Source organism: Streptomyces olivochromogenes (genome assembly GCF_001514115.1).
Lineage (GTDB): Bacteria > Actinomycetota > Actinomycetes > Streptomycetales > Streptomycetaceae > Streptomyces > Streptomyces olivochromogenes.
Genome location: NZ_KQ948467.1, coordinates 206,545 through 262,864, shown reverse-complemented (window position 1 = coordinate 262,864; position 56,320 = coordinate 206,545). Strand labels below are relative to the sequence as shown.

Genomic DNA, 56,320 nt, shown 5'->3' with positions numbered 1-56,320 from the left:
GATCTTGTTGCTGTCCGGTCCGCCAATCAAAATGAGGGGGTTACGCCTGGATGTGCTGTCCATCCGGTCGCTATAGGCGATCACGGGAGATGGCACACCGATGTGGACAAAGTACTGTTGCAGCTCGCTCAGGGCAAAGGCGTCGCCAACTCCGATGAGGCCAGACGGCTCCCAACCGCTGAGTTGATGCAGGCCGACCACCACGGTGAGATCACGCTTGGCGAACTGGCGCCAGAAATCACGAGCTTGGCGGTTTCTCATTTGGTTCGTGGTGGCGCCATTCCTCGCCCGCCGGTCGGCGGCAAGCAGCCGGGCCCGTGCTTCAAGCCAAGGCTCTGGCTTCTGTCCGCACGCCTCGGTGAACGCTTTCAAGGTCCCCGATCGCGGCAGGTCGGTAGTGCCGTTGATCACGCCGTGGACCGTTGCCCGACCGAGACCGGACTCGGCGGCCAGACGCTGAATGCTCCATCCGCCGTTATGGAACAGCTCCGCCAGTTGCCTGGTCAGGTCGTCTCGGGTGTGGATCCGCCTCGGGTCGGGCATGCGATCCTCCGGATCAGGCTATTCGCTTTCGTTCGGAACTCTAGCCGCACCACCTCAGTGACCTGGGGAAATGAACGATTTCGCACAATACTGGCCGTCCATGTCGCTTCCGATCAGGCTGGAAGCGGAACCTGTGCTCACCAGTCAACATCGCTTGAGGAGGAGCCCAGGTGACCAGGAAGAAGATCCGCGCAGCACACGCGACGACGACGCCGCCGACAGGCACTGTCACGCAAGTCAGCCACATCCTCGAGAAGGCCATGGCCAGCTGGGCCGCCGCTCTGCGTCTCTCCGTGGCATGCGTCGCCCTGTGCCTGCCCGTCGCGGCCGGCGTCGTGGTCTATTTCTTCGTTCAGTGAATTCGTCGAGTGTTCTCCGAGGGTGGGGGAACGTGTCGGACGTCGATGATGGGCAGCAGCGTCGCGGTGGCGGGAACGCCGATCTGACGAGGTGTCGCCCCGGCGGGGTCGGGACGTCGGTGAGCGTTCCAGCCGGTGGTCGAGGGCGGCATGGCCGTCGTCGACCGCGGCGCGTGCGGCCCGAAGGCCAGCGAACGCGGCACTCACCGAGGAAGGGCAAGAGCCGGATGAGGGACGGCGGCAACTCCCGGAACGGGAAACGGTCCAAGACCGTGCTGACCGACATGGATTCGGTGACAGCCCGGGTCACGGTCCACCGCCACTAGCCGCAGCAGCATCTTCTTCCCGACCACACTCTGGCCGGCTCCGACGGCAGCGGGCCGGGCATCGACACATTCGCCGTGGCGAAGCCCTGGACCGTCTTCCCGCTCTAGAGATTCGTGCCGGTGTCGCCCTCGTCATTCGACGAGTCCCGCCGCTTCCTCTCGCCCGGAGCAGAGAGGTCCTCTTGCTTGTCCAGCAACTCCAGGAGTGCGGCGTCTGCCTTCTGCCTGTCCGCTTTTGTCAGTTCGAGAGGTGCGTTGCTGTAGACGGTGTACCGGTCGGGATCAATAATGTTGGCGGCCCTCAAGGTGAACGTCAGGAGGGAGCGCCACCCTTTGCGGTGGCCGACCCGCACCTGAAGCTGGACCTTGTAATCACGGGGCTCCGCAACGAATCCGGAAAACGGTGCCTCGAACTCGATGAGGAGCTGCTTCGCTTCTCTGCCGGCCACGGCGAATCCAGCTGGCAACTTCGGCTCGTCCCCTGGCCCGGGTTGGAGACGGGACGGTGAAGACATCCACAGGAGTGGCAGATGGGAGGCAGGCTCATCGGGGAAGGTCAACCTGAGATCCTGCACGACTATCGGCTTGGCACCGGTGTTGTGAAGGACGAGCGGAAGCCGCAGGCGAGCCATGGAGCAGTGGACAATCGCGGCAAAGGAGTGAGGCTCCCAGGACTTCAGGTGCCCTTGCCTGGCGTTGATCCACCAGAAGGACGCGACGGTAAAGATCAACGCGCAAACCGACACAACGCCGGCACCAGGAATCGATGGAAACGCATCCTGAACTGCAGCGGCCATCAACGGAAGCACGAATTCAGTGTGCCAGCCCCAGGGTGCGCGCGCGAACAGAGCTCGATGGACCGGGACCCTTGAGCGGCCCAGCCTCTCGGTGCGGAACATTCCCCGCGTCGAGGCTATGTCCCCCTCACCGGCGGGGCCCTCCAGCCCATCGGCCAGAAGATCTCGTCCAATGACCCATTCCACCGTATCGTCGCTGCCGACAACGGTGAATGCGCGGTGACACACCGAGGTTCCATACACCGTACGGAACTCTTTTGCAGTAATACGTCACTCGTGATGGCGGCGACGCGGCGCCGGAACCCGACCAAGGCGACACTCCGGCTGGCGAACTGGACCGAATCCTTCACAGCCACCTCGGCAAAAGGTGGGCGCCGGTACTCGGAAGAGCACCGGCGCCCACGGTATGACGCCTCTCACCTACCAAACGGCGGCAATGCCCTCAGGCATAGGCGACGGCGTCCTCGACGGGCACACGGGGCAGCCGCGGGAACCACGGGTCGGCACCGGGGTGACCGATGTTGACCACCAGTTGCGAGCGCCAGCTGGTGCCGGCGAAGAACTCCCCGTCCACACCCGCCTTGTCGAAGCCCGCCATGGGACCGGCCGCGAACCCCGCCGCGCGGACCGCGAGCAGGAAGACCCCGGTCTGCAGTGCCGAGTTGTAGGCCGCGATGCTCTCGCGCGCGTCGATCTGGTCGGCGAACGCCGCTCGCAGCAAGTCCCCGCGGGCCGGGAAGACGGTCGGCATCTGCTCGTGGAAGTCGAGGTCGTACGCCAGGACCGCCACGGCCGGGGCACGGAGTGTCTTGGCCCTGTTGCCCTCGTCGAGATGCCGGACCAGTCGCTCCTTGCCCTCGCGGGTGCGCACGAAGAGCGCGCGCAGAGGCTGGCCGTTGGCGGCGCTCGGCGACCAGCGGGCGAGTTCCCAGATCATGGCGAGTTCGTCGTCGGCAACGGCCACCTCGGCGAAGGTGTTCGCGGTGCGGGCCTCGGTGAACAGCACCTTTCGTCCGGCGTCGTCGAGGACATCGAGGGCCTGCGGTTCGCGGTCGGTCATGCTCATCATTTCTCTCTTACGTCGGTTATGTGTGGTGCCGGGGCGGGTCGACCGCCCCGGCACCACCCCCTGGGGACGGGGTTTACGGAGCCGGGCAGGGCGCACAAGGACCCAGTGCTGTCACGTGGGCATGTGGTCCCCTGGCCGACATCATGTGTCGTGTGCTGACCGCTTGTTCCGCTCCGCGCCCAGGCGGGCGAAGTAGGCGATCAGGTCGGGGTTGTCGACCGCCTCCGGGTTCAGGACCTGCTCGGCGGGGGCACCCTGGAGCAGGCGCTTGACGGGAACCTCGAGCTTCTTGCCGGTCTTCGTGTGCGGCAGGGCCCGTACGGCGAGGATCTCGTCGGGGACGTGGCGGGGTGAGGCGCCGGTGCGGATCGCGTCGCGAATCCGGACGCGCAGGGAGTCGTCCAGGGCCACCCCGTCGGCGAGGACCACGAAAAGCGGCATCCAGTAGCCGCCGTCGGGTTCCTCCGCACCGATGACGAGAGCCTCGGTGATCTCGGGGAGGCGTTCGACGACGTCATGGATGTCGGCACTGCCCAAGCGCACGCCGTTGCGGTTGAGGGTGGCGTCGGAGCGGCCGTGGACGATCACCGAGCCGTGCGAGGTGAGTGTGATCCAGTCGCCGTGCCGCCACACACCGGGGAAGGCGCCGAAGTAGGCGTCGCGGTAGCGGCTGCCGTCGGGGTCGTTCCAGAAGTACAGCGGCATGGACGGCATGGGCCGGGTGACGACCAGTTCGCCGACCTGGTCGAGGACAGGGGTGCCCGTCGCGTCGTAGGCGGCCAGGGCCACGCCGAGGCTGGGGGCGGACAGCTGCCCCGCCCAGACGGGGGTCGTGGAGGCGCTGCCGGCGAAGCCGGAGACGATGTCCGTGCCGCCGCTGGTGGAGGCCAGCTGGACACCGGCGCCCACGTGGTCGCGGACCCAGGGGTAGGCGGAGGCGGGCAGCGCGGAGCCGGTGCAGCCGACGACGCGGATGGCCGACAGGTCGTGCACGGAGGGTTCGATGCCCAGCTTGGCCATGGTCAGCAGGTACTGAGGACTGGTGCCGAAGACGGTGACCTTGTGACGGGCCGCCAGCTCCCACAGGACGTCCGGACGCGCCTGCGGTACCGGGCTGCCGTCGTAGGTGCAGGTCGTGGCACCGGTCAGCAGGGTGGAGACGACCAGGTTCCACATCATCCAGTGGGTGGTGGTGAACCACAGCAGACGGTCCCCGGTGCCCAGATCGGTGTGCAGGCCGAGCATCTTGAGGTGTTCGAGCAGGACGCCGCCGTGCCCGTGGACGATGCCCTTGGGCAGTCCGGTGGTGCCGGAGGAGAAGACGACCCACAGGGGGTGGTCGAACGGCACCGGGGCGATGGTGAGGTACTCGACGCGGCTGACCGCGTCCTGCCAGGGAACCGTCAGCCCCGAGTCCCCGCCCTCGGGCCACGCAAGGCCCACGTGGTCCACAAGCACCGTGGCCTTCAGCGTCGGCAGGGCGGCGGCGAGTTCGAGCGAGGCGGCGCGGCGGTCGTGGGTGGCGCCGTTGAAGAGGTAGCCGTCAGCGGTGATGAGCACCGTGGGTTCGAGCTGGGCGAAGCGGTCGGCGGCGGCCTTGGGTGCATAGTCCTGGCCGCACACCGACCACACCGCGCCCAGGCTTGCGGTGGCGAGGAAGGCGATGACGGCGTGGGGGGTGTTGGGCAGATAGCCCACCACCCGGTCGCCCTGTCCGACGCCCAGGTCGCGCAGGCTGGCAGCGACGGAGGCGACCCGGGCGCGCAGCTCCCGGCCCGTGATCTCATAGCCGGCCCCGGTCTCGTCCAGGGCGGTGATCGCCGGAGCATCGGGCTGCAGGTTGCGCAGCGCGTGATGGGCGTAGTTGATGCTGGCGCCGGGAAACCAGCGGGCGCCGGGCATGGTCTCCTCGGCCAGCACCCGCTCGTACTCAGTCGTCGCGTCGATGTCGAAGTACTCCCACACCGCGGCCCAGAACCCTTCGAGGTCGGTGACGGACCACTGGTACAGGGCTCGGTAGTCCGTGGGGTCCTGGATCCCCTCGGCGCCCCGGTGCCGGGCCGCCCATCGGGCGAAGTCCGCGATGCGGCTGTGAGCGGCCGACTTCGGGTCGGGAGTGAAGAAGGGTTCCGCATACGGCTCAGGGTGCGGGGTGGTCATGGTCTGGAGCTCCTCGTCAGGCGGGCCGGGCGTCGGCGGTATGGCGGGCCGTGTGCAGCAGCGGGGCCCAGGCGACGGTGTCCGTGAAGTCGTCGGTGCCGGCCGGGACGGTGTCCATCACGACGCGGTCGGGGCGCAGCAGGACGGCGTCGGCACGACCGCGGCCCAGCCAGCCGGCCAGGGTGCCGTCGTCGCCCAGATCGTCGACGCGGATCGTCGGGACACCGAGTGCCGTGGCCACGGCCGTCATCTGCGCCGTGGGCCGCACAGCGGTCAGGACGGCGAAGGAGTCCCCGAGGACGTCGTCGAGGCGCACTCGCCTGCCCTCGTGCCGTACCCAAGGCTGCGGGCAGAAGGTGCCGGCCAGCACGCGGCCGGTCAGCCTGGGGCGGCGCCGTACGAGTGGACCGGCGGTCAGGGCGGGACTGAGGTCACGGCCCACCGCCGCGGTCACACCGGGGATGCGACAGGCCGTGCCCACGACGGCCCGGCGGAACGCCGCACCGCGGTCCTGTCCGCCGGTCATGGCCCAGCCGACGGCGACCGCCACGCGGATCACATGGCGGGCGTGCGGCTTGCGCTCGCGTTCGTAGGTGTCCAGCAGCCCCTCGTGTGCGCCCCGTTGGAGCACCTGGGCGAGCTTCCAGGTGAGGTTTTGGGCGTCGCGCAGGCCCGCGCACAGTCCCTGCCCGACGAAGGGCGGGGTGAGATGGGCGGCGTCGCCCAGCAGGAAGACGCGCCCCTTGCGCCACCGGTCGGCGAGGCGGGCCCGGAAGGTGTACTGCGCCTGCCGCACTACCTCGAAGTCGTTGCCCGGCGAGGCGTCGGGCGGCAGATCCACCCAGGGGGCGACCAGCTCGCGCAGGCGCTCCCATCCGTCCGGGCCGTCCAGGTTCTGGTCGTCGGCCAGCCTGAACTCCCAGCGGTAGCGGTCCTCGCTGACGCGCATGAAGGTGGCCGGCTGGGTGGGAGAGCAGATCTGCTCCGCGCCTTCCCAGGTGCGCACAGGGCGGCTGGTGCGCACGTCGATGACCCGCCAGCTCTCCTCGAAGTGCAGGTCCTCCCACAGGGCGCCGATGGCGTCACGGGTGAGACTGCCCGCACCGTCGCAGCCGAGGACGGCATCGGCCCACAGGTGCTCGTCCTCGTCGCTGCCGTCGCGACGAAGGGTGACCCGGACCGGACCCGTCGGATCGTTCGGTCCGTCGGTGTCCCGTGCGAGGGACTGGGTGACGGACACGACCTCCACCCCGCTCCACAGCTCGCACTCCGGGCGGCGCGCCAGGGCGTCACGCAGCAGGCGTTCCAGCTCGGGCTGGTCGAACATGCTGGTCTGCGGGAAGCCGTGGTGTCCGTGCATGGACCGCGGGAATTCGGCGATCACGCGGCGCCCGGCGTCCAGCAGCCGCAGTCCGGGCGCCGGGCGGGCGAGGGAGGCGAAATCCTCGTGGACACCGGCGCTCTGCAGGATCCGGCGGATCTCGTCGTCCACGACGACGGCACGCGGCAGGGGGTAGATGTCCCGGTGACGTTCGAGGACCAAGCTGCGCACTCCGTGCCGGGCGAGCAGCAGGGCGGCCATGACCCCGACGGGTCCCGCACCGATGATCACCACCGGTCTCCTGGATGCGGCTTTCATGATGCGTCCGCAATGGGGGTCCGCTGCTCGCCGAGGTCGATCCGCCCGTCCGGGGTGGCGATCGTGGCGGTGACGAGGTCACCGTTGCGCAGGTACTTGGGGTTCTTGGCCTGGCCCTTGAAGAACGCCTTCCACTTCAGTGCGGGCGGTAGCAGCGCAGCGATCTTCTCGGCCGCCTTGGGCGGGGCCTTCAGGGCCGTGCCGCCGGGAGTGCCGGTCAGCAGCAGGTCGCCCGGGGCGAGGGTCTGGAAGCGGGCGAGCAGGGTGAGCGCCTGCGCGGGCCGCACGATCATGTCGGCCAGCGTGCGGTCCTGGCGTGACACGCCGTTGACCGACAGCTGCAACCGCAGGTTCAGCAGATGGGTGAAGTCCTCGGGCTCCAGCAGGGCCAGGTACGGACCCGTCGGCGTGAAGGTCGGATAGGACTTGCTCTCGTAGAACTGGGTCTTGGTCAGCTGGACGTCGCGGGCGCTGACGTCGTTGGTCAGGACGAGGCCGGCGACGTAGCGCGGCAGGTCCTGCTCCTCGACGACGGTGCCCACGGGCAGGGTCGCGCCCATGACGAGGCCGAGTTCCACTTCGTAGTCGAGGAAGTTCACGTGCCCGGGGCGGATGATCGTGTCATGGGGGCCGCTGACCGAGCCGGACGCCTTGCGGAAGAAGGTGGGCGGGATGTCGCCGGTGAAGCCCGAATCCTTGGCATGGCTGCGGTAGTTGACCATCTGGGCGACCACCCGGCACGGGGTGGTGACCGGAGGCAGCGCCACCAGGTCGGCGACGGGCGTCCCGCTCTCGGCGGAGGCGGCGGCCTCGCGGACCGCGTCGCGGTCGGCGAGCAGTTCGGCGGTGGTGACGGCCTTGGTCTCGACGCGGACGGCGCGTTCGTCCCGGACGACCCACCAGCCGTCGGTGGTACGCAGAACGTTGGTGCTCATGAGCTCATCGCTTTCATCAGGCCCAGCAGGCGTGCGGGGTCGAGTTCGTTGTCGCCACGCAGGGCCGTCATGACCTCGCGCAGCTTGGCGGGGGAAGGGCTGGCGCCCAGGAAGTCGCGGGTGGCCGGCGGTCCCCACTGGGCCAGGCCGCTCGCCGACATCGGTGCCCAGCCGGGCTCCAGGTCGCAGGAGAAGAGGTCGCCGTCGGCGAAGTGCTCCAGCATGAAGTGGTCGGGGTCGCGCCAGTAGTCGAACAGCTGGCTGCCCTGGATGTGCCGGCCGATGCCCCAGCTGCGCTGGTAACCGCGCTCGGTCAGGTACTCCCCGCCGGCGGCGATCGCGTCGAGGTCGGTGACCTGGTAGGCCGAGTGGACGTAGCCGGTTCCTGGCCCCAGGTGCAGGGCCAGCGTGTGGTGATCGACGGCCACGCCCCCCTGGTCGCACCGGATGAACGCCATCGTCGGCCCACGCCCGCGCTGCCCGTCCAGGAACAGGAAGTCGGACACGATCATCCCGAGGGTGTCCAGGTACCAGTCCAGAGTGCGGGCGAACACCCGGGTCTCCAGCACCACATGGCCCAGCCGCTGGATACGGGACGGCTCACGGGGCGGACGCTGGGTGGCGTTCGTACGACGGTGATCGGTACCGAAGTTGAGGATCAGCGGCTCCTGCTCGGGCAACGCGGGCAGCTGCTCGGCGCAGTGCACGACCCGGACCGGCAGGCCCGAGGGATCGAGCAGGGCGACCGACTGCCCACCGCCCGGTACGCCGATGTCCCGGACGGTACTGCCGGTGGCGCGGGCCAGCCGGTCCAGGTCGGCCCGTTCGGCCGCGCGGAACGCCGGCCCGATGAACCGGGACGTACGCCCACGCCGGATCACCATGCAGGGCGAGCCGGCGAAGGTGCCGCGCAGCCACAGCTCACCCTCGGTGCGGGCGGCGATCGCGAAGCCGAAGTCACGGGCGAAGACCTCGGCCTGGTCCAGGTCGGGCTTCTCGAACTCCAGCCAGGCCAGGTCGGCCACCTTGATCAGGGGATTCCGGGACCGTCCCGGATGCTCACCGCGCAGGGCGCCCTCCTCACTGTGGAGGTCTTGGTGGGGCGTCTGGGGAGCGGCCCTGTTAACGGGGGTGTGGGACATGGTGTCCTCCAAGCAACACTGCTGTAATGAGGAAATCATCAACTTTGCCGTTACCCATCGTCAATAGGATGGACCCAAATAATTGATAACCTCATCAGTAATGGCAGACTCATCGATGCAGTTGTTACACTCGCCGTATGCCGACGTCAGCCCCGCCCAAGAACCGCTTCGAGCGACGCCGCGCCGAGACCCGCCAGGCGCTCGTCCGCGCGGCCCGGCAGATCCTCGCGGAGACCGGGGACACCAGCGCCAGCATCCAGGCCATCGCCGAGCGCGCGGACGTCGGTTTCGGCTCCTTCTACAACCACTTCGAGTCCAAGACGGAGCTGTTCGACGCCGCGGTGACAGATGCCCTGGACGAGTTCGGGCAGGTCATAGACGAGCGCGTAGAAGGAATCGACGACCCGGCCGAACTCGTCGCCGCGGGCTTCCGGCTCACCGCCCGAATGGCCGACTCCCACCCTGAACTCATGCGGATCCTGCGTGACCGCGGTCTGGCCTACATCCACTCCGACCGGGGCCTCGCCCCGCGAGCCCTGCGCGACCTGGAGAACGGCATCGCCTCGGGCCGCTTCACCTGCCGCAACGCGACCACCGCCCTGTCCGCCTTGGGCGGCACCCTGATGTCCCTCGTGGCACTTCGGCTGGCCCGCCCCGATCTCGACGGGGACGACGCCGCCTCCGACCTAGCCGAGATGGTCCTGCGCATGCTCGGCGTCCCTCCGGAGGACGCCCACCAGGTGACCCGGCGGCCGCTGCCCGGACACAGCTGAGCCAGATGCGGCCGACTGAGGCCGCGGGCCACCAGGGCGGCGTGACGTCGTGGGTGTGGACTTCACCGCGGACAGTCTCTTGTCCCGTGCCGCGCATGAACTCAGCCCGCGAGCGCACGAGCTGATCCACGACGTAAAGCAATGTCTGCGGCGCGAGGTTCCCGAGCTGTGGGACGAACCGGACATCGCGCAGATGACGGCGGAGAACGTCGCCGAGCACGTCGTCGCCATACTCTTCGGCATCGAGCACGACATCGAGCCAAGACGGATCAATCCGCCGGCCGCCGACGCAGAGCGCGCGCGTCGGCTGGCTCAGCGCGGGAAGCCGGTCACAGCGACGCTGCGGGCCTTCCGGCTCGCGCAGGGCCTCGTCCTCGACCGGCTTCTCGAAGAGCTGTCGCGGCTCACCAGCGATGCCGAACCGATCAACGCGGCGACGCGCAAGCTGATCGCACTGGCGACCGAGTACATGGACCACACATCGGAGACGGGTGTCCTGGCCTTCCAGGACGAGCGGGATCGCCAGGTGCAGTGGCGGCTGTTTCAGTGGTGAACGAGGCGAGCGTACGCGTCGGAACGACCCTGGACATCGCCCGCACCGCCCAGGAGTTGGCAGACCTGGCCACCGAGCGCTTCGCCGACGCCGTCATCGTCGACCTCCTCGAGTCGTCTTCCGGCGACGAGCCCCCTGCGACGGACACACCCGTGGTCCGCCGGGTCGCCCAGCAGTCGGTGCCGGACGGTTACCCGGAGACAAACTACCTGGAAGCGATCTACGGGGAGTCGTCGGTTCCACCACAGCAGCTCCACAGGTATACGGACGGATCACCACCGGCTCGCGCCCTGGTGACCGGCCGGCCCTCACGGCATCGCCTCGACGCGTCCGCCTCCATGCTGGTGATACCGCTGTGCGCCCGTGGCACCACACTGGGTGTCGCTCAGTTCTTCCGTCACCACAAACCCGACGCGTACAGGGACGAGGACCTGCTCCTGGCCCAGGAGATCGCGGCCCGGGCGGCGGTGGCCATCGACAACGCCCGCCGGTACACGCACGCGCGCGCCGCCGCCCTCACCCTCCAGCGCAGTCTGCTCCCGCGCAGTACACCCGTGCAGTCCGCCGTGGAGGTCGCCTGCCGCTACCTGCCGGCTGCCGCCCAGCTCGGCGTGGGCGGCGACTGGTACGACGTCATCCCGCTCTCCGGTGCCCGGGTCGCACTCGTGGTGGGCGGCGTGGTCGGCCACGGCATCCACGCCGCCGCCACCATGGGCCGGCTGCGCACCGCCGTTCGCACCCTGGCCGACATCGACCTGCCGCCCGACGAACTCCTCACCCACCTGGACGACGTCGTCATCCGCCTGTCCGCCGAAGTCTCTGCCCAGACGGACGCCGAATCCGTGGGGGACATCGGGGCCACCTGCCTGTATGCCGTGTACGATCCCGTCTCCAGCCACTGCATACTCGCTCGCGCCGGCCACGTGCTGCCTGCCGTGGTGAACGGGAACGGCACCGTCGACATTCTCGACCTGCCACCCGGCCCGCCGCTCGGCCTGGGCGGCCTGCCGTTCGAAGCGACAGAGATCGACCTACCCGAAGGCAGCCTCCTCGCCCTCTACACCGACGGCCTGATCGAAGCCCGCGACCACGACATCGAGACGGGCCTCACCCTGCTCCGCCAGGCCCTCGCCCAGCCCGCTCCCTCCCTGGAGTCCGCCTGCGACACCGTGCTCGAAACCCTGCTGCCGGCTCGCCCGGACGACGACGTCGCCTTGCTCCTGGCCCGCACCCACGCCCTCGGGAGCCGCCAGGTCGCCAGCTGGGACGTGGAGGCCGACCCCGCCGCCGTCTCGCGAGCCAGGGCGAACGTCTCCCAGCAGCTGACCACCTGGGGGCTGGACGAACTCGACTTCACCACCGAACTGGTCGTCAGCGAACTCGTCACCAACGCCATCCGCTACGGCCGACCCCCCATCCAGCTGCGTCTCATCCACGACCACACCCTCCTCTGCGAGGTCTCCGACGACAGCAGCACCACCCCGCACCAGCGCCGCGCCAGGGGCTACGACGAGGGCGGCCGCGGCCTGCTTCTGGTCTCCCAAGTCACCGAGCACTGGGGCACACGTCACGCCCGACACGGCAAGACGGTCTGGGCGGAGTGCGCCCTGGGCGCGCCGGAGCTCTTCTCGGACGCGGCAGCGCTGGACGTGGAGGGTGTTCCCGGGGTCGTATGAGCACCATCTCACCCGGCCCGCCAAGACGATCGTGAGGTTGCTGGGCTTCGACTGGCTGACGACACAGCATCTGTCGGCGTACACCTGAACGCGGGCAAGGAGGCTTCGCGTTCCATTCCTCCTGCGGCGGCCAGTACATGGGTGCGTCCCACACAGAGATGTCGCCGGGCCCGCCCTGCCCGACTTCACCTGCCCAGGAGTCCGTATGCGCCACACCCGGATGGTAATGGTGGGAAACCGTGGGCGCCGGTACTCCCTCTAGCACCGGCGCCCACTCACCCCTGCCCGGGGTGGTCTTGATGAACTTTCTGTTCGGTTGTCAGGGGACGAGGATGAGGCGGATAGGGTCGCCGATCTTGTTCTCCAGCCGGTTGACCGCGTCGGCGGCCTCGGCGAGCGGGAGGTGGTCGGTGATGGAGGGGGCTAGGTCGAGACGGCCGACCTCGGCCAGCCGGACCAGCTCGGTGACGGACTCGGGGCTGCCGCCGTAGTGACCGCGCACCTGCTTGCCCAGGTAGTTGAAGGTCAGGCCCTCGGTGATGGTGAGAGGCCTGGGGCTGATGCCGACCAAGATGAGGGAGCCGCCCAGGCCGAGTGCGGCGGCGGCCTGCTCGCGGACCGCCGGCACGCCGGCGCAGTCGAAGGCGAAGTCGAGGCCTCGTCCGGCGGTGGCCGCGCGGACCTGGTCGGCGAAGTCGTCGGCAGCCGGGTCGAGGGCGAAGTCCGCGCCGAAGGCCAGGGCGCGTTCGCGGGCGCTGGGCAGCGGGTCGACGGCGATGATCGGTGCGGCGCCGGCCAGGCGGGCAAGGCGGACGTTGTGGGCGCCGACTCCGCCCACGCCCCACACGCCGACGGACTGGGCGGGGCGTACGCCCGCGGTGGTGACGACGGCGGCATAGGGAGTCGAGACCGCGTCGGGGATGATCGCGGCCTGGTCGAAGGGAAGGTTGTCGGGGATGGGGATGAGGGTGTCCTCGCGGGCGACGGTGTACTGGGCCCAGCCGCCGTCGTAGTCGATACCGGCGGTGCGCATCTGGGTGCAGGGGCGGCTGCGCACGCAGCCGGCGCACTGGCCGCAGGTCTTGCCGGCCTCCAGGGTGACGCGGGTGCCGACGGTCAGGCCGCGCTTGAGGTCGGGGCCGAGAGTGTGGACCACACCGGCGACCTCGTGGCCCACCGTGACCGTGTCGGAGGTGGCGAACAACGGGACGAGGGAGCCGTCGATGAGGTGGACGTCCGAGAGGCAGACGCCGGCGGCCTTGACCTCGATGAGGACCTCGCCCGGGCCGGGCACGGGGACGGGGACCTCCTCCACGGCGAACTTCTTGCTGTCCAGGTGGAAGCGTCCGGCGAGCATGGTGTCCATGGTGCTCTGCTTTCTGTGAGCGGCACTCCCGGCGGTTCGGGCCGACGGGTGCCGTGTGATGCCTCGTGAGTGAGTGGTGGCCGGAAGGGGTGCGGGGTGTCAGGACCGCCGCACCCTCCCGGCGTCTGGGGGTCAGGCGAAGACGTCCTGCTGGTAGCGTTCGTCCGCTTCGAGCTGGGCGAGCCACTGCTGGGCGGCCTCGTCGTCGCTGCCGGTGTGCTTGCGGTAGATGGCGGCGAGCGCCTCGCGCACGGCGGGTGCCATGCGGCGGCCGTCGCCGCACACGTAGATGTACGCGCCGTCCTGAATGGCCTGCCAAACGGTGTCGGCGGCGCCTGCGATGGCGTCCTGGACGAACCGGGCCGGGTGTCCGGTCACCGCGGAGAAGGCGGTGTGGACCCGGGCGATGCCGGACAGCGCCCACATCTCCATCTCGTCCCGGTAGAAGTAGTCGTGCTCAGGGTGACGGCAGCCGACGAAGACCTGCGACAGGCCGATCTGCGTGGCGTTCGCATGCTGCCAGGCACGCTCCTCCAGGAAGCCGCGCAGCGGCGCGATGCCGGTGCCGGGGCCGATGAGGATCAGCGGCGTGGCGGGATCGATCGGCGGGGCGAAGGTCGGGGAGGGCACGCGCACGTAGCCGTAGAAGACGTCCCCGGGATTGAGGCCCGCGATGTAGGAGGAGCAGGTGCCGCGGTACCGGCCGTCGCCGGACAGGGCCGGCCCTTCCAGCAGACCGACGGTCAGCCGCACGTGCCGGGGGTTGGCCAGCGGGGCAGAGGAGATGGAGTAGAACCGCGGGCGGATCGGGCCCGTCATCTCCAGGAAGATCCCCAGCCGCAGTTCGACCGCCGGGAAACGCTCCAGCAGGTTGAGCACGGAGACGCGCTTGCCCAGGACCTCGGTCTGGTAGCGCTCCTCGGCCGCGGCGGTGTCGGCCGTGTAGGCCTCCAGCTGCGGCCGGGTCCACGGGCAGTCGGTGTGCTTGGCCAGCGTCTGTATCTGCGAGCGGGTGGCCACGTCCTGCAGCTCCACGAACTCGGTGAACAGCAGGCCCGCTGTGACGGGAGTGCCCACCGGGAGGTGCGTACGGCCGCCGGCGGGCTGGTCCAGACGCAGGACCTGGTCGCGGTCGACGCCGAGTCGCGCGAGGACTCGGGCAACCAGCTGCGGCTCGTTCTTGGCGAACACGGCCAGGTGGTTGCCGGTGTCGTAGGTGACACCGTCGGGGAGTTCGATGGTGATGGACTTCGCGGCCGGGCGCGGCGGCTCGATGCTGAAGTCCCACAGCCCGGTCGCGTCGCTGACCAGTTCCTCGTTGGCCACGACCGTGAGGGGGTAGGCCTGCTCGGAGACGATCGCGGGGCGCACGTCAGCTTCGGTGAGCAGCTGCACCTCGAAGCGCGGCCCGGTGGTTTCGGAGGTGTCGGCGGCGTACTCCTCGGCCAGGGTGGTCCAGAGGGTGTCCATCCAGCGGGTGGCCATGCCGTCGAAGTCACCGGCGGCGTCCGCGATGCCGCGCTCGATGACGCGGGTGGCGCCAGCGGCCAGCAGGCCCGCCTCGATCCGCTTGGGGAAGCCCTGGTAGGTGGCCACCCACTGGGTGTTGCCGGCACCCAGCAGCGCGAACCGCACGTTGGACAGCGAGCCCTCCGGGAGTCCGGCGGCGAGCAGGTCGTCGAAACGCTGCGCGTTGTCCGGAGCCTTGCCGTTGTAGCTGGAGGCCACGACGACGAGCAGGCCCTCGGTGGGCAGGTTGTCACCCAGCTCGTCCAGGCCGACCAGGGTGGTGCCGAATCCGGAGCGCTCACCGCGGTCGGCGATGGTGCGCGCCAGGTCCTCGCACGAGCCCAGGCTGGAGCCGTAGGCGACGGTCAGGTTCACCCCGACACCGCTGACCGCGGCCTGCGCCCGCGTGTCGTCGGTCTGCAGGTCCACTGCGCCGAACACGGTCCGCTCGTGCTCCTGACGGGCCCGCACGGTCAGTTCGAAGCCGCCGGGCTTGCGCGTCAGCGCCTCCTTGACGTCCATCTTGTAGTCGTCGGGGTCGGCGAACTTGAATTTCTGCAGCACCAGCGCGAGGGCAAGACGGGCCTCGGTGAGCGCGAACTGCCGGCCGATGCAGGCACGCACGCCGTTGCCGAACGGCTTGTAGGCGTGCGGGTGGTGGTTGACCCGGTTCTCCGGCAGCCACCGGTTGATGTCGAACTCCTCCGGCCGCTCCCACGCCTTGGGGTGGGTGTGCAGCGGACCTTCAAGGATGTTGACCCGCGCTCCCTTCTTGAGCCCGTAGCAGCCGCCGATGACGGTGTCCTCCAGCGGGGACTTGCCGATCATCGGGATGGGAGCCCACAGGCGCAGGGTCTCCTCCAGGATCCGCGGGATCACGTCCATCTGCATGATCGTGTCGTAGTCCGGGACCGTGTCGCCCGGCAGCAGCCGGTCCACCTCGGCGTAGGCTTGGGCCAGGATGTGCGGGTTGCGCATCAGCGAGTACGTGGCGAACGACAGCAGACCGCTGGTGGTCTCGTGACCGGCGATCAGGAACGTCAGCACCTGGTCACGGACGTTGTCGTCCTCCAGCCCCTTGCCGGTCTCCGGGTCGGTGGCCTCCAGCATCAGGCCCAGCAGGTCATCCTCACCGGTGCCCTTGCCATCACGGCGCTCCTTGATCACGTTCTCGACCAGGTCCCGCATCAGCCGGATGTTCTCGCGGTACCTCCTGTCATCGGCCTTGCGCATCTTGGTCATCATCGGCAGCTCCTGCGAGCGCCGCAGCGACTCGACCAGCGCCTGCAGCAGCGCGTTGAGGAAGGGGTGCAGATCCTCCTTGGCGAAGGAGTCGAACCGGTAACCGAACCCCGTCAGGGCGATGGTGTCCAGGGTCAGCCGGGTGTAGTCGTCGGTGATGTTGACCGGCCGGCCCTCCTTGCGCTCCCACTTGCCCACCAGGTTCTGGGCGATCTCCAGCATCTGCCCGAAGTAGCCCTTCATCGCCCGCTGGCTGAAGGCCGGGAGGAGGACTCGGTGCGCCATGCCCCATTCCTCTTCGTGCTGGTGGGCCGTGAACAGGGCGGCTCCCGCGTAGTCCCGGACATGGGCTAGCGGCGTCTTGTCGATCTGCTTGAAGAACCGGGTCTCGTCACAGACCTCGGCCACCAGGTCCGGGTCCCAGACGAAGACCTGCTCGATGCCGGCGATCTCCATGCCGTAGAGCCCCTCGGGGAACTGCTTGGACAGCCTGCCGAAGTACTCCACCGGGTTGGTGCTGGGGATCTGCGGCGTGTGGCCGAAGAGCGGGACCCCCCGCGGAGACCGGATGGGCCGCAGGTCGGTCTGGGGCTGTGTGGTCATGGCTGGCTCCTTCAAGGGGAAAGGCGGGCAGGGCGCCATTCGGTGTCGCGGGGCGCCGGTACGGCCGCACCCGATTTCCATACGCCGTATGCCTTCAGTGATACCATACGACGTATGGAACTTCAATCGGCAGGCCCGGGGCGAGAAACGGGAATGTCCGGCTCACCAGGGGCGGCGTCGCTCGCGCAGCGGGGTCACATCAGGGCCAGGCGCCTCCGCACGATCTCCCGGCCGGAGGAGACAAGTGGCGCGGCCGATCGTCGGCAGCCGGCGGCTTGAGAGGGCTTCTCCTGGCGGGTGCGACCCATGGAGGACATCCACGGTCCGCGACGGCGGCCGCGGCGACATCCCGGTGAGCAGCCAGCCCCTCAGGCCTGCCAGTACGCGTCGCGGCAGCAGGGCCTGCGCCCATACGCACGGGCGGCCGGCGGCAGCACCGGAGAGGCAGGCGCGTGTGCCGCCTCGCGGCGGCGCCGCTGTGCCGCACTCGCTCGCCCGGCGTCAGTCCGCGAGATCAGGCAAGGCGGGTGCGCCAGAGCCTCCTGGGCAGGGCATACCTGCGGCCTGCGGCCGCAGGCGAGCACACCAGGGAAGGGGGACGGCCGACACGCCTGCCTGGCTCCATGCCCGCACGCGTCAGGCGGCAGTGCGCCGAGGCCGCCGCTCGAACGTCTTGCCGCACTCCTCGAGCGCAGCTTCGAGCCGAGCCTTTCCTGTCAAGGCGCGCCTTGGCGACCTCGTCGCCCACCAAGGCCAACCAGTCCGGGACTGTCCGCGAAGCCGGAGGGACGGGGGGCCGGAAACGGTGCCACCGCGCGAAGGCTGGTACCGTACACCGTATGGCGACTGAACGGAAGCCCCCTCGGGGCACGAGAAAGAGGGACGTACCGCTCACCAAGGACGGCATCCACGCCATGGCGTTGCAGCTCATCGATGCCGACGGGGTCGAGGCGCTCACCATGCGCAAACTCGCGACCGCGCTCGATGCGAACCCCATGTCGCTGTACCACCACGTGCCGAACAAGGACGCCGTGCTGCGCGGCGTGGCCCACCGGGTCGGTTCGCAGTTCAGCACGGAGGACCGGGGAGACATCCCCTGGCAGGACCGACTGCGTGAACTGGCCCGGGACTTCCGCGAACTGTCGCACCGTCACCCGAAACTGATGGAGTATTCCTTCACGCGCCCCGACTACGTGCAGCCGGCGGACCCCTTCTGGCAGGCACTGATCGACATCCTGGCCACCGCGAAACTGCCCGAGGAGGAGATTCCGCGCGTCGCCGCGACCCTGGTCGGTGTGTTCACAGGTTTGCTGCTCAGCGAACTGAACGGGGCGCTGCAGCGGTGGGCCACTCTGCCACTGGCACCGCCGTCGGGCCCCGACGAGGAAGAAGCGCCCCCGCCCTCCAAAGGCGTGATCGACACCATGTTCGACTCCACGCTGGACGCCGCGGTCGCCGGAGTGGAGAACCATGTCGCACGAGCCCGCGAGAGGGTGTGACGGAAGCGAGACGGCTCCGGTGGGGCGGTGCGCGGTCCGGCGGCGGCTCGCCCCTCGGTGTCAGCGGCACCGAGGCCGGGCCCAAGTTGGCGAACCCGCGGCCGGGCCGCGGGGAAGCGACGCGCGCGGTGAGGATGCATCCGGCCCACCGGCTCGCCCACCCGCTCCAGTCGTTCGATGAGCCAATCGACGTACTCCTCTTCGGTGGAGCCGAAGCCGCCCGGCCGGGGCGTGCCGAAGCCGGGCAATCCCATGCCTCGACGTCGCTCCGGATCAGGTGTCGGCGCACGCCGTCCCACACACGGCGGGTGTCGGGGACGCCGTGGATCAGAACGGCAGGCATGACTGAACTCCCCTACCACTGAACAAAAACCGCGTGTCTTGGCTTTTACTCCTCACTGCTCTTTCAGGTCGTAACCGGCCGCCATGTCCGAGACGGGATTCCCCGGGGACTCTCCTTCGCAGCGTGCGGCCGGTGGTCGGAGTTGACGGGGCACACGTCCGGAGGCGCGCCGGGAGTTCTGCTGGGGCCGGCCGTCGCGCCCACCGGCGTGATCGGCCGTGAGCCGACTTTCCATGCCGCTGATGATCGTGTCCAGCACCAGGCGGAACATCAGGTCCTCGCCAAAGCCCTCGTTCGTCGGCCCGTCCTCGCCGGAGGCGGGCGTGGCGGGCTGGAGGTTCGACCACCGGTGGAGCGCGCCGTTGAGCTCGGCGATCATCACGCCGATGACGACGGCGCACACGAGCGCGGCGAGCTGCGGGATATCCGAATGCGGAACCCCTGCGGCGTCCAGCACGGCGGTGAGCGCGACCCAGAAGGGATCTTCGGGCTGAATGAAGTCCGGCTGGCTGAACGAGTAGGCCATGAGGTTGGGATGGCGGTGTGCCAACGTCCGGAAATCCGTGGCAAGCAGGCGCATGCGCTCCTGCCAGGGAGCGTCCTCCAGCGTCACGGTGCGGAACCGGGCACCGACCATTTTCGCCACGCCACGCAGCAATGCTTCCTTGTTCGGCACGTGGTGGTACAGCGACATCGGGTTCGCGTCCAGCGCGGCGGCGAGTTTGCGCATCGTGAGCGCCTCGACCCCGTCCGCGTCGATGAGCCGCAGGGCGGAGGCGCAGATCCCTGCCTCGGTCAGAGGCACATCCCTCTTCCGAGTACCTCTAGGGGTACGCTTCACTCTTTCCATACGATGTATGTTATCAAGCTGTAGGCTGGCGGGAGGGACTCGCCGCCCGTGGTGGCGGTCACTCCTGCAGTCCTAGGTACGGGCACCCGGCCTTGTGCAGGAATGCGACCGCAGTGGTGGCCTTCTCGTCGGATGGTGCCTCGGTGTAAGCGAGGCGCGAATAGCCATCGACAGCGGAGTGGAGGTGAACATAGCCGCGGCCTTCGCTCTTCTTCTTGCGTCGCGAGACTTCACGGGCGTGATCGCTGTTCTTTCCGCGGGCTCGCCGGCCACCGCCGTCTGGGATCCAGCCCACCCTCTTCACGTCGATGTGGACCATGTGGCCGGGGCGTCGGGCGGTGATTGTTTGCGGCTTGCGGTTGGATCCACCGTTGGGGTCGATGAACCAGCGCCGGTTCAGTGCGAGTACGACGAGGTGCCGCGACATCGTGCGGCGGCTGATGGCTATGCCCTCCGTCTGGAGTTCGAATGTGATTTTGGCAGCCGACCCCTTGCAAGTTCGGCGTAGTTCCTCGATTCGTGGCACCACCTCGGCTCCGGTGGCGGTGGGCTGGCGCCGGGGTACCGAGATCGGTCGACGAGTCCGAGCTCGCCGTGGCGGCGGTATCGGTTGACCCACTTCGATGCGCACGCGCGGGAGATGCCCATCTCGGATGCGACGTGCGCGATTGGACGAGTACGGCAGGGTTCCACGAGGCGCCTTCTTCCCTCCGGCGACAGCGGCGTGTTCTTGTGCAGCACGGTTCCCCTTGGGTGGTGGTCAGGCGCGTTCGGGCAGGTTGTCGGGAGTGTCATGGGCCGAGATTGCACATGGCGCTTGGGCATTCAGGCTGCCTGTGGGTGCGGCAACGGCGGCCGGTCGTGCAACCGCGGTCAGTACCAGGGCGACCGCGGAGGCGGCTGCGCCGACGACCACGCAGGTGATGAACCCCTCTCTGAGGTTGTGCGTGGGCCCGAGGAGCGGGCCGAAGGCGGCGACGCCAATGGCTGCACCGATCTGGCGGGAGGTGTTGAAGACTGCGGACGCGGCCCCGTGCAGGGCGGGTTCGACGGCGGCGATGGACTGCGAGGTCATGGTGGGCACGAGCAGTCCCGAGCTGAACCCGGCGGGAACAAGGGCAAGCACCAGTCGCCAGAGCGCGGATGAGGTGCTGGCCCACGCCACCGCGAGGAACGTGGTGGTCAGGACGGCCTGGCCGATGCCCAGGACAGCGGTACGTCCGATCCGTCGCGCGAGTGGGGCGGCGCAGATGCTGCCGATCGAGATGAGGCCGGTCAGAGGCAGGAACAGCAAACCGCTGACGAGCGCGCTGAGCCCGCGGCCTTGCTGGAGCATCAGGCTCATCGCGAACAGCAGCCCGTAGAAGGCGAAGTTGAACAATGCGCCTTGTGCGGCTGTGGCGACGAACCTGCGGTCAGAGTAGACGCCTGGCGGCACGAGAGGTGTCCGGGTGGACCGTTCGACCCAGACGAAGCCGACGAGCCCGGTGACCGTCAGCGCGGCGGCGGTGATGGCTGCGGGGCTCAGCCAGCCCTGCGTGGGGGCTTGGACGAGAGCGAAGACCAGCCCGCCGATCAGTACGGTCGCACAGCCCATGCCGACGATGTCGAGGCGCCGACCGCCGCGCGCGGTGGTGGGCATCGAGCGGATGCTCCAGAGGGCGGCGGGGATCCCGATGACCACGTTGACGGCGAACACGGCACGCCAGTTCGCGAGCGCGACGAGCGCCCCGCCCAGCAGCGGTCCGGCGGCCATTCCCACGCCCCCGGCGGCGGCCCACCAGCCGACGAGTCGGTTCCGCGCATGCTCATCGGTGGCGGACGCCGTGGCCAGGACGAGCGCGCTCGGCAGCAATAGAGCGGAGCCCGCGCCCTGGACCAACCGGGCGAAGTTGAGCACCAGCATCGAGGTGGCGGACGCGCAGACTGCAGAGGACGCAGTGAAGACCAGCAGGCCTGCCACGAAGGCCCACTTCGCGCCGAGGGTGTCCGTGATCGCGCCGGCACCGAGCATCACCGCGGCGAAGGAGAGGGTGTAGGCGTTGACCGCCCATTCGAGCTCGGCGCGGGAGGCATGCAGGTGCGAGGCGAGTTGGGCGAGGGTGAGGTTCACGATCGTGCCGTCGACGAAGACCATGAAGGCCGCGATCAGCGCGAGCACCACGACACCCCGACGGTGTTCGATAGTCGTGGAAGCACTCATGTCTTTGCAGGCCGCGCGCTACCCGCCGTTACCTGGCCGCGGCCCGGTCTCGTGGCAGAGGCGGCTGCGACAGCCGTAGCCAATGGGTCGCTAACTGGGCGGACGAGTATGTCAGCGAGGTCGGGGCTGGTGCCGTCCAGGAAACCGTGCCGGATGCCGGTCGCGATCGAGGCGAGCATGGGCGGCTGGAACGGCAGCAAGTCCGGCATCTCATTGAGAAGCCTGCGCCGGTACTCGCCCAGGCCGATGGTCCGGTGCGGGACTGCGAGCCGGTCGGCTACGTCTGCTGTCGTGATCGGCGTGCCGGTCAGATCGTAGGTGTGCCCGCTGTGTTGGGCCGGATCTGCTGCGACGATCGCCGCGGCTTCGGCGAGGTCCGCACGGGCGACCGCGGCCAGGGCGCCGTCGCCGAATGCGGACTCCACTCCGTCATCGGCCCACATCAGCAGAGCGCCGAAGAGTTCGGCATACAAGCCGTTGCGCAGGATCGTCCACGGCAGGCCGCAAGCGCGCACGCGCCGTTCGGTCGCACGGTGCGCCAGTGCGAAACCGAGGTGGTCGCCGGCGCCGGTCAGGCTCGTATAGATGACATGTCGGACGCCGTCTCGGGCTGCCGCGTCCAAGACGGCCGCGTGCCGCCCGACGACCTGGTCGTCCTCGGCGTAGCCGGCGGAGATCAGGGCCAAGGTCGATACACCGGCAAGGTCAATGCCGGAGTGGTCGTCGAAATCCAGCCGGCGCATCCCGTCACTCGGGGTGCGGCTGCCGCCTGTCGCGATCGCACCGCGGGCATGCAGCGCCGCCAGAGTGGCCGAGCCGAGGTTCCCGTTCGCTCCGGTCACCAAGATCATGTCAGTCACAGTCTTCCGTTGTGGTTCTCTTCGGTAACTAGGCTTGATCCTGATCCGCCCAGATACCGGCCACAAGGAGGCAGTTCGATGTCACCCGCGCACACTGAGGTAACCGCCCAGCCCGCCGACCTCGATCCCTGCGGGCACGAAGATCACCCGGACTGCGGGATCCGCGATGTCCTGGACCGCATCGGAGACAAGTGGTCGGTACTCGTGATCGTCGAACTCGCCGGCGGGCCGCGTCGCTTCCGGGAGCTGCAACGCGCCATCGACGGCATCTCCCAGCGCATGCTCACCCTCACCGTGCGCAGGCTGGAACGCGACGGACTCGTCCACCGCACCGTGTACCCGACCGTCCCGGCTCAGGTCGACTACCGCCTGACTGAGACCGGGGCCAGCCTGACTCACCTGGTCAAAGCACTCGCCGACTGGTCTCTCACGCATCGCGCCGTCATTGCTGAGGCACGGCACCAGTACGACCAGACCCACCCCGACCACGACATCCGGTAGCGGGGACCGCTGTTGACCTCACACCGAGCGTGTTGCCAGTGATGCCTGTAAACAACCTCATGGCCCGCAACAGCTAGCGACGCGGCAGCAGCCGAAACCTGGCGCACGGTGTCGCCGGTACGGGTTCACTCCCCGGCCGGCCGACCATCCATGTCACTGGGCGTCGGCCGCCCGTACTGACACGAGAAGGTCGCCGCAGGCCTCGAGCGGCTCGGTATCCGTCACCGCAAAGGCGAGTCGGCGGTGGGCGTCAGCACGGACTCGGCGACGCCGACGATCTGACTGATGTCGAAGCCCTCCATGTCCGCACGGAATTCGGGGCTGGAGAGATACGCCTCCAACCGCTCCTGAACGTCGTCGGCGTCCCGGTAGGAAACGAGGGCGTACAGCTGGGGCGCCTCACTCCCGGCGGCCTCAGGCACCGTCCAGACGCCATGCGTAGCGATCCTGTGCTTGGCCATACCGGGAATGTGCTTGGCCCAGATGTTCTCGTAGGCGACGAGCGCCTCAGGGCCGCACAGTGTGTAGACACGAAGCTGGTACTGGGACATGAATACTCTTTCCTTCTCTTCTGCCACCGGGACAAAGATCCCCAGCGGCACGACGGTTGGGAGGCTTCTCTCAGCCTTTCGCGAACAGGTTCGCCAGTTCGAGCTCCCAGTCGATGCGCCCGGACTCGGTACCCCGTGGCACCAGCGCCTCCGTGTCCTCCACGAAGGTCCTGACGTCCTGCACGGGAACCTCGAGCAGGGCGGTGCCCGCCGGAGACCCGAGGACGATGTACATAGCCTGGTCACCACGGCCGACGGCCGGCCAGACCCGAATGTCCCCACACCCTGCGGAGCCGGTCAGACCATCGGCTAGAAGGTCACGCCCCAGAACCCATTCGGTCGGCTCGTCAGTGTCGGTGAAGAAGACGGCACGGACGACATAGGGATCAGCGGGCTCGTACCGCAGGCTCATGCACATGGACAGCGAGTAGGTAGGCGAGATGACAAGCTCTACGGCCACCCCGTGCATGACGGTCTTCAAAGACTCCATCGATTTCCACTCCCGCCCGGGCGGCGTTCATCGACTGCTGATCTCGTCCGGGCCGCCGTAGTGCCAGCCATGGATCTCGTCCCAGGAGTAACCCAGTTCGAGCAGGTAGCCGACACCGTGGTCCCAGCGGTAGTCGCCGACGTTGACACTGACGGCCGGACGGTGGACGTGCGCGGATGCAGAAGTCGCGGCCGAAGCCGTACCCCCGGCACCAAGAACAGCGGCACTCGCGACCGCCACGGAGGAAGCGGCGACGGCAACGCGCCTCGTGAGCTTCTTCATGATCTTCCCTTCCCGATCGATGTGATCTACACCAAGCGGACATATCAGGTGATATGCGACGCCCGGCATGGTCGAGCAAACTGTTCCATACGGCGTACGGAACTACCCTCTCAGGTTTACCATACGCCGTATGGAAATGTCGAGGCGACAAGAATGGCCCGCACGGCGGGCGGCGGCATGACCTCGCCGAGCAGTGCCGAGGCAAGCCGAGCGACGACACGCTCTCCGCCTTCGTCAACGAGCAGGACCCGGCCCTGCGGCTCGCCCAGGAGAAACCCACAGAAACCGCGGCACTCCCCCTCACCGCGCGACACGAGACCACGGTCAACCAGGTCACCAAAGAGGTACCCACACCGCCTTACGGTCACATTTGCGCGTTTAATCAGTTTTGGGGGACTTGACGATATAGCCGTCGTATCTGACTATTCCATCAGAAGTGGACAAAGTGGTCCAAGGTCGGCGGACGTCGTGCCGGTAGATCGCTGAACCGTCGGAGAGGTCGCGCGCAATATCGCCCGCCCAGCGCGGCAGGTCCTCCCGGGCCGATCCTCTTCCACCACAGCCACGGATCGTGCCGACGCTGTCTCACACCCCCACCGATGGGAAGAACCGGATGACGAACACCGACCACACGCCACTCACCGAACCGGTGAGTCCCCGAGAGACACCCGATGCGGCAATAGCGATGCTCGATGCGGAGGGGACCGTGGTGGGGTGGACGCACGCCGCCGAGCAGCTTGTCGGGTACTCGGCCAGGGAAGTGGTGGGCCGGTCCGCCGCACACCTGCTGCCGCCCGCCGAGAAAGCCCCGAGTGCTTCGGTGTTCGCCGAGCAGTGCCGTGCCCAGGGTGGCTGGTCCGGCACCGTGACGGTCCGTCACCGCGACGGCCACGCCATCAGAATGACGCTGCGGATCTCGCTGCTGTGGGGGCAGGACGCCGGCACCCGGTGGCTGGTGTCCGTAACCGACATAGGCACCCTGTCCTCGGGGGCGTCCGACGAAGCTGTGCGGGAGTCGCTCCTGGCCCACTCACCGGTCGGCATCGCCGTCTATGACCCGCAGCTGCGCTGTACCTGGGTCAACGACGCCATGGAGCGCCACGACGGCACTCCTCGCGAGCGACGGTTCGGACGCCGCCTGCGGGACTCACTGCCCGCCGTCGAGGCCGAAGCGCTCGAGGTGGTGATGCGGCAGGTGCTGGAGAGCGGCACCACCATGGTCCACGAGTACCGGGCGTGGTCGTCGACGGACCGGCGCCGGGAGCACGCGTTCTCGGCCTCGTTCTTCTGCCTCCAGGACGCCGACGGCACGGCGCTGGCAGTGTGCTCCATGAGCGTGGACGTCACCGGCAACCGGCGGGCGCGCGAGCGCCTTGCCATCCTCAGCGAAGCCAGCACGCGCATCGGCAGCACCCTCGAGGTCATGCGGACCGGCCAGGAACTGGCCGACCTCGCCGTGCCCCTGCTGGCCGACCACGCAGTCGTCGACCTGATGGAGTCGGTTCCGTTCGGCGTGGATCCCTCGGCGGGGACCGGCAACGCCAACGGCCGCCCACCTGTGCTGCGCCGTGCCGGTGTGGCCTCCGTCGACCCGAGCATCCTCAAGTTGCCATGGGTGCGCGAAGAGGTGGTCCGCCCCTTCCCGACGTCGCTGTTCGCCACCGCCCTGCGCACGGGCAGGTCGTACCTGGAATCGGTGCTGGACACCTGTTCAGGCCCCTGGGTCAGTCACGACCCTGTGCGGACGCAGAAGCTTCGTGACACCGGCGTCCACTCTCTGATGGTCGTACCCATCCGGGCGCGGCGCTGTGTGCTGGGACTGGCCGTGTTCGGCCGCTCCGAGGAATCGACGCCGTTCCAGGAGGACGACCTCCTCCTCGCCGAGGAACTCGTCACCCGGGCCGCGCTCAGTCTGGACAACGCTCTCCAGTACGCCCGTCAACGCACCGCGGCCCTGACGCTCCAACGCGACCTGCTCCCCCACCATGTGGGCGGCGGCGCCGCCCTCGATGTGGCCTCGCGCTATGTGCCGGCCGACATGGACCACGGTGTGGGGGGTGACTGGTTCGATGTGATCAAGCTGTCCGGCGCCCGGGTGGCCCTCGTCGTCGGAGATGTGGTCGGACACGGCATCAACGCCGCGGCGACGATGGGCCGACTGCGCACCGCCGTCCGCACGCTCGCGGACATGGAACTGCCTCCCCACGAACTGCTGGCGCACCTCGACGACACGGTCAGAAGGCTGAGCGAGGAAGACACCGACGCTCCGGACCAGCTCCCCGCGGCGGTAGGCGCCACCTGTCTGTATGCCGTCTACGACCCGGTCACCCGGCGGTGCACGATGGCGCGGGCCGGGCATCCCCCGCCCGCGATCATCGACCCGCAGGGCCACATCACTTTCCCCGACATGCCCGCCGGGGCCCCGCTGGGCCTCGGCCTCGGTCTGATCCCCTTCGAGTCCGTGGAACTGGAACTACCCGAGGGAACGCTGCTCGCGCTCTACACCGACGGTCTGGTCGAGTCCCGCGACGACGACATCGACGTGGGCCTGGATCGCCTGGGCGCCGCCCTGGCAGGGTCCGGTCCGTCCCTGGAGGACCTGTGCTCTCACGTGATCGAGACCTTGCCGACTCAGGCCCCGGCCGACGATGTCACCTTGCTCCTTGCGCGGACTCGCGGACTCGAAGCGGCCCAGGTCGCCTCCTGGGAACTGCCGAACGACCCGGCTGCCGTCCGCATCGCCCGGCAGGCAGCCGCCCATCAGCTCAGCGAATGGGGGCTTGATCATCTGGTGGCCACCGAGCAGCTGATCGTCAGTGAACTGGTCACCAACGCGATCCGCTACGGCGGCGGGCCGATCCGCCTACGGCTCATCCAGCACCAGGTCTTGACTTGCGAAGTCTCCGACAGCAACCCCAGCCACCCACGCCCCCGTCATCCCCACACCATCGACGAGAACGGCCGCGGTCTTTCCCTCATCGCTCACTTGTCCCGCAGGTGGGGCTCCCGCTCCGCGACGGACGGCAAGGTCGTCTGGGCCGAACAAGACCTGCCCTCCAAAGCCCTTGCGGCGTGACGCGCGACCGACCGGGTGGCCGACGGCCGCCACAGCATGCCGATCTCTCGAACCGCAGGCTCTCGCTAAGGAAGCCACATATGGACATAGAGAATGTCAAGAACACCCGCTCGGCAGGCGCCACCCAAGAACCGACGGGCGCCTCCGGTTCCGGTCCCAGCGGCAGGTCGCACGCCTTCGACGGTCCGGCAGCCGCCGTACTCGACCATCGAGGCGCGGTGGTCCGGTGGACCGGGGCAGCAGAGGAGCTGACGGGGTTCCGCGCCGAGGAGGTCTGTGGCCGCCTCGTGCGGGAATTGGTGGCCGACCTCCCGGACGACCTGCGTGACGCGGAGATGCCGGCGTCCGGCCGGGTACGGCTGTGGCATCAGTGCGGCGACACCATCGATGTCACCTTCCGGACCACCAAGATGGGGTGCCCCGGCTCGGCGGAGGTCCTCGTCCTGGCGGCCCCTACACGCCACGTCGCCGGCCACGAGCACGGCGTGGCGCTCCTGCGTGCGCTGTCCGCACAGAACCGAATCACGATCGCTGTGTACGACACGGATCTCACCACTGTGCAGACGAACGCCACGCCGGGCACTCTCGACGGCCGTCCGGTACAGCCCGGCGCTCGGCTGAGCGACGTGCTGTGCGCCGAAGACGCCGAGGGCCTCGAGGCAGTACTGCGCCAGGTACTCGAGACGGGTGCCCCAGTGGTCCGCAGAAACCAGCACGTGAGCTGGCGGCACGATCCGGCGCAACAGCGCGCGCTGTCGCTGTCCGCCTTCCGTCTGGAGGACGCGCGAGGACGCCCCACGGGGGTCGCGGCCCTGTACCTGGACAACGCCGACCAGATGCGCGCCCGCCGGAATCTGGATCTCGCCCGCGAGGTGGCCGAGCGCGTAGGAGGATCCCTGGATGTCGTGCGCACTGCGCAGGACCTTGCGGACGTCCTCGCACCTGCCTTCGGGGACCTCGCCGCCGTCGACCTTGCGCACTCCGTTTTCGACGGGGACGAACCGTCGAAGCAACTGGGCGGTGGAGACATGGGCAACGCGGCCCTTGCGCCGGCCGGCGCAGACTGGCCGGCCGGCATCGAGTGCGGCGAGTCCATCCCACCCCTTCCCGACCACCCCCTGCTGCACAGCTTCCACCATGGCGAGCCGGTCGTCTTCGACCTTGACGACTTCATCGCCATGGTCAGAGACCCGCAACTGGTCGTGTACCTCGTCCCGAAGGACGCCCATTCGGTGATGGTGGCACCGTTGCATGCCCGCGGGCACACGCTCGGCGCCATATCGGCCTGGCGTTGCGGCCGATCCGCCCCCTTCACCGAGGACGAGGCGGATCTCATGAAGCAGATCAGCTCACGGGGTGCGCTCGCCATCGACAACGCTCGCCGTTACACGCGCGAGCACCGGGCGGCCGTAGCGCTGCAGCAGCGTCTCCTTCCCCCGGCCACGACCGACACTCCGGCAGCTGAGACCGCCGGCGTCTATCTGCCTGCAGGCGGGGGAGCGGACATCGGCGGTGATTGGTACGACTGCATTGCTCTGCCCTCTCTCCGGGTGGCCCTCGTCGCCGGAGACGTGGTCGGCCACGGCATGCACGCAAGCGCCACCATGGGCCGCCTGCGCGCCGCCATCCAGACGCTAGCGGACCTGGAACTCGAACCGGACGAGTTGCTCACCCGGATCGCGGACCTGGTCCAGCGCCTCGCGGCCGAAGCCCCGTCCGGCGACCGCGACACCGTCGGCGGCACATGCCTGTACGCGGTCTACGACCCGGTCACCAGGCGCTGCGCCATCGCCAGTGCCGGGCACCCGCCACCCGTCCTGGTCCGGCCCGACGGGACCGCCGAAGCAGTCGGGATCTCCCCGGGGCCACCACTCGCCCTCAGCGGCATGCCGTACGAGACCACTGTGATCGACGTCGAGCCGGGCAGCGTCCTCGCTCTCTACACCGATGGCCTGGTCGAACGAGGCGATCGCGACATCGGCCAAGGCCTGCCGCGCCTGACGGAAGCCCTCACCGCGCACTGCCGTCCGGATCGTGCCCTGGACGAAACCGGTCGGGCCCTCCTCGCCGACCTGGCAGACCAGGCCCCGCGCGACGACGCGGCCCTGCTGCTGGCCCGCACCCGCGCCGTCCCAGCGGCGGACACGGCTCACTGGGAGATTCCGGCCGATCCGGCAGCCGTCTCCAAGGCTCGAGAGTGGATAACCCGCCAACTCACCATGTGGGGCCTGGACGACCTCCTCTTCACCACCGAACTCATCGTCAGCGAACTGGTCACCAACGCCATCCGCTACGGCCGTCCGCCAATGGACCTCCGCCTGATTCGCCACCACGTCCTGGTGTGCGAGGTCACCGACTCCAGCAGCACCCAACCCCGCCTGCGGCGTGCCCGCATAACCGACGAGGGAGGACGCGGCCTGTTCCTCGTCTCTCAACTCGGCGGACGATGGGGCTGCCGCCATGGCCAGAACGGCAAGACGATCTGGTCCGAGCAAGTCATCCAGGATTCCCCCTGAAGCTACGGCTCACCAAGGTCGAGGCAGAGTCACCCACAGCTCTGATGTGTCTCGACCCGGTGTGCCGTGACAGCGCCTACCCGAGGCCGGAGCCTGCGAGCGGGAGCAGAGCCCCACCTCGTGGCCGCGGCGCGGCTCGGATCGATGGAGGCGCAGCGACCGGGATCAGGTGCCATCACCGAAGCCTGGCTTGGCAACGATCACGGAAGAGACGTCCCCACCACATCACTCGCACGCTTCTCCGGCACCCCGGCAGCGATCAAGGTGGTGATGACGAGTGGGACGACATCATCATCCGGCGCTGAGGCCCGCGGGCCACGGGCTTGATCACGACAACCTTGGTAGATCTGTATTGCATGGTGGCAGCGCAGAGGCCAATCGGTACGTCCGATTTTGGCAGAGCGACAATCGGCTGTTCTTTCGGCGTGCGCCATTCTCGCCAGCAGTCGCCGCCTGTGAAATTCGCACGGTCGATGCCGACCCATGCAGGCTGAAGCTCTGAGTCGCGCAGACAATCCTCGGCGCCGCGGCGGTGAGGGCCGTGGATGCCGGGGGCACGTGGGTCAATCGAGCGAGATCAGCCCGTCCGGCAACCGCCCGTCCCTATAGCCGTCCATGAAGTCGAGATAGCCGTCCATGCAGTCGAGCAGCTGTACGGGATCGACCGCGGCTTCCGCCGACCCGCCGAACGTGGATGAAACTGGGGTGCGTGAACGGGGAGGTCAGGGCGAGGACGAGACGGCCGCTCTGCAGGTGGACACGGTTGCCGGATCCTTTTCGGGGCGGTGCCAGTCCTGAGGCCGGGTGCTCGTCAGCCGTGCCGCATGTCGTCCGGGTCAGCCGGAAGCGATCCCGAGAAACCCTGCGAGGCCTCTTGCGCGTCCTCGGGCCCGACCGGCGCCCCTTCACCGGTCATCCGGGACTGCGGCGTCTCCCTGATCGAGGCCTCCCCGGCGGACGGCCCGGTGTCGGCGTCGGCGGGCCTGATCCGGCCGCGCCAGCCGCCGGTTTCCTGCCCGTGCTCTTCGATGAAGCCTTTGAACCGCCTCAGGTCACCCTTCACCTGCCGGTCGAGCACACCGAGCACGTCACCCGCCTTCTCCGCCATGCCGTGGGGTTCGAACTCCATGGCCAGGCTGATGCGGGTGTGCGCGTCGTCGAGCCTCTGGAACGTGACGACGCCCCTCTGCTCGGCCTCGCCGCCCACAGTGCGCCAGGAGATCCGCTCATCGGGCAGCTGGTCGACGATCTCGGTGTCGAACTCGCGCCGGGCACCAGCGACCTTCGTCGTCCAGTGGCAGTGCTCGGCATCGATCTGACGGACCTCCTCGACACCGTCCATGAAGAGCGGGAACTCCTCGAACTGCGTCCACTGGTTGTACACACGGTGCAGCGGGACGTCGACGTCGATGGATTCCTTCACGGTACTCACGGCATCCTCCTCGCATTCGAACAGTCCGGATATTCCGGGTCAAAGCGCGCGTTCCCCGGTCGGTGGTCCCTAATCCCGGCCCTTCAGCAAAGGACCGGACGACACCGACACCCGAAAACGGCAGGTCCCCGCTCTACTTGCCGAGTTCCTCCTTGAGCTGGGCCTTGTTCATGGACGAGCGCCCTTCGATGTTGCGACGCTGGGCCTCCTCGTACAGCTGGTCGTAAGTAGGGCCTTGAGAGCCGCTGTGTGAGCGCTGACCGCCCCGCTGGGAGGACGACTTGTCCTGCGTGGACGTCCTGCTCGCCGTCTTCGACTCGCCGGTGCGGGCGCGTTCCTTGTTGACCGTGCGGGAGGCGATCTCCTTGGCCCGCTTCGTGCTCTCGCCGCGCTGCTCGGCGTTTTCCTTGATGTGTTCGTACTGCCGTACCCGCTTGGGGCTCGACCCACGAGGCATGATCACTCCCTGCCCGACTGTTGGGGCGCCTTGCTCACCCTGTGCGCCGCCGGGGCGAAGCCGCAAACGCACGCACCGCGTCCGGGCCGCCTGCACTGCCTGTGCAGCCGTCGGGTACCCCACCGAAGCGTCTCGACGTCTCGGTGCACCTGTCGATACCGATAGAGCCCCGACCGCCTGCCCTCCTACCGGCAGCCGCGAAGTCGAACGTCGTCGGCCGGGAGGCGAAGCCACCCGGCCGCGGTCCAGCAGCGGCCTCTCCCACTCCGCTCCCCCACTGTGCGGCCGACCAGTGCCAAGAGAGTTGGCTCGGAGGCCGACGGCATGCCTTGGGCACACGGACCCTGGCCGTCCATAGCCTCCTCGTCGACTGTCGCCCCGTCCCGATCACGGCTCAGTGCTGTCACTGTCCCGTGGTGCGGGTCTGCTGGTGAGAGAGGTCCAGTCATGGCGTCGGTGGTTCAGAGAGAGGGGGTTGAGGGTCTCGGTGACCGCCTCGGAGATCCCCTGCTGCAACCGGTCCGACAGCGGAGCACCGTTGACCGCCCCCACCAACTCATGGGCCAGGTGGTGGAGTTTGGTGTTGGTGCGCTGCGAGACCTCGAGCAGGACGCTCCAGGCGTCCTCGGCGTTCAGACCGAAGGAGGCCATCAGGACCCCACGTGCCAGATCGATGACCGGCCTGGTTTGCATGACCCGTTTGAGCTGGCCGATTTCGACGCGCAGGTCCTCCTCGACATCCTTGGGCAACCCGTCCTCCTCCACGGGGTTGGGGGTGGTACCAGTACGCATGCCCCGGCTGTTGGCGGCAATGCCGGGACCGGCGTCATCCGGGTGCGGGAAGAGCGGCCAGGTGCGGGTGAGTGTGAGCAGGCGCTCGACCGCGATCCCCGCGGTCTGGATGCGGACCGTTTTAGCCGCCACCAGGGCCAGGCGGCGGATGTGCAGCAGGACGTTGAGGCCGGAGCAGTCACAGAAGTCGACCCCGGCGAGGTCGAGGTCGAGGCCGTGGACTGACTGGGCCAGCGCTTCACGCAGGGCGTGCCGCAGCGCCTGCTCCGTGTCGATGTCGAGTTCACCCGTGACCGCCACAACCGTCCGCTCGCCGGCGGGGTATGCCGCGACCTTCAGGAACGGCGAGGTGTGGGCTCCAACGGTGCCATCCGCCTGCGTTTCGTGGACGGCTTCGTCCGCGCCCCTCGCCTGGGAAGAAAGCAGATGTTCTTGCATGGGAGTCGCTCCCGAGGCGTCCACTGGTCTTTGCCTCCTCCAGGCTCGACCTCTCCCACCTCGCACGTCAAGAGATACATGAACTCATTTTCACCCTTTTGAATACGTGAACGTCGGGCACTACGCTGAGAGGCATGGGTGGAGTACCCGAGGGACACAGTGGCTGGACCTTCCTGACCAACCACGCCCGAGTGCTGGCCGCGATCGACGACGATCCGGGCACCCGTATCCGTGACATCGCCGCGCGATGCCGGCTCACCGAACGCGCTGTCCAGAAGATCATTTCCGATCTTGAGCAGAACGGCTATCTCACCCACACCCGGCAGGGCCGCTCGAATCTCTACCGCATCGAAGAGGGAACCGTCCTCCGGCACCCGGCCGACGCCGCGGCCTCACCGTGGCGGGCCTGCTGGCCGCCCTCGACCAGCACGAGAACTCCCACGAAACCCGGCCCCGGCAGGGGGCAGGGCACCAGTGGAGCGATGGAACGGAGTGGCCTGCTGACGACGACAGCATGACGGCCACGAGATCCGTTCAGGTCGGCCGTCACCGAGTGAAGTCATGACTCGCGATGATCGACCTTATGGGGACGGCTCACGAGCAAGGCCACGGGGTGCGGCCTGCGCTGAATCGCCGATGACTTCGAGGGGCGGCAGTAGCTCAGTCGACCCGCGATCGAGGAGGAGCCGGGCGCGGCGAGGCCCGCGCGAGCGTCCCGTGCAGCCCCGCCGCCCTTGCATGACTGGGCACTCAGCTTCCTGGGGAAGCTGGTGCACTGGCCGCGGGGCAAGCCACGCGGCATGCCGGCCGACGTCTGCTGCACGGCCTCGACAACTGCGCGACCCTCAGAGCGCCCTTCGCGCGGTCACACAGAAGTGCGCTCCGTCGGGGTCGGTCAGGATCGCCTCGGTCGAGCCGAGGCCGTGCTGATGGGCCGTGCCGCCGTGTGCGCGCGGCGCGGGCAGCGGCCTCGACATCGTTCGTCACCGCCGAGCGACAGTCCGGTGTGCCGCTGGGGCGCCCGAGCTATGCCCGGGAGATCGCGGCCGTGATCGCGTTCCTCGCGGACGGGCTCGTTCTACGCCATGGCCGCTTCTTGCGTGAAGGACGGAGGGGGACTGCGGCTGGGAGCACAGGCCGGCAGCCTCCCCGACGAGGCCTGGCGCGTGAGCATACGCAGGAGGCGTTACCCGATCAGGGCCACCACCATGGCGATCAGCCCGATCGCTACCAGTGCCACCACCACCATGATCAGGACGAGTGCCATCGGCCCCCATGCCTTGCCGGTGGATGACTCCGGATGGGAGATGCCAGAGATGCCCCCTTCGGCGGGCGGTGTCTCACCGGGTGACACACCGCGGCCCTGCTCGATTCCCGGGGTTCGCGTCGGGTCGGGGTCAGGAGTCGTCATGGCGCACACTCCTCTCGAGGCCCAGCTCTTCGTGGGCTGGTCACGTCGTTGGGTTTGGCAGATGGTCAGCGGGCCGTGGGGAGTCGTGGTGGGCGTGGGGCCCGCCGTCCGACCGCGTGGGAGTGGCAGAGAGCAGGCCGATCAATTCGAGTCTCCAGGCATCGCACCACCACCCTCGTACGGAGGAGGACGCATTGCTTGTCGGGCCGCGCAGCGCTGATGTCGCCGAGAGCGGACTCTGGGTCGCGTTCGATGGCCGGGTCGCCGCCACCGAGGTCTTCGGTTCGACGGTCACCAGGGCTTTGTCATGAGGTCGCTGACACGCTGGGTCGTGGAACCATCTCTCCATGTAGTAGGCGGTGCTTTCACCGCCGTTCAGCCTCCGAGTACCCGTAGTCCATCGGTCCCAACGCCGTCACCAGGAGCGCGCGGACGGCGCTCGCGAATCTTTCCGGGCGATCCTGGGATAGGCACCATCGTCCAGGAATGCCTGGACCATGGCCACGTCCGCATGGCCCCCGCAGACCGGAGCCGGAACGGTCCGCGACACGGCCGGCACCTCCCACAAAGCAGTAGCCAGGCGCAGAGTCACCTTGTACGACCAGAACGCTGCGCCCGGTCAACGGCTCGGGACGGCGGTCTCCCCTGCTGACTCGCGGTCGGCGAAGACGTTGGTGTCCAGGTGTTTGAGGAGGTCGGCGGGATCTCGGTACAACGCGCGGGCGCCGCCGCTTCCAGGTCCGCGCGTGGGATCCCGCCGGACAGCACCGCCACGGGGACCACCCCGTCCCGCACGGCGGCCTTCATGTCCCAGACCGTGTCGCCGACGAACACGGCTCGTTCACTGGGCACGCCGGCTGGCTCCCTGGGGCGACGTCGGTGAATCCGGCGTCGCCGTAGGGGCGCACCGCTTCGACGACGGCGTCCACGTCGCCACCACAGGGAACGGACTCGGACACGTCCTCGGGCCGTACGAACTGGGTGGCACCGGCGAATCCGGCGGGTACGGGCAGCTCGGAGTTGACCGGCCAGCCGCTGCCGAGCCAGCGGAACTGGTCGTGGGCGCGGGCGATCGCCGCGTCGCGGTCGGTGGCGTAACAGATGGGCAGTTGGCCGACCCTGGGCTTGCCTGTCCCGCCGTACCGGTCGAACGCGGAGATCAGTTCCGGCCTGGGTTCAGTGGCGATCACCAAGTCGGCGGCGTGACCGGCGAGTTCGCATGAGCGGTCGCCCGAGACGGCGACACCGATCGGCGGGGGTGCGTCGGGCGGATCCCACAACCTGGCGTTCTCCACGTCGAAGTGGGCACCGTGGTGGTTGACGTTCTCCCCCGCGAAGAGCGAGCGGATGATCTCCACTGCCTCCTCCAGCATCTCCAGCCGGACGTGCGGGGCGGGCCAACCGCCGCCGACCACATGTTCGTTGAGGTTCTCCCCGGAGCCGAGGCCCAGGCGGAACCGCCCCTGGGAGAGGAGTTGCATGGTGGCAGCCTTCTGGGCCACGACGACCGGGTGGTAGCGGGTCGTCGGGCACGTCACGTACGTCATCAGGGGAATGCGTTCGGTGGCCTGCGCGGCGGCACCGAGCACGCTCCACGCGTAGGAGGCGTGGCCCTGGGACTCCAGCCAGGGGAAGTAGTGGTCGGATGTGACCGAGAAGTCGAAACCGGCCCGCTCGGCACCAACCGCATGGGCAACCAGCTCCCGCGGGCCAGCCTGTTCGGTCATCATCGTGTAGCCGATCTCCACCATGCCGTCATCCCCTCGTGGGTCGCCTCGCGAATACGGTCCGCCGGCTCGTCGCCGCTTGGTCGTGAGCCACAGGACCTCCTGCTCCTGAGGCGCGTCATCGGAGGGCCGGTCGGTGGGAAACGCCGTCCGCGGAACGCCGAAGGCCGGCGGGGCGGATCCTGTCAGCTGTCAGCAGGCGGACCGATCCCTGACACGGGTGCGTACCCAACTCGTTCCTCTCGCACGGCCGTCAGGCGGGCAGCTCGTCGGGCACGGGATGCCCCGGACGTGGACTGGCAGAGGGTGGGACGCCCCTCCGCCCGGTTCCGTCCTCATCCGCATCAGGGATCTCCGGGCCGGGAACCTTCGCGTCACGCATCTCCGACGACGGCTCCGGCTGCTCGTCGGCGGTGGCCTGTCGCTGGTCGGCATCACCGTCGGTGGGATGCGCCGCACCCGCTCCCTGAGTGCCGACGTCGGAGGGAAAACGGAGCACATCCGTCGGCGGAAATGGCCAGGGCCGTGGATCGGTAGCGGGCGCGCAACTGGTCATCCGTCGCTGACGAGATCGGTCCCGATCGTCCGGTCACCCTCTATGAGAACGTCTTCCGTCGACGCGGCGTCATGTCCGCCCTTTCTTGGGAAACACGTACTCGTCGAGGACCAGGCCGACGGCGACGGCCGCCGGGATGGCGACGAGGGCACCGATGATGCCAAGGAGCGCCCCGCCGACCAGCACCGCAAGCACAGTGACCAACGGGTGGACATCGACGGCGAATTTCATGGTCCTCGGCACAATGAGGTAGTCCTCGGCGACCCGGAAGACGACGTAGAAGACGGCGGTCGCGATCGCGATCGGCAGCGACACGGACAATGCGACGAGGCTGACGACGATCCCGGCGAGAGTGGAGCCGACGATCGGAATCAGGTCCATCAGGGCTGTGAAGATGCCCAGCGCAGCCGCATACGGGACACCGGTGGACGCGCACCAGCCGAAGGTCGCTACACCGGCGATCCCCGAGGTGACGAGGTTACCGAGCATGAACTTCCCTATCCGGTTCATGATCTCTTCGGCCACGCCCTCGACCCGCTCGCGGCGGCTGGCCGCCACAAAGCGGTAGCAGAACTGTTTGATGGTCGGCAGTGCCGCCATGCAGTACAGGGTCACCGTGATCACGATCGCAGTGGACGTGACGGTACTCAGGACCATCTGTCCGGCGCCCAGTACGCCCCCTGCCAGACCGGTCGCTCCGTCTCCTGAGCCGATCTGCTGCTTGGCCCTCTCGACCAGGTGGTAGCGGTCCTCCAGGCGACCGATCGCCGACTGGTGGTCGTGGAGCTGCTCCAGCCAGTGGGGCACCGCGTCGACCAGTGCGTTGATCTCCTTGGCCACCGGCGGAATGACCAGAGCCAGGAATCCGCCGAGTACCACGATGAACCCCGTCAGCACGATCGCGACGGCCCAGCCGCGCCGCAGACCACGGCGCGTGAACCACACGACGAGTGGTTCCAGACTGATCGCGACGAACACGGCCAGCAGCAGCAAGGTCAGCATCGAACTGACCCGCAGAACGGTCTGAACAGCGAGCCACGCCAGGCTCGCGCCCAGGCCCAGGGCGAACCCCACTGTCACCCATGACTGCCTACGACCGCCGCGTGGATCTCGATGCGGCGGCCCCTGGGGTCCCTTCCAAGACGCCTGTACGGCGTCCGTCGGGCCAGGGTCGGCGCCGTTCACGCCCGTCTCTTCCACCGCACCGTGCTCCTCCCGAGCGGACTCGGGTCCGGACTGCGCAGACATCGCGACGCCTCTCCTCGACTGCCTCGAATGGGCGCAGGTGTCACCGCTGAACACCCCCGGCCGCCTCTCGCCGTGCATGACCCTGGCAGTGACACTCACCCTGTGCCGTCGCCCACGAGCAGTTCGTCCGAGACGGGTTGGTGGCACCGTTCCCGTGTACCCCGGCACTCCGCTCGTACCGCGTCCATGGCCGGACATCCAGAGCGTGGAGGTACGCCACTTCAGGTCCGGGAATCTGACCCGTCACGAGACCGTCGAGGAGGAGAGCGGAAAGGAGACCCTGAGCAGCCTCGAAGAGATGGACCCTCGATCGCCCGCGTTCGAGAAGCAGCTCACCGCGCTCCGCGCGGACGTGCCGGCCCGCTCAGAGGCCAAGCAAAACCAGGAGTTCCATCATCTGGGACCGCAATGAACCAGGCCGAGTTACTCAGGATGGCCACCGCCTTCGAGGCTGCAGCTGCATTCCCAGCCACCCGGCCGCATCTCCGCGCTGACAGCGCGCTCAAGAACCTCGCGAGCGCGCCGGACACCGACGGCACGGAAGCCAACCATACGCAGTCGGGGCACAGCCTCCAGATCAACCTCACCGCGGAACACCACCGCGGTCACAGCGGTGTGCGCAGTGAGGTACGGCCATCTCGCCAGGCGGTGAGGAGGTGGTTACCGAGCCGGGTTTCGGTCCATACGGTGGCGTCGACACCGAATGCTATGTCCTGGTCGAGGAACGGTTCGGTTTCGAGGAGGCCGCCGACGACGTCCCGGCGGACGATCTGCTCGTGGACCGCATCGGCCTCGACGTGCTCGGCATAGAAGTGGACGGCGGCAGGGCCCGCGCCGACCCGTCGCAGTCCGTGGGCTAGGCGTCGTGAGCCGGGCGATGAAGTGGTCTCCACGGCTGCGAAGTGGCCCACCAACGCTCCGCGCAGCGCACGATGGAGTCCGAACAGAGACATGAGGTTGACGCTCGTCAGCATTTCCGCGCCGGCCGTGTCGACGTATCGTCCGTACGCGGTGTCGAGGCCGAGGTCCGCCATCAGGTCGGCGAACAGCCGGGCGTGGATGCGCTCGGGCCGTCCGGCGCCGAACTCGTCGTACTCCACGGCGACCATCGCGGCCTTCGCGCGGCCCGTCAGCCGCGGGATCACCCAGGCGTGCGGATCGGCTTCCTTGAGGTGATAGAGGGAACGTTGGGCCGCGTACTCGCGGAACTGCCACAACTCCCCTCGTTCCTTGAGGAAGTGGGAGGGTCCGTCGCCGTCGACGGGTTCCACGAGGATATCCGCGAGGGCTTCCGCGGCGTTTCTCGGCGATCCGGTGTCGGCCCGGAGCGCGGACAGGAAACTGTGTTCCATCTCCGCGCGCAGCCGCAGCAGGCCGGGCTCCCACTCCCACCCGGGATCGACGCCCACGAAGCTTCGGTAGTGCAGTTCGTAGCAGAGGTACAGCGCCAGTTGCAGATCGTCCCCGTACGGGTCCGCGTGCGCCGCCGTCACCCGCCGCGGCAGCGGCGTCCCGGCGGGGCGGGTCAGGGCCTGGCGGACCGTACGTGAAAGTTCGCCCCTGCTTCGAGGCAGCGCGGGGCCAGTTATGTGGTGACGGGCGGCCGGTGCGGTGGTACTCATGTGGTCCGTCTCTTGGCTCGGTCACGGTGGCTGGTGTCGCACCAGGGGTAGACCCGGCTGCGCCGGCAGACGCAGAGCGCGACGGTGAAACGGTCCGAGCGCACGGTGCTCCCGTCGTCGAGTACGACCTCGACCGGTCCTTCGACGAGAATCGGTCCGTCGCTCGTCAGCACGACGCGGCGCGGTTGTTCAGCGGGGCCGTTCGGCACGGATGATCACCAGCTCTTCCTTCTCCTCGTCGGCGTCGACGAGTCCCCGCTCCCGCAGCCACGCGCCGCGCGAGCGGAGCACGGGACCGAACGGCACAAGACGCCGATCGGTCACTCGGGCTTCGAGCCCCGACCGCTCCAGTCCGGCCAGGGTCGGTGTGATGCCGCACAGGGCAGAGTGCACGAGCAGCAGTACACCGCCGGGACGCAGCAACGTATGCGCGCTACGGCATATCCGATCCAGCAGGAGGCGACCGTCGGCACCCGCGTCCCACGCCACTGCGGCGCGGTGGCGGCGGGGGACTTCCCCGGGTGTCGGGACGTAGGGCGGATTGCTCACGACGAGGTCGAACCGGCGGCCGACGACCGGGGCGAAGAGGTCACCCCGGAGGACTTCGACATGCAGGCGGGCGAGCCTGGCGTTGAGCCGGGTGGCGAGGACGGCTCGGTAGGTCCTGTCGACGGCGGTGACGCGGGCGCCCCGCCGGGCCGCCGCCAGGGCGAGAGCGCCGGCACCGGTTCCCACGTCCAGGACAGCGGCTCCCGCAGGTACGTGCTCCCGGTCCAGGGCCTGGGTCAACAACTGGGTGTCGTCCTGTGGGGTGTACACCCTCCACGGGGCCAGCAGCGAGCCGCCCTCACCGTCGTTCCACGCCATCATGCCGAGCACACGTACACCTCCCAGCCCACGCCCCGAGCGTGTCACCGGACGCACCCGTCGGGTGGCTCAATGCGAGGGGCGTCTCACGGGCGAGCCTCCTGGGGCACACCCGGCCAATGAGTCACTGCTGCGAGTGCCCGGCAAAACGGGCCTCACACAACACAACGGACACTTCTGCAATCACTCAGGCGTCGCAGCCACACCCACAGGGCACGGAGTGGCGGCGGTTCACAGGAGTGGCCATGTCGAAGATCGAGGATTCCGTCGAGGTCGGCACCCGCACCAAGGTCACGCTCCAGCTCGACCAGACTTGCAGGGTCTCACCGACACCGTCGGAAACAAGCTCGGCTTCGTCGGTCGGCAGGCCAAAGGCAAGCCGAAGAATTCAAGGAGTTCATCGAGGCACACGGCACCGAGACCAGCGCCTGGCGCAGCGCCGTCTGAGAGCCCGGCCGGGGCTGGGACACCAAACTGTTGAACGCTTACCCGGCATCCGATCTCTTGAGGCGGGAACCAAGTACCGTGATCGACCTCGACCCCTTCACCGACTTGCTCGACTATCCGATGTATGTCGTGACCGCCGAAGCTCACGGGGAAAAAGCCGGCTGCCTGGTTGGGTTCGCCTCGCAGTGCTCGATTCGGCCCGCCCGGTTCATGATCTGGCTGTCCAAGGCCAACCGGACGTGCCGGGTGGCCGAGCACGCCGAACGACTCGTGATCCATCTTCTCCGCCGCGACCAGGACCGGCTGGCCCAGCTCTTCGGCGGCGACCACGTCGGCTTCCTTCTCGCTCCGGAGGCGGCGGAAAGCCTCATGGGCAACCGCACCCCTCTGCTGACGTTGAACGACACCCATGACATCACCCCGGGCCACCCAGCGAACTGAGCCATCGATACGGGCGTGAAGCTCCTCCTAGTTGGTGCCCCTGCGTTGGGCGCCTGCGCCGTGTCACCGCTCCCAGACCCACCGCTACCGTTCCCATCGCGGCGGCCAACACAACGCCATGAGGCAGGCCGGCATCGCCTTGCAGCGACGTCTCGCAGATGCACATCTCTCGTCTGATCAGCCTCTGCGGCGACCGACCGTGTGATCAAGTCATGCGCGGTCTCGTCGGTGGAGGTGCTATGTGAACCGGCGTACGACGCTCCTCGACGCGGGCGAGATCCTGGCATGGTGGGCCGTTCTCACCCTGCTGTGGCTGGTCTTCATCAGTGCGGTGACCCCCATGGAACTCGTCGTAGGCACCTCCGCCGCGCTCGTCGCGGCGGTCGCGGCGTGGGGTGCACGGCGGGCGGTGAGCAGGTGGTGAACGGCTGGACCCTCACCGCGACGGCCGCGCTCACCGTGGGAGGCGGGGCCACGGTCTGGGGCGTCGCCACGGAACCGCTGCGTCGCCGGGTCGTGGCACAGAACCTGTCCACCTCGCTGGCCTGCCCCACTCTGCTGCTCCTGGCCCAGGGCTACTACCGGCCGTCGTACGTCGATCTCGCCCTGCTCCTGGCCCTGTTGGGGCCGGTCGGCACCCTCGTCTTCGCCCGGCTGCTCGCGGAGGATCTGGCTGAAGATCCGCCGCGGGCGAGGGGGCTCACGTACGCGGTCGCGGCGTTCGGTGGCGGCGTCGTGGTCACCGTGCGTGTGGCCACGGGCCCGGGCCGTGCGCTGGTGAAACTCCTGGTCGTCGGTGCCCTGTTGATCGGCGGGAACCTCACCGCGTCCCGTGCCCTGTCCGGCGGCTTCACGGGGAGCCGGCGTGGATGACCCGCTGATCGTCGTGGCGCTGCTGCTGGTCGCGGCGTCCGCGACCGCTGCCGTGGCCACTCGTGATCCCTCGCGGCAGGCACTCGTGCTTGCGGTGCTCGGGACGGTTCTGGCCGTTCTGTTCACCGTGCTCCAGGCCCCCGACGTGGCGCTCTCCCAGCTTGCTGTGGGCTCCGCCCTGACTCCCCTGCTGCTGATGCTGTCCGTGCGCAAAGTCCGGCGGCCGCAGCGGCGGAAGGAGCAGGAAGGTGACCCGGCGGGTGCGGCTGATCGTCCTGGCCGTCGGCGGTACGGGCCTCGCGGCCCTGCTGGTCGCCGCCTGCTTCTGCCTGCCGGGCTTCGGCGGGGACCGGCACCCGTACGGGGACCGGGTGGTGCGGGCCTCCCTCGCCCGGCACACCGCGAACACGATCGCTTCCGTCAACTTCGACCAGCGCTCCTTCGACACCCTCGGCGAAATGAGCATCCTCTTCGCGTCCGTCCTCGGCACCGTCGTCCTGCTGCGCCAGACCCGCGACGAACACCGCGCCGAACCCGAACCCGAGGAGGTCGCGCTCCCCGTACGCCGGTACGCGCTCGTCGTCTTGCCCGTCGCCGTCCTCACCGGCCTGTACGTGATCGCGCATGGCCAGCTCAGCCCGGGCGGCGGCTTCCAGGGCGGTGTCGTGGTGGCGACCGCCCTTCACCTGCTCTACCTGGGCGCCGACTACCGCGCGCTGGAGCGCATCCGCCCGGTCGGCACCTACGAGGCCGGCGACGCCCTCGCGGCCTCCGCCTACCTCGTGCTGGGCCTCGCCGGCGCCGTCGCCGGCACCGCCGTCCTCGCCAACTTCCTTCCCTATGGCACTTTCAACACCCTGTCGTCGGGCGGCACCGTCCCGCTGCTGAACGCGGCCATCGGCATGGAGGGCGCCTGCGCGGTTGTCGTGCTGCTCGCCCGTTTCCCGGACCAGGCCGTGGAGATCGAGAAAGGAGACGGGAGGTGATGTCGGTCCTGCCGTATCTCGTCGCCGCCTGGGTATTCCTCGTCGGCTGCTACGGGCTGGCGACCAGCCGGAATCTCATCCACGCCGTGGGCTGTCTCGCGGTCTGCCAGTCCGCCACCTACGTCCTGCTGCTGGCCGTCGGCTATCGCGACGGCGGCACCGCGCCCGTCTTCTCCGACCTGAAGCCCGGCTCGCGCCCCGTGGTGGACCCGGTGGTCCAGGCCCTCGCCCTCACCGATGTGGTCGTAGGGGCGACGGTGACCGCCGTACTGCTCGCCCTGGTTCTGCAGATCTCCAAGCGCCATGGCACGGTCGACCCCGACGAACTCTCGGAGCTGCGCGGCTGATGCACCACCTGCTGCCGGTACTCGTCGCCGTCCCCCTGCTCGGAGCCACTGTCCTCGTCGCCTGCGGGCAGCGCCTGCCCCGTGTCGTCGCCGAGACGCTGGGTTGCGCCTTCGCCGCGGGGACGGCCGGACTCGCGATCGTCCTCCTGCTCAACGCCTCGCCACCCCTGACCGAATGGGTGGGCGGCTGGACCCCCGTGGGCGGCGAGAGCGTCGGGATCGTCCTCGTCGGGGTCGGCCCCGGCCTCGGCATGGCCGCGGTCGCCTCGCTTCTGACCGTTGCGGCTCTGGCGTACTCCTGGCACTACTTCGACGACGCGCCCCGTCGCCACGCAGGCTCCTTCCCCGCCCTGATGCTGCTCTTCCAGGGCGGCATGTGTGGCTTCGCGATCGCGGGGGACCTGTTCGACGCCTTCGTGTTCTTCGAGTTGATGAGTGTCGTGGCGTACGCGTTGACAGGTCATCGCGTCGAGGAGGCGAAGGCCGTACAGGGCGCGTTGTCCTTTGGTGTCCTCAACTCCCTTGGCGCGTATGCCGTATTGATGGGTATCGGTCTGTTGTACGCGCGTACCGGCGAACTCACCTTGGTGAAGATCGGCCAGGGTCTCGACCGGCACGGCGGCCCCGACGCCCTCACCCTCACGGCCTTCGCGCTGGTCCTGACCGGTCTGCTGGTGAAAGCCGCGGCCGTGCCGTTCCACTTCTGGCTGCCGGACGCGCACGCAGTCGCCCCCACGCCCGTGTGCATGCTGCTGTCCGGCGTCATGGTCGAACTCGGCGCCTACGGCGTCTGGCGGATCTACCGGACGGTCTTCTCCGGCCTCGCTGTTATCCCGGCGTCGGACCTGGAGCGCGCCCTCGTCGTCCTCAGCGTACTGACCGCCGTGGTCGGCGCGGTCATGTGCTGGTACCAGCGGCACGTCAAGAGGCTGTTGGCGTACTCCACGGTCGCCCACATGGGGCTCTTCCTCATCGGGATCGGCAGCCTCAGTCCCGAGGCCGACGACGGGGTCGCGCTGTACATCCTGGGCCACGCGGGGGTGAAAACCGCCCTGTTCGCCTGCACCGGCGTACTCCTCGACCGGTACGGCTCGGTTGACGAACACGCCCTGCACGGGCGCGCCCGCAGGCTGCGCGGAGTCGCCGTACTGTACGTCGTCAGCACATTGAGCCTCGCCGGTCTGCCGCCCTTCGGCATCGGCCTGGGGAAGGCGGTGCTGGAGGAGTCGGTCGGCGGTCCGTTGACCGTGCTGTTCGTCGCCGTGTCGGCGGTGACCGCGGGCGCGGTACTCCGGGTCGCCACGCGAGTGTTCTTCGGCCTCGGCACCCAGCCCGGCGACGGGTCGTCGTACGAGACCACCGGCATCAGAGAGGAACCGGAGACTCGGCACCGGCTGAGCCGGGTGCCGGACACCATGACCGCGGTTCCCGCCGTGCTGCTCGTCGCGTCCCTCGCCGTGGGCGCGGTACCCGGCTTCGCCGCCGCGGTCGGGCACGCCATGTCCGGCGGGGCCGCCCCGTCGCTGCACTGGACCCGTGGCCGACTGCTCCTCGGTCTCACCTCGACCCTACTGGCCCTCGGCCTGGCCACGCTCGCCGTGACCCGCTCCAAGCCGCTCGGCGAACCGTCATGGATGGCTCCGCTACGACGCCTGCAGTCCGGCCACATCGGCGACTACGTGGCGTGGATGCTGGTGGGCACGACGCTGCTTGCGGCGCGGGCCCTGCCGGGCATCCTGAACGGCTGAGCGGACCAGGGTGACAGAGGCGACGCCGACGCATGATCGAGCCGGGCCGGGATACCCCAGTGGTATGGCACGGACATCGGAACCCGGACAGCAGGTCGAGCGCCCTAGGCCGGACAAGCCCACCAAACTGCCCAAGCGGTCCTGGTGGGCGGTACTCAAGGGCACGATCAGGGAATTCCAGAACGACGAACTCGCCGACCGTGCCGCCGCCTTGACCTACTACGGGGTCCTGTCGCTGCTCCCGGCACTCGTGGTCCTGGTCTCACTGCTCGGCATCGCCGGCAGGTCGGCGACCCAGCGAGTCCTGGACAACATCGAGAAACTGGCGCCGAGTTCGGCCCGGGACATCATCAGCGACGCGGTACGGCAGCTTCAGGCGCCCGGCGGCCTCGGCTCGATCGTGGCCGTGGTCGGCATCGTGCTGGCGGTTTGGTCGGCCTCCGGTTACATCGCGGCGTTCATCCGCAGTGCCAACGTGGTGTACGACATGCCCGAGGGTCGCCCCGTGTGGAAGGTGCTGCCGATCCGGGTCGGTGTCACGGTGGTGCTGCTGGTCCTGACGGTGATCAGCGCACTGATCGTGGTGTTCACCGGCGGCGTGGCCCGCGCGGCCGGTGCGGCGCTCGGAATCGGGGACGCCACGCTGAAGGTGTGGTCGATCGCGAAGTGGCCGGGGCTGGTCATCCTGGTCATGGTCATGATCGCGATCCTGTACTGGGCGGCGCCGAACGTGAAGGGCCGTGGCTTCCGTTGGGTCACTCCGGGCAGTGTGCTGGCCCTGCTGGTCTGGATGATCACCTCGGCGGGGTTCGCGTTCTACGTGGCTCACTTCGCGTCGTACAACAAGACGTACGGCACGCTCGCCGGCGTGATTGTTTTCCTGATGTGGCTGTGGTTCAGCAATATCGCGGTCCTGCTCGGCCTCGAATTCGACGCGGAACTGGCCCGCCAGCGTGCCGTCATCGGCGGACTCCCGAAGGGTGAAGAGCCATACCTCCCGCCCCGTGACACCCGCGCCTGGAGCAAGGAAGACCACCGCCGTATGGAGTGACGCCGCTCGCGACCGAGAAGGCAGCCGAGCACGCGTGGGGGCTACGCGCTCTCAGCCCACGGCACCGGGCCCGTCAGCACTCATGCGACATGAAAGTCGCGAAGTCCCACTGGAAGCGCTTCAGGTCGCGCAGGAGGCGGCCCGGCAGGTGTTCTTCGCCCACGAGGTGGGGAGGCGAACCGGGTCCGGCCGTCGACACCGTCGGCCACATGGAGCTCGCCGCATCGCACGCTGCCCCCGTGGCGCTGGAGGCGGCTCACGAGCGCCGCCGTCAGGGCGCCGGCGCAGCCGACGGGCACCCGGAATCCATGGCGCTGTTCGGTGTCGGGTTGCTGTCGGCGTCGTCGTCGGCCTGCGTGGAGGGCAGCACTGCTTCCTCCGCTTGTCTACGGTCCTCGGGGCCACCGCTTTCCCCAGGGGCCTGCGAGGGAGAGGTGGGCCGGGTGCGCTTGTGCTGGCTCAGCGCGTGCTCCAGGTATCTGGTGAGCGCTGTCCCACCGCTCGTAGCCCGTGGCCCGAGGTGCAGTCGTTCGGAGGCATCCACCATGTCCTACGGTCCCGTGGACCGGGCGTCTACCGCCTCGCATCGCGGTTCTCGCGCGACGCGTGGTGCGCCCGCCTTCGCTCCGGCGCGTGGTCAGCGGCCGAAGGCCCCAGGTGCCAGCCGGTCGTCGGGCAGGCCCAGACCGAAGGCGGCTTCGTTGACGAGTCGGTCGGATCCTGCTCGGCCGTGTTGATCGGGATGGCGCCGATCGCCTCGGCGATGCGGAGCCGACCCGGCAGGACATGCGGCCGTGGTGACAGGAGCTTCGTGCACGGAAAGGAGCAGCATCCCCTTCAAGGCACTTACCCCAGCCTGTTCCAGCGGGAAGACATGAACGGGGAGCAACGGCGCAGACGCCAGGGGGCCGGATGCTCGTGTATGTGCTGCTGCCCTGTGCTGGCGTCACGGAGCACGTGAGTGGGCCCGAACTCGTCGAGTTCGGGCCCACTCACACACAAAAGTCAGACGATGGGCTGGCCACCTGCGGGGGTGACCGGGCGATAGTAGGCACCCAGTTCCTCGCGGTATCCGGCGTCGCCGAGGTGCTTGTCCCGGTGGAACTCAGGGGCGTTCTTGATCTGCTCCTTGGACCGGTCGACGAAGATCTTCTTCTTCTCCAAGTCGATCTGGATTACGGTGCTCGCCGGGAGGAGAACCTCCTTGCCGAAGATCCAGACCCCGGTGTCCACGACCAGGTAGGCGTCACCGACCTCGTCGGAGTGCTTGTCGACCTTGCCGATGTCGCCGTCGATCGCCTCGACCTTGTAGCCGGTCAGATCGCCGCCGGCCAGATGGCCCGAGGTCGACTTGTAACTCCACACATGCTCAGTCACGCGAAAACAACTCCTCCGGTAAACAGAGTGCAGCGAGGGAAACCCTGCCGCCCTTCCTTATTTGCATACCCCACGGGGTAGCTCTACCTTCCGCCCGAAATCCGATTGCTCCGGACCCGGCGCTTCATTCGTCCAAGTCAGGAGACAAAGAAGCGGGAGGCCGTCGAACGGCGGAGGTCAACGTAAACGTCGGCATGGGCGTAGTGGCCCCCTCCGGAGAGGGGAACGGCCACCGCCATGTCTTTTCTGAGTTCAGCCGAAGCCCACACCGCTACCAGCGGTACCAGCGGCCACTACCGCCCTTGGGCCGGGCGACGAAGCCGATCAGCCACAGGACCAGCACGACGATCGCGACCCACCAAAGGATCTTCAACGCGAAACCCGCTCCGAAAAGAATCAGAGCCAGCAGCAGAACGAGAAGCAGGGGAACCATTATTACCTCCGAAAATCCGTGTGCCCCAGCCGTACCCGCCCACACCTACGGATTTACAAACCACCTGAATACCTGTCGCGAAACACCCGGTCAGTCCATGATCCGCCGAAATAGGGGATACAGGTGAAGCGCGTGGGCAGCCGGGGGCGCATGGCCATCACAGGAACCACTCCGCTCCGCGCCGTCGCCCTCGCCCTCGCCTGCACCCTCTCGCCCTCCTCTGCCGCGTCCAGCTCCCCGCTGCTGGCCGAGCAGACCATTGCCGCCCTCGCCGAGCACGGAGTCACCGGCTAGACCATCCGGATCTCCGACCACGACGTACGGCCCGGGGTGAAGACCGATATGGGTGACGGCGATGCGTGGCCCGGGATCCGGGACACGATCATGGACGCCGACATCCTCATCCTGTCGACGCCGATCTGGCTGGGCCACGCCTCCAGCATCGCCCAGCGAGTCCTGGAGCGCCTGACCGCGGAGATCTCCGAGCTGACGACGAAGGCCGCATGCTCACCTACGGGAAGGCCGCTGCGGTCTGCGTGGTCAGCAACTAGGACGGTGCTCACAAGGTCAGCGCCGACCTCTTCCAAGGCCTCAACGACGTCGGGTTCTCCCTCGCCCCGAACGCCGTCACCTACTGGGTCGGCGGAGCCATGCAGGGCACCGACTACCAGGATCTCGACAAGACCCCGGAGGCCATCATCGGCGCCACCAAGACCCTGGCCGCGAACACCGCCCACCTCGCCCGACGGCTCAAGGACAGTCATTATCTGTCGGTTTAGACGGTTTGCTACGCCGTTCCTGATGGTCGATTGGCTCCCGAGACGGGTTCCTACGCATGGACGCAGGACATGCGCAGCTCCGTCAAGGCGTCCCATGCCGAGTCGGGAGCGAACAGTCCTGTCGACGTGCTCCGCCCAGGGACGAACAGCACATAGTGCCTTGCAAGGTAGGACAGGTCACCCCATGGCTCTTGGGCGTGCGCACGTGCGAGCACCTGGCCACAACGCGTACAGGCAATCCACGGGACAACCAGGAAATCAGCCAGTGCCGTGTCGGTCCCGACAGAGGATCCGGGCAACGGGACGGTGTCGGCATGCTCAATCAGCCTCAGCCTGGGATCGTCGTGGTGGTCGCCGAGGCATCGGGCGAGGCCGGGAGCGAGTGCAGTCCACATACCCCAGACCTCGGCCGCCACAGCGATCTCGGCCCGCACGTTCTCACTGATGGGCACCTGATGCTCCAGAAGGCCGGCAACGAGCCTGTCGAGTCCGGCCTCCTGCTCCCCGATGTCCCAGCAGTCCACAATTTCCGCGGCGTGAGCGGGTGGTAGGAGCGCGGCGAACCGACGCCACTGGGTTGCTTCATCGATCACGCGGCCGAGGGTATCGGTGCCGTCGCCGATCAGGCCGCGGTAAGGCACCGATGACAGATGCCGCTAGCAGATGAGGATGGCAGCGATACCGACGAAGCCGAGGAAGTACTCATGCTTGCGTTCGCAGCGTCGGCGCAGGCGGCGACATCCCGTCAGCCAGGACACTGCCCGCTCCACGACCCGGCGATGCCGGCCCACTCGTTGCGAAGACTCGATTCCTTTGCGGGCGCTGCGCTGCATGATTCCACGCGCTCGGAGTCATCGCCGCAGATGGCCGCAGTCGTGCCCCTTGTCGCCGTGAAGCTTGGCAGGCCGCCAGCGGCGTGGTCCGCAGCGGGACCGGATGGGCGGAATGCCGCCGATCAAGGGCTCCAGACCGCAAAGCACCGCCATGAGGCACCGGCGGTGAGTTTCTCTCTGCTTCGGGACGGAGTGATCACCCCGTAGGGCGCGGCGCATAAAACACCGCCTGCTCAGGGTTTCGCCCCTGCCTCAAGGGCACTCGGACAATGAGCGCGGAGGTACTGAGATGAGTGCTGGAGAGAAAGCCAAGGCAAAAGCCGAACAGGTTATCGGAAAGACCGTGCGAAAGGCGGCCCACGCGGCGCACAAGGATGTCCTCGCAGCAAAGGGCGCCGCCCTCGAAGCTCGGGGCATGATGCGGGGCGCGAAAGAGAGGACCAAGGACTCCCTCAAGCACTGAAAATGTCATGATATTGAGTCACCGTGGTCGCCTGGCACTGAAGCGTTGATAAGGAAACGACAAGGTAAGATCTGTGTGAACAGGGTCACCGCAGCCTTGAGGATCTTGTCCCGGCACGGCGGCCCCGGGACTCCCGTCCGGGCGCGAGGTTTCGCATCCCAAGTCGCCAGAAGGCCGAACCGTCGAGCGCCCGCAGGGTCTCCTCGGCGGCGGTGTACTCGTCCCAGGCGTGCACGCACAGCAGGTCGACGCGGTCGGTGACCAGCCGGCGCAGGCTTTCCTCGACGCTGCGGCGCAGGCTCTTGTGATGGCTGCCGCGGAGTTCGGGTCGTTCCTGTCGGTCGGCAGGGTGCACTTCGCACCGAGGACGACCGCATCGCGTTCGGCCGACACGAGACGACCGACGATGCGTTCGCTCGCGCCGTCGTGGTAGACGTCGGCGGTGTCGAGGAAGATGCCGCCCGCCACGCGGAAGGCGGCGTAGATCTCCCGGCAGGACACATCCTCGGCCCCGAATCCCCCCTCGGTGCCGAACGTCATCGTGCCCATGCACAGTTCGCTGACGCGCAGGCCCGACCGGCCGAGCAGGCGCGACCGCATGGAGTCAGGCATCGTCGTCGACCACCCAGCTGACGAACCGGTGCAGGGGATACATCGCGTCGTACGGACCGCCGATGCTGCCGCTGAGGGCGCTGCCCAGATTCACCACTCGCTGGACACCCGCGCCGGCCAGCCGATCGCACAGCGCGACCTTGCGGTGCCCGGGGTACACACCCACGGTCTGGGTGGCCACGGTGGCAGAGGCGGCAGCGTCGAGCAGCGAGTCGACGGGCACGACGTTGACCGTCTTGTGCGTGGGGTGGAAGTCGACCGGTTCGGGTGAGCGGACGACCAGTCCGCGCCCGCCGTAATCGCCCAGACCCGGTACTCCGGTTCGAGGAAGCGCAGCACGTCGACGGCCTCGCGGACCTCGCTCGGCGTTTTGGGCCCGATCTCGGAGGCGAACTCCCGCCGCACGCCGAGCCGTTCGTACAGCAGGGCGCAGAAGCGGAAGCCCGACCCGACGTACCGCGCAACCAGTTTGTCGAAGTACTGGGAGCGGTACAGCACCCCCTCGACCTGTTTGTCGCCGCCCCGCCAGTACACCGCGGACATCGACCGCAGCACGGGGTGGTCCGGGGCGATGTACGCCATGGTGCGCAGCACGGCCGCCGTGATGAAGGGCCGGTCGGCCGAACCGCGCCTCCGCCCCGTCACCAGGTCTGCTCGGCGGGGCGCACGAGGATCTCGTCGACAGCCACCCGACGCGACGGTCCCGGGTGACGATGTAGGAGACCGCGTCGGCAATGTCCTCGGGGCGCAGCAGTTCCATGCCCTCGATCCGGCTCTCGATCGCTCGCCCTACACCGTCGCGGAGGTGCGTGCTCAACTCGGTGCCCACCGTGCCGGGCTCGGCCACGCTCACCCGGACGCGCTTCTGCATGACCTCCCGCCGCAGGGCTTCGGTGAATCCGGCGACAGCGACGCCGTCCGGTCGTCATCGGAGAGGAGGCCGTCCGCTGCTCACGCTGGATCAACGGGACCTCGACGACCCCGCCCGGTCCGCGCCCGTTCCGTGCCCGAACCACGCCCGGACAGCCGCCCCGCTCCCCCGGCGGGATCAGCTCTCCGTACGCACCGGGTGCTTGCTCATGATCGAGACCCGGTTGAACGCGTTGATGGTGATCGCCACCCAGATCACCGCGGAGATCTGGTCGTCGGTGAGGACGTCACGGGCACCCGCCCAGGCGGTTTCCTGCGCGGTGGCGTCGACCGGCTCGGTCGTCGCCTCGGCCAGTGCGAGGGCCGCGCGTTCCGCGGGAGTGAACAGCTCGGTGTCCCGCCAGGCGGCCAGCACTCCGAGCCGCTGCGCCGTCTCGCCCGCACGCAGGGCGGCCCGAGTGTGCACGTTGAGGCAGTAGGCGCAGCCGTTGATCTGCGACACCCGGAGGTTGATCAGCTCCACCACCGTCCGGTCGAGCCTCGCGTCGGCGGCAGTCGCGCGCACCGCTTCCGACGTCTGGACCAGTGCGTGGTAGGCCTTCGGGCTCTGCTTGTCGATGAAGATCCGCTGCGTCGCGGTTCCTGTCGCGTGGCTGCTCAACCCCGGACTCCGTCCTACTATGCTGCGAGTATCATTGTTGAATCTGAAACTATCATGGTGACGGAAGGCGGTCCCCGGTGAGCGATGTCGACGTTCTCTCCCCACGTGACGTACCCCTGGGCGGCCCGCGCGCGATGACCGTGCGGCGCACGCTGCCGCAGCGCGCGCGGACCCTGATCGGAGCATGGTGCTTCGCCGACCACTACGGTCCCGACGACATCGCCGAGACGGGCGGCATGGACGTCGCCCCGCATCCGCACACCGGACTGCAGACGGTGAGCTGGCTGTTCAGCGGGGAGATCGAGCACCGCGACAGCCTCGGCAGCCACGCGTACGTACGGCCCGGCGAGTTGAACCTCATGACGGGCGGGCTCGGCATCAGCCACTCGGAGGTGTCCACCCCGCGCACCACGGTCCTGCACGGCGTCCAGCTGTGGGTGGCGCTGCCCGAGGAACACCGGCGCGCCGAGCGGGACTTCCAGCACTACGTCCCCGAGCCCCTGCGGATCGAAGGGGCCGAGATCAGGGTCTTCCTGGGCTCCCTCGCCGGTCAGGAGTCCCCGGTGCCCACCTTTACTCCCCTGCTCGGCGCGGAGATCGTCCTTGAGCCGCGCGCGACCGTCACGTTCGCCGTGGACCCCGGCTTCGAGCACGGGCTGCTGGTCGACCACGGGGACGTCCGCTTGGCCGGCACCTTGCTGCGTCCGGCGGAGCTGGGCTATGTCCAGACCGGAACCGCATCTCTGACGTTGGTGAACGAGTCGGACGACCCGGCTCGCACCGTACTGCTCGGCGGAACCCCGTTCGAAGAGCAGATCGTCATGTGGTGGAACTTCATCGGCCGTAGCCACGAGGACATCGTCCGCGCCCGGGAGGACTGGGCGAACGCCTCCGATCGCTTCGGCACCGTCGAGGGGTACCCGGGGGACCGTCTTCCCGCTCCCGTTCTTCCGCATGCCACCATCTCGCCACGCGGCAACCCGCCGCGTCGCCGACCCGCACCCGCACCCGCACCCGCACCTGAAGGGCACCTCATGACCGAGTCTCCCGCCGCTCCGACCGTCGAGCGGAACGACGCCAGGCATCGCTACGAGATCCTGGTCGACGGCAAGCGCGCCGGCCTCACCGCCTACCGCGACCGCGGTGAACAGCGCGTCTTCTTCCACACAGAAGTCGATGACGCCTTCGCCGGGCAGGGCCTGGCCTCGCAGTTGGTCGAGTACGCGCTCACCGACGTGCGCGACCTCGGTATGCGGATAGTGCCCGTGTGCCCCTACGTCGCGAAGTTCCTGAAGAAGCACGACGAGTTCGCCGACATCACCGATCCTGTGACCCCCGAGGTCCTGGCGTGGCTGGACACGGAACTGGGCTGACCCACGCCACCAGCGGTGCCTTGGACGGGAAACGTCACCAGCACCGCTTTCGACGAGCCACCGCTCCCCGGCCGACCCACCGCCGCGCAGGCGCCGGTGCGAGGCCGGGGGCGGAGACCGCCCCCTTCGCGCGATGGTCAGCGTCCGCCGCGCACCATCCGCGCCGCCCAGGCGGACCCGAATGTGCTTGTCCGCCGTTCCGGCACCGCACTACCTTGCCGGGGTGGATCTCTTCTCACTCTCCTGGACAGCGTTGCGCACGGCGGTCGCCCAACTCCCGGACGAGGATTTCACGCAGCCGTCCGGCTGTACCGGTTGGCTCGTACGAGACCTGGTGTGCCACCTGATCATCGACGCACAGGATGTCCTGATCACCCTTGTCACCCCCGCCGAAACGGAACCTACGCGCGACGCGGTGACGTACTGGGACGTCGCCGAAACACCGCCGACCGGTGACGACCCGCTCGACGCACTGACCGTCCGCCTGGCCGCCGCGTACGAGGAGCCGCGGCTGCTCAAGTTCCACTTGGACGACGTCGGCTCCGCCGCAGGTCGCGCCGCCGAACTCGCCGACCCGGGCCTCCGGGTCAGCACCCGCGACGAGGTCCTCACCGCGGGCGACTACCTCTCCGCGTACGTCCTGGAGTGGACGCTGCACCACCTCGACCTGGTCGCGCACCTCCCGGACATGGCGGGACCGCCCGCGGAGGGACTTGCCCGGTCACGCGAGATGCTGGAGAAGATCGCCCGGGCCACGTTCCCCGCGTCGCTGTCCGACAAGGACGCGCTGCTGGTCGGCACCGGACGGCGTGCCCCGACCGAGGCGGAGAAGGCCGAACTGGACGACTTGGCCGCGAAACTCCCGCTCGTCATCGGATGATCGTCTGGCTGAACGGACCCTTCGGCGTGGGCAGAACCGGGCTGCCCGCACGGCCCATGACTCCGCGGCTTCGCTGGGTAAGAGCTTCGCCGTGCTCGGGTCGGCCGACGCTCCTCGACCTTGGCGGCCCGCAAGCCCCGCCTGCCGCAGGACCGCTGGAGCGGCCGAAGTTCAGTCGGCGTGCTCGTAGTTGGTGAAGAGGCCGATGAGGCTGTGTGGGGCGTTGTCGTCGAAGCACAGCTCGTGGTTTTGGGCAGCCTCGGTGGCGGCAGCGGCGCTCCGTGGGAAGAGGGCTTCCTCGTACGTGATGAGCGCGGCCTCGATGTTGTCCGGGTGAGCAGCGATGGCCTTGCCGAGTTCGGCGCCGTCGAACATGGCGAGGTTCGCGCCCTCGCCGGCGAAAGGTGACATCAGATGGGCGGCGTCGCCGAGCAGCGTCACGCCGGGCACGCGGTCCCACCGGTGTGCGATCGGCAGGGCGTTGACGGCCCGCGGAACCGGTGCGGTCTCGCCGTCGGTGATCAACGCGGTGAGTTCCGGGGCCCAGCCGTCGAACTCCTCCGCGACCCGGGCCGTAGCCGCGCCCGCGTCGGTGAAGTCGATGGCGGAGATCCACTCCTGGGGCTTGTTGAGCGCCACGTAGGTATGCAGGACGCCGCCGGGCTCCCGGTGGGCGAGGATCCCCTTCCCGGGTGCGAGTGCGAAGAGCGCGCCGCCGCCGACCGCTTGTGCGCTGGCCGGGTGGCGGGTGTCGCCGTCGAACAGGTACGTCTCGATGAAGGATATGCCGACGTACTCGGGTGTGGCGTCGGACAGCAGCGGACGGATCCGCGACCACGCCCCGTCCGCGCCGACCAGGAGGCCGGTCTCCACCGTCGGCCCGTCCGCGAACGTCACTTCGTGCCGCCCTCCCCCGAGAGGCCGGACCGCGGTGGCCTTGTGCCCCCACTTGATCGTGTCGGCAGGCAGTGAGTCGAGCAGAATCTGCCGTAGGGCGCCGCGGTGGAGCTCCGGACGCCCGCCGGTGCCATTGTCGGGTTCGTCGAGGAGCACGGTTCCGTTCCGGTCGAGGACCCGTGACGCCTCACCGCCCTTGTGGATGAGGCCGCGAAACTCATCGAGGAGGTCGGCCGCGTCGAGGGCGAGCTGCCCGTTGTACTCGTGGATGTCGAGCATGCCGCCCTGTGTGCGGGCGGTCGGTGAGGTCTCGGCCTCGTAGATCGTCGCGCGGATGCCGTGGACGTGGAGGACGCGGGCGAGGGTCAGTCCTCCGAGCCCGGCGCCGATGATCGTGACGTCAGTGGTCATGGTGGTTCCTTGCCTTCATCGTGGTTCCTTGCCTGTCGCAGCCCGCCGGACGGGAAGCCCGCAGACCCTCCCTGGAACGCTGTTCCAACACACCCTGGAACGACGTTCCAGAGATGTCAAGCTGGAACAGTGTTCCAGGCATGTGTCAGGATGTACGCATGGCAACCAGGACACGCCGTCCGCAACGACGAGAGGAACCACTCTCCCGCCGGAGCATCGTCGAGGCCGCGATCGGACTTCTCGACACCGCGGGCGAGGGCGCACTCACCTTCCGCGCACTGGCCGAGCGCCTCGCCACCGGACCCGGCGCGATCTACTGGCACGTCACGGGCAAGGACGAACTCCTCAACGCCGCCACCGACGCCGTCATCACCACCACCGTGACCGCCAGCACCACGGACACCGACACCACGGACACCACCGGT

50 protein-coding genes and 11 pseudogenes (1 of these 61 cut by a window edge) are annotated in these 56,320 nt (G+C 68.5%); 23 read left to right on the top strand and 38 right to left on the bottom strand.

Annotated elements, in window-relative coordinates:
* A protein-coding gene (locus AQJ27_RS55815) for a helix-turn-helix domain-containing protein (protein ID WP_107120705.1) crosses the window boundary here: on the bottom strand, positions 1–543 show its 5' portion. The gene continues 411 nt to the left of window position 1, outside the view; 543 of the gene's 954 nt are visible here — the first part of the coding sequence; it begins with the start codon at positions 541–543; its stop codon lies beyond the left edge, outside the window.
* A 170-nt stretch (positions 544–713) separates the two neighbouring features.
* On the opposite strand from AQJ27_RS55815, the gene AQJ27_RS36750 reads away from it, so the two are divergent.
* Entirely contained in the window at positions 714–902 is a 189-nt protein-coding gene (locus AQJ27_RS36750) for a hypothetical protein (protein WP_067378455.1), read from the top strand.
* A 430-nt stretch (positions 903–1,332) separates the two neighbouring features.
* Here AQJ27_RS36750 and AQJ27_RS55810 read toward each other — a convergent pair whose 3' ends face one another.
* The 7 genes and pseudogenes from AQJ27_RS55810 to AQJ27_RS36720 all read right to left on the bottom strand — a co-directional run bounded on the left by AQJ27_RS55810 (position 1,333) and on the right by AQJ27_RS36720 (position 8,970).
* Positions 1,333–2,037: a hypothetical protein gene (locus AQJ27_RS55810; RefSeq protein ID WP_235613980.1), complete on the bottom strand. Its 705-nt coding sequence runs from the start codon at positions 2,035–2,037 to the stop codon at positions 1,333–1,335.
* A gap of 114 nt (positions 2,038–2,151) precedes the next feature.
* A pseudogene (locus AQJ27_RS60260) lies at positions 2,152–2,253 on the bottom strand (SsgA family sporulation/cell division regulator); the annotation flags it as partial.
* Positions 2,254–2,467: 214 nt separating this feature from the next.
* A complete protein-coding gene (locus AQJ27_RS36740; RefSeq protein WP_067378452.1) occupies positions 2,468–3,085 on the bottom strand; it encodes a malonic semialdehyde reductase in 618 nt (205 codons plus the stop codon).
* A gap of 150 nt (positions 3,086–3,235) precedes the next feature.
* Positions 3,236–5,254, bottom strand: a complete 2,019-nt coding sequence (locus AQJ27_RS36735) for an acetoacetate--CoA ligase (protein ID WP_067378450.1) — start codon at positions 5,252–5,254, stop codon at positions 3,236–3,238.
* 16 nt (positions 5,255–5,270) lie between these two features.
* On the bottom strand, positions 5,271–6,893 hold the full coding sequence (gene mhpA / locus AQJ27_RS36730) for a bifunctional 3-(3-hydroxy-phenyl)propionate/3-hydroxycinnamic acid hydroxylase MhpA (protein WP_067378447.1): 1,623 nt from the start codon (positions 6,891–6,893) through the stop codon (positions 5,271–5,273).
* Positions 6,890–7,828: a fumarylacetoacetate hydrolase family protein gene (locus AQJ27_RS36725; protein WP_067378444.1), complete on the bottom strand. Its 939-nt coding sequence runs from the start codon at positions 7,826–7,828 to the stop codon at positions 6,890–6,892. The genes mhpA and AQJ27_RS36725 overlap by 4 nt, the downstream gene beginning before the upstream one ends.
* On the bottom strand, positions 7,825–8,970 hold the full coding sequence (locus AQJ27_RS36720) for a VOC family protein (protein WP_067378571.1): 1,146 nt from the start codon (positions 8,968–8,970) through the stop codon (positions 7,825–7,827). The genes AQJ27_RS36725 and AQJ27_RS36720 overlap by 4 nt, the downstream gene beginning before the upstream one ends.
* A gap of 137 nt (positions 8,971–9,107) precedes the next feature.
* Here AQJ27_RS36720 and AQJ27_RS36715 point away from each other — a divergent pair, with 137 nt between their 5' ends.
* Genes AQJ27_RS36715 through AQJ27_RS36710 form a run of 3 tightly spaced genes read left to right on the top strand, consistent with a single transcriptional unit; the run spans position 9,108 to position 11,972 of the window.
* Entirely contained in the window at positions 9,108–9,743 is a 636-nt protein-coding gene (locus AQJ27_RS36715) for a TetR/AcrR family transcriptional regulator (protein WP_067378441.1), read from the top strand.
* 55 nt (positions 9,744–9,798) lie between these two features.
* Positions 9,799–10,296 carry an RsbRD N-terminal domain-containing protein gene (locus AQJ27_RS60570; protein WP_341866126.1) on the top strand — a complete coding sequence of 166 codons (498 nt, stop codon included), beginning with the start codon at positions 9,799–9,801 and terminating at the stop codon, positions 10,294–10,296.
* Positions 10,293–11,972, top strand: a complete 1,680-nt coding sequence (locus AQJ27_RS36710; RefSeq protein ID WP_341866125.1) for an ATP-binding SpoIIE family protein phosphatase — start codon at positions 10,293–10,295, stop codon at positions 11,970–11,972. The genes AQJ27_RS60570 and AQJ27_RS36710 overlap by 4 nt, the downstream gene beginning before the upstream one ends.
* 319 nt (positions 11,973–12,291) lie before the next feature.
* Here AQJ27_RS36710 and AQJ27_RS36705 read toward each other — a convergent pair whose 3' ends face one another.
* Positions 12,292–13,338 (bottom strand): zinc-binding dehydrogenase, encoded by a 1,047-nt coding sequence (locus AQJ27_RS36705; RefSeq protein WP_067378439.1) that lies wholly within the window; start codon positions 13,336–13,338, stop codon positions 12,292–12,294.
* A gap of 132 nt (positions 13,339–13,470) precedes the next feature.
* Positions 13,471–16,692 (bottom strand): bifunctional cytochrome P450/NADPH--P450 reductase, encoded by a 3,222-nt coding sequence (locus AQJ27_RS36700; protein WP_067378437.1) that lies wholly within the window; start codon positions 16,690–16,692, stop codon positions 13,471–13,473.
* 839 nt (positions 16,693–17,531) lie between these two features.
* On the opposite strand from AQJ27_RS36700, the gene AQJ27_RS36695 reads away from it, so the two are divergent.
* The gene (locus AQJ27_RS36695; protein WP_067378432.1) at positions 17,532–18,191 is read left to right on the top strand and encodes a TetR/AcrR family transcriptional regulator; all 660 of its coding nucleotides are present in this window, start codon (positions 17,532–17,534) and stop codon (positions 18,189–18,191) included.
* 61 nt (positions 18,192–18,252) lie between these two features.
* Here AQJ27_RS36695 and AQJ27_RS60565 read toward each other — a convergent pair.
* The 5 genes and pseudogenes from AQJ27_RS60565 to AQJ27_RS36675 form a co-directional block, all read right to left on the bottom strand.
* A pseudogene (locus tag AQJ27_RS60565) lies at positions 18,253–18,534 on the bottom strand (alpha/beta fold hydrolase); the annotation flags it as partial.
* A 52-nt stretch (positions 18,535–18,586) separates the two neighbouring features.
* Positions 18,587–19,339, bottom strand: coding sequence for a TetR/AcrR family transcriptional regulator (locus AQJ27_RS36690; protein ID WP_235613976.1), 753 nt, complete (start codon positions 19,337–19,339; stop codon positions 18,587–18,589).
* A 133-nt stretch (positions 19,340–19,472) separates the two neighbouring features.
* Positions 19,473–20,125: pseudogene (locus AQJ27_RS59115) on the bottom strand (helix-turn-helix domain-containing protein); the annotation flags it as partial.
* A 19-nt stretch (positions 20,126–20,144) separates the two neighbouring features.
* Entirely contained in the window at positions 20,145–21,587 is a 1,443-nt protein-coding gene (locus AQJ27_RS36680) for an MFS transporter (protein WP_079065503.1), read from the bottom strand.
* The gene (locus AQJ27_RS36675) at positions 21,584–22,438 is read right to left on the bottom strand and encodes an NAD(P)H-binding protein (RefSeq protein WP_067378421.1); all 855 of its coding nucleotides are present in this window, start codon (positions 22,436–22,438) and stop codon (positions 21,584–21,586) included. The genes AQJ27_RS36680 and AQJ27_RS36675 overlap by 4 nt, the downstream gene beginning before the upstream one ends.
* A gap of 87 nt (positions 22,439–22,525) precedes the next feature.
* Between AQJ27_RS36675 and AQJ27_RS36670 the strand changes: the two genes are divergently transcribed.
* On the top strand, positions 22,526–22,948 hold the full coding sequence (locus tag AQJ27_RS36670) for a winged helix-turn-helix transcriptional regulator (RefSeq protein ID WP_067378418.1): 423 nt from the start codon (positions 22,526–22,528) through the stop codon (positions 22,946–22,948).
* A gap of 221 nt (positions 22,949–23,169) precedes the next feature.
* Here AQJ27_RS36670 and AQJ27_RS36665 read toward each other — a convergent pair whose 3' ends face one another.
* The 3 genes from AQJ27_RS36665 to AQJ27_RS36655 form a co-directional block, all read right to left on the bottom strand.
* The gene (locus tag AQJ27_RS36665; RefSeq protein ID WP_067378415.1) at positions 23,170–23,499 is read right to left on the bottom strand and encodes an NIPSNAP family protein; all 330 of its coding nucleotides are present in this window, start codon (positions 23,497–23,499) and stop codon (positions 23,170–23,172) included.
* A gap of 70 nt (positions 23,500–23,569) precedes the next feature.
* Positions 23,570–23,989 carry an SsgA family sporulation/cell division regulator gene (locus AQJ27_RS36660; RefSeq protein ID WP_067378413.1) on the bottom strand — a complete coding sequence of 140 codons (420 nt, stop codon included), beginning with the start codon at positions 23,987–23,989 and terminating at the stop codon, positions 23,570–23,572.
* Positions 23,990–24,016: 27 nt separating this feature from the next.
* Entirely contained in the window at positions 24,017–24,271 is a 255-nt protein-coding gene (locus tag AQJ27_RS36655; protein ID WP_067378408.1) for a hypothetical protein, read from the bottom strand.
* A 613-nt stretch (positions 24,272–24,884) separates the two neighbouring features.
* Here AQJ27_RS36655 and AQJ27_RS36650 point away from each other — a divergent pair.
* Complete coding sequence (locus tag AQJ27_RS36650) at positions 24,885–27,347, top strand: SpoIIE family protein phosphatase (RefSeq protein WP_067378406.1); 2,463 nt, start codon at positions 24,885–24,887, stop codon at positions 27,345–27,347.
* Between the two features lie 80 nt (positions 27,348–27,427).
* On the top strand, positions 27,428–29,863 hold the full coding sequence (locus tag AQJ27_RS36645) for a SpoIIE family protein phosphatase (protein WP_079065502.1): 2,436 nt from the start codon (positions 27,428–27,430) through the stop codon (positions 29,861–29,863).
* Between the two features lie 970 nt (positions 29,864–30,833).
* On the opposite strand, the pseudogene AQJ27_RS36640 reads toward AQJ27_RS36645, so the two are convergent.
* From AQJ27_RS36640 to AQJ27_RS36630, 3 genes and pseudogenes are all read right to left on the bottom strand, one after another.
* A pseudogene (locus AQJ27_RS36640) lies at positions 30,834–31,295 on the bottom strand (SRPBCC family protein); the annotation flags it as partial.
* A gap of 133 nt (positions 31,296–31,428) precedes the next feature.
* Entirely contained in the window at positions 31,429–31,752 is a 324-nt protein-coding gene (locus AQJ27_RS36635; RefSeq protein ID WP_067378400.1) for a plasmid stabilization protein, read from the bottom strand.
* A 387-nt stretch (positions 31,753–32,139) separates the two neighbouring features.
* Positions 32,140–32,982 carry an ANTAR domain-containing protein gene (locus tag AQJ27_RS36630; protein WP_067378397.1) on the bottom strand — a complete coding sequence of 281 codons (843 nt, stop codon included), beginning with the start codon at positions 32,980–32,982 and terminating at the stop codon, positions 32,140–32,142.
* A 134-nt stretch (positions 32,983–33,116) separates the two neighbouring features.
* Here AQJ27_RS36630 and AQJ27_RS36625 point away from each other — a divergent pair.
* A pseudogene (locus AQJ27_RS36625) lies at positions 33,117–33,547 on the top strand (helix-turn-helix transcriptional regulator).
* A gap of 280 nt (positions 33,548–33,827) precedes the next feature.
* Here AQJ27_RS36625 and AQJ27_RS60255 read toward each other — a convergent pair.
* From AQJ27_RS60255 to AQJ27_RS36610, 5 genes and pseudogenes are all read right to left on the bottom strand, one after another.
* Positions 33,828–33,959, bottom strand: coding sequence for a hypothetical protein (locus AQJ27_RS60255; protein WP_268814650.1), 132 nt, complete (start codon positions 33,957–33,959; stop codon positions 33,828–33,830).
* A 209-nt stretch (positions 33,960–34,168) separates the two neighbouring features.
* On the bottom strand, positions 34,169–34,393 hold the full coding sequence (locus tag AQJ27_RS36620; protein ID WP_067378394.1) for a DUF6480 family protein: 225 nt from the start codon (positions 34,391–34,393) through the stop codon (positions 34,169–34,171).
* A gap of 619 nt (positions 34,394–35,012) precedes the next feature.
* Positions 35,013–35,257 (bottom strand): annotated as a pseudogene (locus tag AQJ27_RS59110) (HAD family hydrolase); the annotation flags it as partial.
* Entirely contained in the window at positions 35,197–36,144 is a 948-nt protein-coding gene (locus AQJ27_RS36615; RefSeq protein WP_079065501.1) for a TIGR03557 family F420-dependent LLM class oxidoreductase, read from the bottom strand. The pseudogene AQJ27_RS59110 and the gene AQJ27_RS36615, both read right to left, overlap by 61 nt.
* A gap of 601 nt (positions 36,145–36,745) precedes the next feature.
* Entirely contained in the window at positions 36,746–37,756 is a 1,011-nt protein-coding gene (locus AQJ27_RS36610) for an AI-2E family transporter (protein ID WP_067378392.1), read from the bottom strand.
* Between the two features lie 322 nt (positions 37,757–38,078).
* Between AQJ27_RS36610 and AQJ27_RS36605 the strand changes: the two genes are divergently transcribed.
* Positions 38,079–38,336, top strand: coding sequence for a hypothetical protein (locus AQJ27_RS36605; RefSeq protein ID WP_159064470.1), 258 nt, complete (start codon positions 38,079–38,081; stop codon positions 38,334–38,336).
* Between the two features lie 193 nt (positions 38,337–38,529).
* On the opposite strand, the gene AQJ27_RS36600 is transcribed toward AQJ27_RS36605, so the two are convergent.
* From AQJ27_RS36600 to AQJ27_RS36590, 3 genes are read right to left on the bottom strand one after another with little or no spacing between them, the layout of a single operon-like run.
* Entirely contained in the window at positions 38,530–39,546 is a 1,017-nt protein-coding gene (locus tag AQJ27_RS36600; RefSeq protein WP_067378387.1) for an iron-containing redox enzyme family protein, read from the bottom strand.
* Complete coding sequence (locus AQJ27_RS36595; protein ID WP_067378385.1) at positions 39,543–39,755, bottom strand: CDGSH iron-sulfur domain-containing protein; 213 nt, start codon at positions 39,753–39,755, stop codon at positions 39,543–39,545. Before AQJ27_RS36595 ends, AQJ27_RS36600 begins: the two co-directional genes overlap by 4 nt.
* Entirely contained in the window at positions 39,736–40,416 is a 681-nt protein-coding gene (locus AQJ27_RS36590) for a HemK2/MTQ2 family protein methyltransferase (protein ID WP_067378568.1), read from the bottom strand. Before AQJ27_RS36590 ends, AQJ27_RS36595 begins: the two co-directional genes overlap by 20 nt.
* Positions 40,417–40,938: 522 nt before the next feature.
* Here AQJ27_RS36590 and AQJ27_RS36585 point away from each other — a divergent pair.
* The 8 genes and pseudogenes from AQJ27_RS36585 to AQJ27_RS36555 all read left to right on the top strand — a co-directional run bounded on the left by AQJ27_RS36585 (position 40,939) and on the right by AQJ27_RS36555 (position 46,306).
* Positions 40,939–41,301, top strand: a complete 363-nt coding sequence (locus tag AQJ27_RS36585) for a flavin reductase (protein WP_235613977.1) — start codon at positions 40,939–40,941, stop codon at positions 41,299–41,301.
* A gap of 241 nt (positions 41,302–41,542) precedes the next feature.
* Entirely contained in the window at positions 41,543–41,725 is a 183-nt protein-coding gene (locus AQJ27_RS36580; protein ID WP_067378383.1) for a hypothetical protein, read from the top strand.
* Positions 41,722–42,174 carry a monovalent cation/H+ antiporter complex subunit F gene (locus AQJ27_RS36575; RefSeq protein ID WP_067378381.1) on the top strand — a complete coding sequence of 151 codons (453 nt, stop codon included), beginning with the start codon at positions 41,722–41,724 and terminating at the stop codon, positions 42,172–42,174. The genes AQJ27_RS36580 and AQJ27_RS36575 overlap by 4 nt, the downstream gene beginning before the upstream one ends.
* Positions 42,167–42,424, top strand: a pseudogene (locus AQJ27_RS52920) (Na(+)/H(+) antiporter subunit B); the annotation flags it as partial. The gene AQJ27_RS36575 and the pseudogene AQJ27_RS52920, both read left to right, overlap by 8 nt.
* A complete protein-coding gene (locus AQJ27_RS36570) occupies positions 42,423–43,160 on the top strand; it encodes an MnhB domain-containing protein (protein ID WP_067378379.1) in 738 nt (245 codons plus the stop codon). The pseudogene AQJ27_RS52920 and the gene AQJ27_RS36570, both read left to right, overlap by 2 nt.
* Positions 43,160–43,507, top strand: coding sequence for a sodium:proton antiporter (locus AQJ27_RS36565; protein WP_054230503.1), 348 nt, complete (start codon positions 43,160–43,162; stop codon positions 43,505–43,507). Before AQJ27_RS36570 ends, AQJ27_RS36565 begins: the two co-directional genes overlap by 1 nt.
* A complete protein-coding gene (locus AQJ27_RS36560) occupies positions 43,507–45,255 on the top strand; it encodes a complex I subunit 5 family protein (protein WP_067378377.1) in 1,749 nt (582 codons plus the stop codon). The genes AQJ27_RS36565 and AQJ27_RS36560 overlap by 1 nt, the downstream gene beginning before the upstream one ends.
* Positions 45,256–45,319: 64 nt before the next feature.
* Entirely contained in the window at positions 45,320–46,306 is a 987-nt protein-coding gene (locus AQJ27_RS36555) for a YihY/virulence factor BrkB family protein (protein ID WP_079065500.1), read from the top strand.
* A 56-nt stretch (positions 46,307–46,362) separates the two neighbouring features.
* On the opposite strand, the pseudogene AQJ27_RS59105 reads toward AQJ27_RS36555, so the two are convergent.
* From AQJ27_RS59105 to AQJ27_RS36545, 3 genes and pseudogenes are all read right to left on the bottom strand, one after another.
* A pseudogene (locus AQJ27_RS59105) lies at positions 46,363–46,623 on the bottom strand (NAD(P)/FAD-dependent oxidoreductase); the annotation flags it as partial.
* A 688-nt stretch (positions 46,624–47,311) separates the two neighbouring features.
* Positions 47,312–47,683 (bottom strand): ribosome maturation factor RimM, encoded by a 372-nt coding sequence (locus tag AQJ27_RS36550; RefSeq protein ID WP_067378371.1) that lies wholly within the window; start codon positions 47,681–47,683, stop codon positions 47,312–47,314.
* A 271-nt stretch (positions 47,684–47,954) separates the two neighbouring features.
* On the bottom strand, positions 47,955–48,116 hold the full coding sequence (locus AQJ27_RS36545) for a hypothetical protein (RefSeq protein ID WP_037650588.1): 162 nt from the start codon (positions 48,114–48,116) through the stop codon (positions 47,955–47,957).
* Between the two features lie 150 nt (positions 48,117–48,266).
* Here AQJ27_RS36545 and AQJ27_RS36540 point away from each other — a divergent pair.
* Positions 48,267–48,895: pseudogene (locus AQJ27_RS36540) on the top strand (flavodoxin family protein).
* A gap of 50 nt (positions 48,896–48,945) precedes the next feature.
* On the opposite strand, the gene AQJ27_RS36535 reads toward AQJ27_RS36540, so the two are convergent.
* Together AQJ27_RS36535 and AQJ27_RS59100 are read right to left on the bottom strand one after the other, a co-directional pair.
* The gene (locus AQJ27_RS36535; RefSeq protein WP_159064469.1) at positions 48,946–49,488 is read right to left on the bottom strand and encodes a hypothetical protein; all 543 of its coding nucleotides are present in this window, start codon (positions 49,486–49,488) and stop codon (positions 48,946–48,948) included.
* A gap of 63 nt (positions 49,489–49,551) precedes the next feature.
* Positions 49,552–49,863, bottom strand: a pseudogene (locus tag AQJ27_RS59100) (transposase family protein); the annotation flags it as partial.
* Positions 49,864–50,017: 154 nt separating this feature from the next.
* On the opposite strand from AQJ27_RS59100, the gene AQJ27_RS57520 reads away from it, so the two are divergent.
* On the top strand, positions 50,018–50,191 hold the full coding sequence (locus tag AQJ27_RS57520) for a hypothetical protein (RefSeq protein WP_165853907.1): 174 nt from the start codon (positions 50,018–50,020) through the stop codon (positions 50,189–50,191).
* 85 nt (positions 50,192–50,276) lie between these two features.
* On the opposite strand, the pseudogene AQJ27_RS60560 reads toward AQJ27_RS57520, so the two are convergent.
* The 3 genes and pseudogenes from AQJ27_RS60560 to AQJ27_RS36515 all read right to left on the bottom strand — a co-directional run bounded on the left by AQJ27_RS60560 (position 50,277) and on the right by AQJ27_RS36515 (position 52,334).
* Positions 50,277–50,731 (bottom strand): annotated as a pseudogene (locus AQJ27_RS60560) (aldo/keto reductase).
* A 64-nt stretch (positions 50,732–50,795) separates the two neighbouring features.
* Positions 50,796–51,563, bottom strand: a complete 768-nt coding sequence (locus AQJ27_RS60555; protein ID WP_341866128.1) for an acyl-CoA reductase — start codon at positions 51,561–51,563, stop codon at positions 50,796–50,798.
* A 288-nt stretch (positions 51,564–51,851) separates the two neighbouring features.
* The gene (locus AQJ27_RS36515) at positions 51,852–52,334 is read right to left on the bottom strand and encodes a carboxymuconolactone decarboxylase family protein (protein ID WP_067378360.1); all 483 of its coding nucleotides are present in this window, start codon (positions 52,332–52,334) and stop codon (positions 51,852–51,854) included.
* 77 nt (positions 52,335–52,411) lie between these two features.
* Here AQJ27_RS36515 and AQJ27_RS36510 point away from each other — a divergent pair, with 77 nt between their 5' ends.
* Positions 52,412–53,707 (top strand): bifunctional pirin family protein/GNAT family N-acetyltransferase, encoded by a 1,296-nt coding sequence (locus AQJ27_RS36510; RefSeq protein ID WP_067378356.1) that lies wholly within the window; start codon positions 52,412–52,414, stop codon positions 53,705–53,707.
* 223 nt (positions 53,708–53,930) lie between these two features.
* Complete coding sequence (locus tag AQJ27_RS36505; protein WP_067378562.1) at positions 53,931–54,587, top strand: maleylpyruvate isomerase N-terminal domain-containing protein; 657 nt, start codon at positions 53,931–53,933, stop codon at positions 54,585–54,587.
* Between the two features lie 171 nt (positions 54,588–54,758).
* Here AQJ27_RS36505 and AQJ27_RS36500 read toward each other — a convergent pair whose 3' ends face one another.
* Positions 54,759–55,895 carry an FAD-dependent oxidoreductase gene (locus tag AQJ27_RS36500; protein ID WP_067378353.1) on the bottom strand — a complete coding sequence of 379 codons (1,137 nt, stop codon included), beginning with the start codon at positions 55,893–55,895 and terminating at the stop codon, positions 54,759–54,761.
* 158 nt (positions 55,896–56,053) lie between these two features.
* Here AQJ27_RS36500 and AQJ27_RS36495 point away from each other — a divergent pair.
* Positions 56,054–56,320: helix-turn-helix domain-containing protein (locus tag AQJ27_RS36495; RefSeq protein ID WP_159064468.1), on the top strand; the 267-nt coding region annotated here is incomplete at its 3' end.

Coding starts and splice junctions, on each gene's coding strand:
- AQJ27_RS36630 (WP_067378397.1), bottom strand. CDS start 32,982: ATGCAAGAACATCTGCTTTCTTCCCAGGCGAGGGGCGCGGACGAAGCC.
- AQJ27_RS36740 (WP_067378452.1), bottom strand. CDS start 3,085: ATGACCGACCGCGAACCGCAGGCCCTCGATGTCCTCGACGACGCCGGA.
- AQJ27_RS36705 (WP_067378439.1), bottom strand. CDS start 13,338: ATGGACACCATGCTCGCCGGACGCTTCCACCTGGACAGCAAGAAGTTC.
- AQJ27_RS36650 (WP_067378406.1), top strand. CDS start 24,885: ATGACGAACACCGACCACACGCCACTCACCGAACCGGTGAGTCCCCGA.
- AQJ27_RS36660 (WP_067378413.1), bottom strand. CDS start 23,989: ATGGAGTCTTTGAAGACCGTCATGCACGGGGTGGCCGTAGAGCTTGTC.
- AQJ27_RS36665 (WP_067378415.1), bottom strand. CDS start 23,499: ATGTCCCAGTACCAGCTTCGTGTCTACACACTGTGCGGCCCTGAGGCG.
- AQJ27_RS36620 (WP_067378394.1), bottom strand. CDS start 34,393: ATGACGACTCCTGACCCCGACCCGACGCGAACCCCGGGAATCGAGCAG.
- AQJ27_RS36500 (WP_067378353.1), bottom strand. CDS start 55,895: ATGACCACTGACGTCACGATCATCGGCGCCGGGCTCGGAGGACTGACC.
- AQJ27_RS36565 (WP_054230503.1), top strand. CDS start 43,160: ATGTCGGTCCTGCCGTATCTCGTCGCCGCCTGGGTATTCCTCGTCGGC.
- AQJ27_RS36555 (WP_079065500.1), top strand. CDS start 45,320: ATGGCACGGACATCGGAACCCGGACAGCAGGTCGAGCGCCCTAGGCCG.
- AQJ27_RS36600 (WP_067378387.1), bottom strand. CDS start 39,546: ATGAGTACCACCGCACCGGCCGCCCGTCACCACATAACTGGCCCCGCG.
- AQJ27_RS36635 (WP_067378400.1), bottom strand. CDS start 31,752: ATGCCTCGTGGGTCGAGCCCCAAGCGGGTACGGCAGTACGAACACATC.
- AQJ27_RS36735 (WP_067378450.1), bottom strand. CDS start 5,254: ATGACCACCCCGCACCCTGAGCCGTATGCGGAACCCTTCTTCACTCCC.
- AQJ27_RS36700 (WP_067378437.1), bottom strand. CDS start 16,692: ATGACCACACAGCCCCAGACCGACCTGCGGCCCATCCGGTCTCCGCGG.
- AQJ27_RS36615 (WP_079065501.1), bottom strand. CDS start 36,144: ATGGTGGAGATCGGCTACACGATGATGACCGAACAGGCTGGCCCGCGG.
- AQJ27_RS60555 (WP_341866128.1), bottom strand. CDS start 51,563: ATGGAACTGCTGCGCCCCGAGGACATTGCCGACGCGGTCTCCTACATC.
- AQJ27_RS36680 (WP_079065503.1), bottom strand. CDS start 21,587: ATGAGTGCTTCCACGACTATCGAACACCGTCGGGGTGTCGTGGTGCTC.
- AQJ27_RS36720 (WP_067378571.1), bottom strand. CDS start 8,970: ATGTCCCACACCCCCGTTAACAGGGCCGCTCCCCAGACGCCCCACCAA.
- AQJ27_RS36725 (WP_067378444.1), bottom strand. CDS start 7,828: ATGAGCACCAACGTTCTGCGTACCACCGACGGCTGGTGGGTCGTCCGG.
- AQJ27_RS36590 (WP_067378568.1), bottom strand. CDS start 40,416: ATGATGGCGTGGAACGACGGTGAGGGCGGCTCGCTGCTGGCCCCGTGG.
- AQJ27_RS60255 (WP_268814650.1), bottom strand. CDS start 33,959: ATGTCGAGGCCGCTGCCCGCGCCGCGCGCACACGGCGGCACGGCCCAT.
- AQJ27_RS36670 (WP_067378418.1), top strand. CDS start 22,526: ATGTCACCCGCGCACACTGAGGTAACCGCCCAGCCCGCCGACCTCGAT.
- AQJ27_RS36715 (WP_067378441.1), top strand. CDS start 9,108: ATGCCGACGTCAGCCCCGCCCAAGAACCGCTTCGAGCGACGCCGCGCC.
- AQJ27_RS36655 (WP_067378408.1), bottom strand. CDS start 24,271: ATGAAGAAGCTCACGAGGCGCGTTGCCGTCGCCGCTTCCTCCGTGGCG.
- AQJ27_RS36695 (WP_067378432.1), top strand. CDS start 17,532: ATGGCGACTGAACGGAAGCCCCCTCGGGGCACGAGAAAGAGGGACGTA.
- AQJ27_RS36675 (WP_067378421.1), bottom strand. CDS start 22,438: ATGATCTTGGTGACCGGAGCGAACGGGAACCTCGGCTCGGCCACTCTG.
- mhpA (WP_067378447.1), bottom strand. CDS start 6,893: ATGAAAGCCGCATCCAGGAGACCGGTGGTGATCATCGGTGCGGGACCC.
- AQJ27_RS36560 (WP_067378377.1), top strand. CDS start 43,507: ATGCACCACCTGCTGCCGGTACTCGTCGCCGTCCCCCTGCTCGGAGCC.
- AQJ27_RS36545 (WP_037650588.1), bottom strand. CDS start 48,116: ATGGTTCCCCTGCTTCTCGTTCTGCTGCTGGCTCTGATTCTTTTCGGA.
- AQJ27_RS57520 (WP_165853907.1), top strand. CDS start 50,018: ATGAGTGCTGGAGAGAAAGCCAAGGCAAAAGCCGAACAGGTTATCGGA.
- AQJ27_RS36645 (WP_079065502.1), top strand. CDS start 27,428: ATGGACATAGAGAATGTCAAGAACACCCGCTCGGCAGGCGCCACCCAA.